The 57,671-nt window shown below is 61.2% G+C and carries 47 protein-coding genes and 4 tRNA genes (2 of these 51 cut by a window edge); 15 read left to right on the top strand and 36 right to left on the bottom strand.

What is annotated here, in order from left to right; genetic code table 11:
- Nucleotides 1-1,476, bottom strand: partial view of a hydantoinase B/oxoprolinase family protein gene (locus BUA36_RS04480; RefSeq protein ID WP_072781727.1) — the 5' portion only. 2,133 nt of this gene lie to the left of the window's left edge; only the first 1,476 of its 3,609 coding nucleotides appear in the window; it begins with the start codon at nucleotides 1,474-1,476; its stop codon lies off the left edge, out of view.
- Nucleotides 1,477-1,572: 96 nt separating this feature from the next.
- Here BUA36_RS04480 and BUA36_RS04475 point away from each other — a divergent pair, with 96 nt between their 5' ends.
- On the top strand, nucleotides 1,573-3,078 hold the full coding sequence (locus BUA36_RS04475; protein WP_072781725.1) for a bifunctional ADP-dependent NAD(P)H-hydrate dehydratase/NAD(P)H-hydrate epimerase: 1,506 nt from the start codon (nucleotides 1,573-1,575) through the stop codon (nucleotides 3,076-3,078).
- Here the strand turns inward: BUA36_RS04475 and BUA36_RS04470 are convergent.
- Nucleotides 3,075-4,535 carry a S41 family peptidase gene (locus BUA36_RS04470; protein WP_229255604.1) on the bottom strand — a complete coding sequence of 487 codons (1,461 nt, stop codon included), beginning with the start codon at nucleotides 4,533-4,535 and terminating at the stop codon, nucleotides 3,075-3,077. The two genes, BUA36_RS04475 and BUA36_RS04470, sit on opposite strands and share 4 nt — an antisense overlap.
- Nucleotides 4,532-5,248, bottom strand: coding sequence for an ABC transporter ATP-binding protein (locus BUA36_RS04465; RefSeq protein WP_072781722.1), 717 nt, complete (start codon nucleotides 5,246-5,248; stop codon nucleotides 4,532-4,534). The genes BUA36_RS04470 and BUA36_RS04465 overlap by 4 nt, the downstream gene beginning before the upstream one ends.
- Here BUA36_RS04465 and BUA36_RS04460 point away from each other — a divergent pair.
- Nucleotides 5,247-5,921, top strand: coding sequence for an arylesterase (locus tag BUA36_RS04460; protein ID WP_371851416.1), 675 nt, complete (start codon nucleotides 5,247-5,249; stop codon nucleotides 5,919-5,921). The two genes, BUA36_RS04465 and BUA36_RS04460, sit on opposite strands and share 2 nt — an antisense overlap.
- The gene (gene mnmH, locus BUA36_RS04455; protein WP_072781719.1) at nucleotides 5,918-6,985 is read left to right on the top strand and encodes a tRNA 2-selenouridine(34) synthase MnmH; all 1,068 of its coding nucleotides are present in this window, start codon (nucleotides 5,918-5,920) and stop codon (nucleotides 6,983-6,985) included. The genes BUA36_RS04460 and mnmH overlap by 4 nt, the downstream gene beginning before the upstream one ends.
- 7 nt (nucleotides 6,986-6,992) lie before the next feature.
- Here the strand turns inward: mnmH and BUA36_RS04450 are convergent, their stop codons facing one another.
- From BUA36_RS04450 to BUA36_RS04385, 14 genes are all read right to left on the bottom strand, one after another.
- A complete protein-coding gene (locus BUA36_RS04450) occupies nucleotides 6,993-7,478 on the bottom strand; it encodes a DUF4844 domain-containing protein (RefSeq protein WP_208861851.1) in 486 nt (161 codons plus the stop codon).
- Nucleotides 7,479-7,553: 75 nt separating this feature from the next.
- Nucleotides 7,554-7,766 carry a hypothetical protein gene (locus BUA36_RS30140; protein ID WP_139260344.1) on the bottom strand — a complete coding sequence of 71 codons (213 nt, stop codon included), beginning with the start codon at nucleotides 7,764-7,766 and terminating at the stop codon, nucleotides 7,554-7,556.
- 124 nt (nucleotides 7,767-7,890) lie between these two features.
- Nucleotides 7,891-9,801: a SurA N-terminal domain-containing protein gene (locus BUA36_RS04440; RefSeq protein WP_072781716.1), complete on the bottom strand. Its 1,911-nt coding sequence runs from the start codon at nucleotides 9,799-9,801 to the stop codon at nucleotides 7,891-7,893.
- A 575-nt stretch (nucleotides 9,802-10,376) separates the two neighbouring features.
- Nucleotides 10,377-10,453 (bottom strand) — tRNA-Asp (locus BUA36_RS04435).
- Between the two features lie 31 nt (nucleotides 10,454-10,484).
- Nucleotides 10,485-10,561: transfer RNA gene (locus BUA36_RS04430), tRNA-Asp, on the bottom strand.
- Between the two features lie 71 nt (nucleotides 10,562-10,632).
- Nucleotides 10,633-10,708, bottom strand: a tRNA-Val gene (locus BUA36_RS04425).
- Between the two features lie 49 nt (nucleotides 10,709-10,757).
- A complete protein-coding gene (gene hbs, locus BUA36_RS04420; RefSeq protein WP_072781714.1) occupies nucleotides 10,758-11,030 on the bottom strand; it encodes a non-specific DNA-binding protein Hbs in 273 nt (90 codons plus the stop codon).
- A gap of 182 nt (nucleotides 11,031-11,212) precedes the next feature.
- The gene (gene lon, locus BUA36_RS04415; protein ID WP_072781712.1) at nucleotides 11,213-13,624 is read right to left on the bottom strand and encodes an endopeptidase La; all 2,412 of its coding nucleotides are present in this window, start codon (nucleotides 13,622-13,624) and stop codon (nucleotides 11,213-11,215) included.
- A 275-nt stretch (nucleotides 13,625-13,899) separates the two neighbouring features.
- Nucleotides 13,900-15,168: an ATP-dependent Clp protease ATP-binding subunit ClpX gene (gene clpX, locus BUA36_RS04410; RefSeq protein ID WP_072781710.1), complete on the bottom strand. Its 1,269-nt coding sequence runs from the start codon at nucleotides 15,166-15,168 to the stop codon at nucleotides 13,900-13,902.
- Between the two features lie 149 nt (nucleotides 15,169-15,317).
- Nucleotides 15,318-15,935, bottom strand: a complete 618-nt coding sequence (gene clpP / locus BUA36_RS04405) for an ATP-dependent Clp endopeptidase proteolytic subunit ClpP (RefSeq protein WP_371851423.1) — start codon at nucleotides 15,933-15,935, stop codon at nucleotides 15,318-15,320.
- A gap of 76 nt (nucleotides 15,936-16,011) precedes the next feature.
- Nucleotides 16,012-17,352 (bottom strand): trigger factor, encoded by a 1,341-nt coding sequence (gene tig / locus BUA36_RS04400; protein ID WP_072781707.1) that lies wholly within the window; start codon nucleotides 17,350-17,352, stop codon nucleotides 16,012-16,014.
- Nucleotides 17,353-17,384: 32 nt separating this feature from the next.
- Nucleotides 17,385-17,471: transfer RNA gene (locus BUA36_RS04395), tRNA-Leu, on the bottom strand.
- A gap of 176 nt (nucleotides 17,472-17,647) precedes the next feature.
- Nucleotides 17,648-20,734, bottom strand: coding sequence for an efflux RND transporter permease subunit (locus BUA36_RS04390; protein ID WP_072781705.1), 3,087 nt, complete (start codon nucleotides 20,732-20,734; stop codon nucleotides 17,648-17,650).
- Entirely contained in the window at nucleotides 20,731-21,855 is a 1,125-nt protein-coding gene (locus BUA36_RS04385; RefSeq protein ID WP_307188223.1) for an efflux RND transporter periplasmic adaptor subunit, read from the bottom strand. The genes BUA36_RS04390 and BUA36_RS04385 overlap by 4 nt, the downstream gene beginning before the upstream one ends.
- Nucleotides 21,856-22,038: 183 nt before the next feature.
- Here BUA36_RS04385 and hpnC point away from each other — a divergent pair, with 183 nt between their 5' ends.
- The gene (gene hpnC / locus BUA36_RS04380; protein ID WP_072781702.1) at nucleotides 22,039-22,881 is read left to right on the top strand and encodes a squalene synthase HpnC; all 843 of its coding nucleotides are present in this window, start codon (nucleotides 22,039-22,041) and stop codon (nucleotides 22,879-22,881) included.
- Between the two features lie 27 nt (nucleotides 22,882-22,908).
- Here hpnC and BUA36_RS04375 read toward each other — a convergent pair whose 3' ends face one another.
- Both BUA36_RS04375 and BUA36_RS04370 read right to left on the bottom strand, forming a co-directional pair.
- On the bottom strand, nucleotides 22,909-23,232 hold the full coding sequence (locus BUA36_RS04375) for a hypothetical protein (RefSeq protein WP_072781700.1): 324 nt from the start codon (nucleotides 23,230-23,232) through the stop codon (nucleotides 22,909-22,911).
- Nucleotides 23,233-23,364: 132 nt separating this feature from the next.
- On the bottom strand, nucleotides 23,365-23,775 hold the full coding sequence (locus BUA36_RS04370; RefSeq protein WP_072781699.1) for a VOC family protein: 411 nt from the start codon (nucleotides 23,773-23,775) through the stop codon (nucleotides 23,365-23,367).
- Nucleotides 23,776-23,862: 87 nt separating this feature from the next.
- Here BUA36_RS04370 and hpnD point away from each other — a divergent pair, with 87 nt between their 5' ends.
- From hpnD to BUA36_RS04350, 5 genes are all read left to right on the top strand, one after another.
- Complete coding sequence (gene hpnD / locus BUA36_RS04365; protein ID WP_072781697.1) at nucleotides 23,863-24,696, top strand: presqualene diphosphate synthase HpnD; 834 nt, start codon at nucleotides 23,863-23,865, stop codon at nucleotides 24,694-24,696.
- Complete coding sequence (hpnE, locus tag BUA36_RS04360) at nucleotides 24,689-26,116, top strand: hydroxysqualene dehydroxylase HpnE (RefSeq protein WP_371851415.1); 1,428 nt, start codon at nucleotides 24,689-24,691, stop codon at nucleotides 26,114-26,116. The genes hpnD and hpnE overlap by 8 nt, the downstream gene beginning before the upstream one ends.
- A gap of 112 nt (nucleotides 26,117-26,228) precedes the next feature.
- Nucleotides 26,229-26,384, top strand: coding sequence for a hypothetical protein (locus BUA36_RS30640; RefSeq protein ID WP_161077121.1), 156 nt, complete (start codon nucleotides 26,229-26,231; stop codon nucleotides 26,382-26,384).
- Between the two features lie 24 nt (nucleotides 26,385-26,408).
- Entirely contained in the window at nucleotides 26,409-27,203 is a 795-nt protein-coding gene (locus tag BUA36_RS04355; RefSeq protein WP_072781695.1) for a DUF1700 domain-containing protein, read from the top strand.
- Between the two features lie 9 nt (nucleotides 27,204-27,212).
- Nucleotides 27,213-28,019, top strand: coding sequence for a head GIN domain-containing protein (locus BUA36_RS04350; RefSeq protein WP_072781694.1), 807 nt, complete (start codon nucleotides 27,213-27,215; stop codon nucleotides 28,017-28,019).
- On the opposite strand, the gene BUA36_RS04345 is transcribed toward BUA36_RS04350, so the two are convergent.
- Nucleotides 28,006-29,256: a TIGR03862 family flavoprotein gene (locus BUA36_RS04345; RefSeq protein WP_072781692.1), complete on the bottom strand. Its 1,251-nt coding sequence runs from the start codon at nucleotides 29,254-29,256 to the stop codon at nucleotides 28,006-28,008. The two genes, BUA36_RS04350 and BUA36_RS04345, sit on opposite strands and share 14 nt — an antisense overlap.
- A 36-nt stretch (nucleotides 29,257-29,292) precedes the next feature.
- Here BUA36_RS04345 and BUA36_RS04340 point away from each other — a divergent pair, with 36 nt between their 5' ends.
- On the top strand, nucleotides 29,293-29,535 hold the full coding sequence (locus BUA36_RS04340) for a hypothetical protein (protein ID WP_072781690.1): 243 nt from the start codon (nucleotides 29,293-29,295) through the stop codon (nucleotides 29,533-29,535).
- Here the strand turns inward: BUA36_RS04340 and moaD are convergent.
- Genes moaD through thrC form a run of 3 tightly spaced genes read right to left on the bottom strand, consistent with a single transcriptional unit; the run spans nucleotide 29,532 to nucleotide 32,493 of the window.
- Complete coding sequence (moaD, locus tag BUA36_RS04335; protein WP_072781688.1) at nucleotides 29,532-29,786, bottom strand: molybdopterin converting factor subunit 1; 255 nt, start codon at nucleotides 29,784-29,786, stop codon at nucleotides 29,532-29,534. The two genes, BUA36_RS04340 and moaD, sit on opposite strands and share 4 nt — an antisense overlap.
- A complete protein-coding gene (locus tag BUA36_RS04330) occupies nucleotides 29,786-31,003 on the bottom strand; it encodes a molybdopterin molybdotransferase MoeA (protein ID WP_072781687.1) in 1,218 nt (405 codons plus the stop codon). Before BUA36_RS04330 ends, moaD begins: the two co-directional genes overlap by 1 nt.
- The gene (thrC, locus tag BUA36_RS04325) at nucleotides 31,003-32,493 is read right to left on the bottom strand and encodes a threonine synthase (protein WP_072781685.1); all 1,491 of its coding nucleotides are present in this window, start codon (nucleotides 32,491-32,493) and stop codon (nucleotides 31,003-31,005) included. The genes BUA36_RS04330 and thrC overlap by 1 nt, the downstream gene beginning before the upstream one ends.
- Before the next feature lie 179 nt (nucleotides 32,494-32,672).
- On the opposite strand from thrC, the gene BUA36_RS04320 reads away from it, so the two are divergent.
- Complete coding sequence (locus tag BUA36_RS04320) at nucleotides 32,673-35,411, top strand: putative bifunctional diguanylate cyclase/phosphodiesterase (RefSeq protein WP_072781684.1); 2,739 nt, start codon at nucleotides 32,673-32,675, stop codon at nucleotides 35,409-35,411.
- Here BUA36_RS04320 and BUA36_RS04315 read toward each other — a convergent pair.
- The 3 genes from BUA36_RS04315 to BUA36_RS04305 all read right to left on the bottom strand — a co-directional run bounded on the left by BUA36_RS04315 (nucleotide 35,392) and on the right by BUA36_RS04305 (nucleotide 39,041).
- Nucleotides 35,392-36,771: an L-serine ammonia-lyase gene (locus tag BUA36_RS04315; RefSeq protein ID WP_072781682.1), complete on the bottom strand. Its 1,380-nt coding sequence runs from the start codon at nucleotides 36,769-36,771 to the stop codon at nucleotides 35,392-35,394. The genes BUA36_RS04320 and BUA36_RS04315 overlap by 20 nt on opposite strands.
- A 70-nt stretch (nucleotides 36,772-36,841) precedes the next feature.
- Entirely contained in the window at nucleotides 36,842-37,810 is a 969-nt protein-coding gene (locus BUA36_RS04310; RefSeq protein WP_072781681.1) for an NAD-dependent epimerase/dehydratase family protein, read from the bottom strand.
- Nucleotides 37,811-37,835: 25 nt separating this feature from the next.
- Nucleotides 37,836-39,041 carry a glycine C-acetyltransferase gene (locus BUA36_RS04305; protein WP_072781679.1) on the bottom strand — a complete coding sequence of 402 codons (1,206 nt, stop codon included), beginning with the start codon at nucleotides 39,039-39,041 and terminating at the stop codon, nucleotides 37,836-37,838.
- A 159-nt stretch (nucleotides 39,042-39,200) separates the two neighbouring features.
- Here BUA36_RS04305 and BUA36_RS04300 point away from each other — a divergent pair, with 159 nt between their 5' ends.
- The gene (locus BUA36_RS04300) at nucleotides 39,201-39,776 is read left to right on the top strand and encodes a helix-turn-helix domain-containing protein (protein ID WP_072781677.1); all 576 of its coding nucleotides are present in this window, start codon (nucleotides 39,201-39,203) and stop codon (nucleotides 39,774-39,776) included.
- On the opposite strand, the gene BUA36_RS31085 is transcribed toward BUA36_RS04300, so the two are convergent.
- The 7 genes from BUA36_RS31085 to BUA36_RS04265 form a co-directional block, all read right to left on the bottom strand.
- The gene (locus tag BUA36_RS31085) at nucleotides 39,773-40,501 is read right to left on the bottom strand and encodes a PEP-CTERM sorting domain-containing protein (protein WP_139260343.1); all 729 of its coding nucleotides are present in this window, start codon (nucleotides 40,499-40,501) and stop codon (nucleotides 39,773-39,775) included. The genes BUA36_RS04300 and BUA36_RS31085 overlap by 4 nt on opposite strands.
- Nucleotides 40,502-40,567: 66 nt before the next feature.
- Nucleotides 40,568-41,299, bottom strand: coding sequence for a PEP-CTERM sorting domain-containing protein (locus tag BUA36_RS04290; protein WP_072781674.1), 732 nt, complete (start codon nucleotides 41,297-41,299; stop codon nucleotides 40,568-40,570).
- Nucleotides 41,300-41,364: 65 nt separating this feature from the next.
- Entirely contained in the window at nucleotides 41,365-42,567 is a 1,203-nt protein-coding gene (locus tag BUA36_RS04285) for an ammonium transporter (RefSeq protein WP_072781672.1), read from the bottom strand.
- Nucleotides 42,568-42,888: 321 nt separating this feature from the next.
- Nucleotides 42,889-45,384: a zinc-dependent metalloprotease gene (locus BUA36_RS04280; RefSeq protein WP_072781670.1), complete on the bottom strand. Its 2,496-nt coding sequence runs from the start codon at nucleotides 45,382-45,384 to the stop codon at nucleotides 42,889-42,891.
- The gene (locus BUA36_RS04275) at nucleotides 45,381-47,552 is read right to left on the bottom strand and encodes a prolyl oligopeptidase family serine peptidase (protein ID WP_084559987.1); all 2,172 of its coding nucleotides are present in this window, start codon (nucleotides 47,550-47,552) and stop codon (nucleotides 45,381-45,383) included. Before BUA36_RS04275 ends, BUA36_RS04280 begins: the two co-directional genes overlap by 4 nt.
- A gap of 95 nt (nucleotides 47,553-47,647) precedes the next feature.
- On the bottom strand, nucleotides 47,648-50,071 hold the full coding sequence (locus tag BUA36_RS04270) for a putative bifunctional diguanylate cyclase/phosphodiesterase (protein WP_072781669.1): 2,424 nt from the start codon (nucleotides 50,069-50,071) through the stop codon (nucleotides 47,648-47,650).
- Nucleotides 50,072-50,086: 15 nt separating this feature from the next.
- Entirely contained in the window at nucleotides 50,087-50,716 is a 630-nt protein-coding gene (locus BUA36_RS04265; RefSeq protein ID WP_072781667.1) for a methylamine utilization protein, read from the bottom strand.
- 208 nt (nucleotides 50,717-50,924) lie between these two features.
- On the opposite strand from BUA36_RS04265, the gene BUA36_RS04260 reads away from it, so the two are divergent.
- Nucleotides 50,925-52,676 carry a GGDEF domain-containing protein gene (locus tag BUA36_RS04260; RefSeq protein WP_139260372.1) on the top strand — a complete coding sequence of 584 codons (1,752 nt, stop codon included), beginning with the start codon at nucleotides 50,925-50,927 and terminating at the stop codon, nucleotides 52,674-52,676.
- A 1-nt stretch (nucleotide 52,677) separates the two neighbouring features.
- Here BUA36_RS04260 and BUA36_RS04255 read toward each other — a convergent pair whose 3' ends face one another.
- From BUA36_RS04255 to BUA36_RS04245, 3 genes are all read right to left on the bottom strand, one after another.
- Nucleotides 52,678-54,084: a tetratricopeptide repeat protein gene (locus tag BUA36_RS04255; protein ID WP_072781665.1), complete on the bottom strand. Its 1,407-nt coding sequence runs from the start codon at nucleotides 54,082-54,084 to the stop codon at nucleotides 52,678-52,680.
- 97 nt (nucleotides 54,085-54,181) lie between these two features.
- On the bottom strand, nucleotides 54,182-54,808 hold the full coding sequence (locus BUA36_RS04250) for a 3'-5' exonuclease (protein WP_072781664.1): 627 nt from the start codon (nucleotides 54,806-54,808) through the stop codon (nucleotides 54,182-54,184).
- Nucleotides 54,809-54,816: 8 nt separating this feature from the next.
- Entirely contained in the window at nucleotides 54,817-56,067 is a 1,251-nt protein-coding gene (locus BUA36_RS04245) for an Hsp70 family protein (protein WP_072781662.1), read from the bottom strand.
- A 189-nt stretch (nucleotides 56,068-56,256) separates the two neighbouring features.
- On the opposite strand from BUA36_RS04245, the gene BUA36_RS04240 reads away from it, so the two are divergent.
- Together BUA36_RS04240 and BUA36_RS04235 are read left to right on the top strand one after the other, a co-directional pair.
- The gene (locus BUA36_RS04240; protein WP_072781661.1) at nucleotides 56,257-57,381 is read left to right on the top strand and encodes a LacI family DNA-binding transcriptional regulator; all 1,125 of its coding nucleotides are present in this window, start codon (nucleotides 56,257-56,259) and stop codon (nucleotides 57,379-57,381) included.
- 3 nt (nucleotides 57,382-57,384) lie between these two features.
- Nucleotides 57,385-57,671: the 5' end (the start) of a 3'-5' exonuclease gene (locus BUA36_RS04235; protein ID WP_072781659.1), read on the top strand. The gene runs 1,885 nt beyond the window's last position; the window shows 287 of its 2,172 coding nt (coding positions 1-287); the start codon lies at nucleotides 57,385-57,387; the stop codon falls past the right edge of the window.

The raw sequence follows: 57,671 nt of genomic DNA, 5'->3' as shown, positions 1-57,671 counted from the left end.
GCGCATTGCAGTCTGGTCGGCCAGGCCCATGCCGTATGCCGACATCACGCCGGCCAGCGAATGCACAAAGACGGTCTTCATGCCCAGCGCATCCGCCACCAGGCAAGCGTGCTGGCCACCGGCGCCGCCAAAACTGGTCAGCGCGTATTCCGTCACGTCGTGGCCGCGCTGCACCGAGATCTGCTTGATGGCGTTGGCCATATTGCCGACGGCGATATCCAGGAAGCCTTCCGCCACCTGCTCCGGCGTGGCCGGCTGGCCGGTGGCGGCAGCAATCTGCTCGGCCATCTCGCTGAAGCGCTGGCGTACCGTGGCCGCATCGAGCGGCTGCTTGCCGTCCGCGCCAAACAGCTGCGGGAAATGCTGCGGCTGGATTTTACCCAGCATGACGTTACAGTCGGTGACCGCCAGCGGACCGCCACGGCGATAGCTGGCCGGTCCCGGATTGGCGCCCGCGCTGTCCGGGCCGACGCGATAACGGCTGCCGTCAAAATGCAGGATCGAACCACCGCCCGCCGCCACCGTGTGAATGCTCATCATCGGCGCGCGCATGCGTACGCCCGCAACCTGGGTCTCGAACACGCGCTCGAATTCGCCGGAGAAGTGCGAGACATCGGTCGAGGTGCCGCCCATGTCGAAGCCGATCACCTTGTCAAAGCCGGCCAGCTTGCTGGCGCGGACCATGCCGACGATGCCGCCCGCCGGGCCGCTCAGGATCGAGTCCTTGCCCTGGAACGCGCGCGCGTCGGTCAGGCCGCCGTTGGACTGCATGAATTGCAGGTTCACCCCGGGCAGTTCCTGCGCCACCTGGTCCACGTAGCGGCGCAGGATCGGCGACAGATAGGCGTCGACCACGGTGGTATCGCCGCGCGCCACCAGCTTCATCATCGGGCTGATTTCGTGCGACACCGAGACCTGCGTAAAGCCCATCTCGCGGGCCAGATCGGCCACCTTGGTTTCGTGCGCGTGGTAGCGGTAGCCGTGCATGAAGACGATGGCCAGCGAACGTAGACCACGGTCGTATGCCTCGGCCAGCCCGGCGCGCGCGGCGGTGAGGTCGAGCTCCGCCACCGTCTCGCCGTGTGCGCCCATGCGCTCATCAATCTCGATCACATGCGAATACAACAGCTCCGGCAGCAGAATGTGGCGATCGAACAAGCGCGGACGGTTCTGGTAGGCGATGCGCAACGCATCGCGGAAGCCACGGGTGATCGCCAGAGCCGTCGGTTCGCCTTTGCGCTCCAGCAGCGCGTTGGTGGCAACCGTGGTGCCCATTTTGACAGCGCCGATCTGCGCCACCGGAATCGCTTTGCCTTTGGCCACGCCCATCAGCTGGCGGATGCCGGCAATTGCTGCATCGGCATAGTGCTCTGGATTTTCGGACAGCAGCTTGAGTGTACGCAGCCGGCCATCCGGCGCGCGCGCCACGATGTCGGTGAACGTACCGCCCCGGTCTATCCAGAATTGCCAATCCATGCGTGCCTCGCTAAGCTGTGAAGCGTATATTGTAGTGCTGCGCGCCCGCCGCGCACCAGACGCTGCGACCAAAATTTTAGATGCTAAAATGGCACGATGAATCCACTCTACTCCGTCGCCGAAATCCGTGCCATCGAACGCGCCGCCGCAGCCACGCTGCCGCCGGGCGCCCTGATGCAGCGCGCGGGCCAGGCCAGCGCCAATGCCGCGCTGGATTTGATGCCATTCTCTACGGCCCACGCCAAGGTACTGGTGCTGGCTGGCCCTGGCGACAATGGCGGCGATGCGCTGGAGGCGGCGGCCCACATTTCCTACACTGGCGCACAAGTCACGCTGATCCATTTTACGCCCGCTGGCGCAGCATCGCCCGAGCGCATGGCTGCATTGGAGCGCGCCAAGGCCAGTGACGCCCGTTTCCGCGCGTGGGACGATGCCGATATCGCCGGCACGGACTGGAATCTGGTGGTTGACGGCCTGTTTGGCCTGGGCCTGAAACGCCCGCTGACGGACGAATTCCGCGCACTGGCGGAAGCGGTCAACAAACTCAGCTGCCCGGTGCTGGCGCTGGATATCCCCAGCGGACTGGATGCCGACACCGGCTGCGTGGTCGGTCCCGACGGCATCGCCATCCACGCCACGCATACCATCACTTTCATCGGCAACAAACCCGGTTTGCATACCTGCGATGGCCGCGACTATGCGGGCCTGGTGGACGTGGCCCGGCTTGAAATCGAAGCGGAACACTACGTGCCATCACAACTGCATCTCAACGACGTCAAATTCTTCTCGCGCCATCTGCGCGCGCGGCGCCATAACTCGCACAAAGGCAGCTATGGCAATGTGGCAGTGATCGGCGGCGCACGCGGCATGAGCGGTGCACCGGTCCTGGCCGCGCGTGCGGCACTCAACAGCGGCGCCGGCCGCGTGTATGCCCTGTTTGCGGACGAGGCACTGGCCAGCGATCCGGGCCAGCCGGAACTCATGTGCCGTTCCGCCGGCGAGTTTGACCTGAGCATGGCGACTCTGGTGGTCGGCCCCGGTCTCGGCGACGCGCGTCACGCGCACGACCTGCTCGCAAAAGCCATCAACTGCGGCAGCGCCCTGCTGGCTGACGCCGATGCACTCAACCTGCTGGCCGTTGACCCGGCCCTGCAAAACGCGCTGGCGCACCGACCGGCCGCCGTGGTGCTGACGCCGCATCCGCTGGAAGCGGCGCGCCTGCTCGGCACCACGATTGCCGCCGTACAGGCCGACCGTCTGGCTGCGGCCCGCACACTGGCCGCGCGCCTGCACGCCATCGTGATCCTGAAAGGCTCGGGTACCGTGATTGCTGCACCAGGCGGCGATGCGGTCATCAACACCACTGGCAATCCGGCGCTGGCCACGGCCGGCACCGGCGACGTACTGGCCGGCCTGTGCGGCGCACTGCTGGCGCAAGGCTGGCCGCAGTGGGAGGCAGCGCTGGCCGCAGTCTGGTTGCATGGCATGGCGGCCGACGTGCTGGTGACGGAAGGCCTTGGCCCTATCGGCCTGACCGCGACGGAACTGATCCCGGCGATCCGCACGGCGCTGAACCGTATGGTCCAGCACCACGGCCGCTAACGCGTTTTCAGATCCGCCTCGATCACTTTCAGGAAGTTTTCGGTCGACCATTCCAGGTCATTGACCTCGATCTGCGGCGAATAAAACTGTCCCGAAGCACGCGGACGGCCAACGTACACCTTGTTGGGAATGACGACGCGGACCAGCCCTGAATCCAGCGGCTGGTAACGCACTTCCATGTAGGTGGAGTCAGCAGAACTCGGAGCGCCAATCAGCTTCGTATTCGGGAACATGGTGAACACGTCCAGCGCATCCAGGCAGGCGCTCGCACATTGGCCTGGCACGATGACGTACACCGGACGGTTGAAGGCCGAAGCTTGCACTTCCGCCGTTGCCGCGGGCGGCCTTTTGTCGCCAGTGACGAAGAATTTATCGCCACGCTCCAGCGCCAGTTGCATCTGCTTTGCGACTTCCCGCACCCCGGCTGCGATATCGGCGCGTCCCTGCCCGTCCAGCATGCCGGCCAACCAGCGCACATGCGCCACATTGCCAGCCGACGCCCGCCACCACACCTGCTGCTTGCTCAGGTTTGCACGTTCGTGCTGCGCGACGGCTTCATCTCCCCACAGTGCGCGGGCAAAATCCTGGCTCCACAGCGAAGAGCCGCCGTGGTTGCCGCGCAGGTCGATCACCACGGCGTCGGCCTGCTGATAGCGTTCGGGATGGGCGCGCAGCGCTTCGTACATGGCGCGATATGCGGCGCGCTGTGGCTCATCGGGCTGGAAGTTGGGCATCGCGGCCCAGTAAAGGTGCAGGCGCGGCTCAGTCAAGCCGACCGGCAGGACGTCGCCGTTGTAGCTCTGCTGGCGCCAGCGCAGCATGTCGTTGTCCATCGGGCTCCAGGCCAGCGTCATGCTGAAGCGTTTGCCATCCTTCGAAAAGCTGCACACGGACGGCAGCTGGATAAACGGATTGCCCGCATCGGTGAACACTTCGCGCGCTGTGATCCACCAGCTGCCGCGCTCCTCGCTGCGGCCCTGATAGGCAAACACATTGGTTTCGGCCAGCTTGGCAACCGCCTGGCCATCGCACTGCTCGATCTTGCTGCCGGCCGCAGGGCCGCCCGGTACGGTGGCGTAGACATACATGCTGTCGCCGCGCCATGCCGCCACAAAGCCGGGCCAGCGCCACTGCGCCGCCAATGGACTGGTGAATTCCACACCCGCGTGGCCGTCGTGGATGGCGGCATTAAAACCGGCCAGCGCCGCCTGATAGCCCGCACCATCGCGCACCTGCGCCCCCAGCTGCAGGCCAAGCTTGCGCGCCTCGGCCAGATGAGAGGCAAAGCCGGGATTGGCGGGATCATAAGTGCCGGGATGATTGTCCAGCGTAAGCTGGTAGGCAGCCGCAATATCGGCGACCGCGGCGTGCTGCCATTGCTCGGGCGTCTGCGGCGGCTCCACTGCCATCGCCACGCCGGCCGCAAACAGGCTCGCCGCAACGAGGCGGCGTATCAAACCAGTCTGCCTGCCGCGATGGTGATGGTGCGCGCACAGCGCGCCGCCATGGCCTGATCGTGCGTGACGAGCACCAGCGTCGAGCCATGCTGGCGATTCAGCTCAAACATCAGCTGAATCACGGCTTCGCCAGTGGCGGCGTCCAGGCTACCTGTCGGCTCGTCGGCAAACAGCAGCGGCGGCTCAGTGACGAAGGCACGCGCCAGCGCCACACGCTGCTGCTCCCCGCCGGACAAATATTTGGGATAGTGTTTCAGGCGGCTCGACAAACCCACACGCGACAGCATGGCTTCCGCCCGCTCTTTCGCGCCCGGCACACCGGCCAGTTCCAGCGGCAGCATGACGTTTTCCAGCGCCGTCAGGTGCGCCAGCAGCTGGAAGGACTGGAACACAAAGCCCAGCTTTTCCTTGCGCAGCGCGGCGCGGCCGTCTTCATCCAGTGCATAAATGTCTACGCCATCCAGCACTACTTTGCCGGCGCTGGGCGTGTCCAGGCCTGCCAACAGGCCCAGTAAAGTGGATTTGCCGGAGCCGGAGGCGCCAACAATCGCCAGCGTCTCGGCCTTTTGCACGGTAAAATCCACCTCGTGCAGGATTGTCAGTTCGCCGCTGGCGTCGGCGACACGCTTGGCCAGGCCGCTGACGGCAATCGCAGGCGCCACAGACGCCGCCACCGCGGCCTTCGATGACACAGCCGCCGGAGCATCCGGCATGAAATGGGAAGACGCATTAGGGAAATCAGGCATGCTCAATATGTTCAATCGTTTATTATCTGGAAAACCACTGGCCGCCCTGCTCTTGTCGATGGCAGCGGCGAGCGCCTATTCTGCACCAAAAACGGTACTTGTGGTGGGGGATAGTTTGTCAGCCGAATACGGCCTGTCGCGCGGCACCGGCTGGGTCGCGCTGGCGGAGCAGAAGCTCAAGCAAAACCATATCGATGCCGTGGTGGTCAACGCCAGCGTCAGCGGCGAAACCACGAGCGGCGGCCGTTCGCGCCTGCCGGCCCTGCTGACCAAATACAAACCCGACGTCGTCGTCATCGAACTGGGGGCCAACGATGGTCTGCGCGGCCTGCCGGTGGTGGCGGCCCAGGCCAATCTGCGCGCCATGAACGATGCCGCCACCCAGGCCAAGGCCAGGGTTATGCTGATCGGTATGCGGATGCCACCCAACTACGGCCGCGACTACGCCGACAAATTCTTCGCCATGTACGGCACGCTGAGCAAGGACATCAAGGCGCCTCTGGTGCCCTTCATGCTGGATGGCATAGCGGACAAGCCGCAGATGTTCCAGCCCGACCGCTTGCATCCACTGGCCGAAGCCCACCCTGCCATCCTGGCCAATATCTGGCCGGTGCTGCAGAAAACCATCAAGGCAAAATGAAATACCCGGAAATACTGGGCATCGACGAGGTCCTGTCCCAACTCGACACCTTTGATGCCATCATCGACGCGCGCAGTCCCTGCGAATTCGCGCTCGACCACCTGCCCGGCGCCATCAACGCGCCGGTACTGGATGACGAGCAGCGCATCCGCGTCGGCACCATGTACAAGCAAACCGGTTCATTTGAAGCCAAGAAGACCGGCGCGGCGCTGGTCGCCAAGAACATCGCTCATCACATTGAGACGCTGTGGATCGACAACCCACGCGAATGGCGGCCGCTGATTTACTGCTGGCGCGGCGGCAATCGCAGCGGCGCGATGGCGCACATCCTCGCCAAGATCGGCTGGCCGGTGGTGCAGCTGGAAGGCGGCTACAAAGCCTTCCGCCAGCAGGTCAATACAGCGCTGGAGCAGGCGCCCGCGCTGCGCTTCAAGGTCATATGCGGCACTACCGGCAGCGGCAAGAGCCGCCTGCTGGAGGTGCTGGCGTCACAAGGTGCGCAGGTACTGGACCTGGAGCGGCTGGCAGCGCATCGCGGCTCGGTGCTGGGTCACCTGCCGAATGCACCGCAGCCCAGCCAGAAAGCGTTTGAAACGCTCGTGTGGGATGTGCTGCGCCGCTTCGATCCGGCGCGTCCGGTGTTTGTGGAGTCCGAGAGCAAAAAGGTCGGCAATCTGCGCGTGCCGGCGGCGTTGATGGACACCATGCGCGCGGCGGACTGCATCACGCTGTCGCTGTCCGTGCCGAACCGCGTGCGTCTGCTGATGGAAGACTACGAGCACTTCCTGGTCAGCCCGGACACCCTGAACGGTCAGCTGGCGCATCTGACGCAGCTGCATGGCCGCGAGCAGATCGCGCAATGGCAAGCCCTGTCGCAAGCCGGCCAGATGCCGCAGCTGGTTGAGCAGCTGCTGGTGCAGCACTATGACCCCGCCTACCTGCGCTCCATCGACCGCAACTTTACGCAGTATGCGCAGGCCGGAGCGCTGGCACTGGATGATATCGACGCTGCGAGCTTCGCCGCGGCGGCGCAGTGGCTCATCGCCAATCACTCAGGCGCGTGACTCCGGGTCAGAGGAACCAGCCGTACGGAAAACCATAGCGCCAGACATTGAATAGCTCGGCGGAACTCTGCACCCCGCAAATCTCCATGATCTGGGTGAAATATCCCAGCAGCCGGTCACGTTCTTCCGATTCCACGGTATCGAAATTCGCCAGGGCGACCTTCATTGTGCCAAGTACGGTCGAGCGCCGTGGATGTGCCGGCAGCTGGGTAATCAGCGATGCAATGGTCGCATCCACCGCCGCCTGCGCAGCCGCGCGTTCCGTCTCATTGCGCGCACCTGGGTAGAATGTCATGGGGTCAGGCTCGAACTTGCGCTCCGACTGCAAATCGCGCAGGCGCTGTATGACCTCCGGCGTAATCGCCAGTTTGTGGTCAATCAAGCCAGTCGGCCAAACGTAAAAGATCAAACCGGTACAGCCGGCAAACACAACCGCCGCAATAAATGCGGCCACGGCGGCCAAAGGGGTCGCCACAAATTTTTGCAACATCATTCCTAACCTCCGGATACTATTGATCCGGTTTTGTCTTGTTTTTGAAATACTCGGCCCATGAGCTTCTTGGCAGTCTCATAGTCCATGGCGGCGGCGAGCGAGTGCGCCGAGAGAAATGAAGATGCCGCTGATCGCCACGAAAGCGGGCGCCAGCAGCCTGGCATGCGCCGCTGACAGGGTCTTTACCCACAGGTTGAAGTCTGCATACAGCACCGAGGCGGCCAGCAGGGTCGCCAGTGCGAGTACGCCGGACAGGCCCAGAATGATTACGGTTCTACTGAACGACATCTTTTACCCTTGAACTCAACAGGCTTTCAGCATAACAGTTTGCCAGGGCGGAAAATCCTCATATTGTCACGCAGGCATCACTCATAAACAAAAAGGCCGCTGATGTTTTCAGCGGCCTTTTGTTTTACTTCACTTCAGCGACGGTTGTCGTCGTCACAGGCTTGAGGATTTTCACTTTCGCCTTTTGCTTCAGCAGTTCGATGTATTGCGCCATCTCTTGCTGGGCGATGATGTTACCGATCTGCTCGGCTTCCTGCTTGCGCTGCGCCTCGTCCTGCTGGGCAGGCTGCTGCACCTTGGCGATACGGTACACGCCGTAGCCCATGCCGGGCACATCGACGCCGACGTAGGCTGGCAGCTTGGTGGTGTCCGTTTTCATGATCGACTGCATGGCCAGGCCGTTGATGCCTTCGTTCTTGGCGCGCGAGACAACTTTCACAGCGCTGAAGCCAGTCGCTTCGCCGGACTTCTTGAACGCAGCCAGCTTGTCTTCGCCAGCTTTGGTGGCCAGCTTGGCGGCCTCTTCCATGGTCACGCGCTGACGGATCTGCGCATCGACTTCTGCCAGCGGACGCTTGGTCGCAGGCTTGAATTCGACGATGCGGCCAGCCACCAGCGTGCTTGGCGCGGTTTCAACGGCTTCGGTATTGCGCTTGCTGCTGATCGAATCGTTGGAGAACAGCGCAGCCAGGAACTTGGCGTTGTTGTACGGCGCCGCAGCAGCCATCGGCGATGGCATACGCGATACATTGGCCGCGGTTTCGATCTTCAGGCCCAGCTTGTCAGCGACTGGCTTCAGGCTGTCCGATTGCTCGTAGACGGTGTTGGTGAAGGCCTCGGCCATCTCCGAATACTTCTTCGAGGCTTTCTGCTTTTTCAGCATATCGGTCACGTCAGCTTTTACCGACTCAAACGGTTTGACCACGGCTGGCTTCAGCTCGGTCACGGTCAGGATGTGGAAGCCGAATTCCGACTGTACCAGATCGCTGATCTCGCCCTGCTTCAGCTTGTTGATGCCGTTTTCAACCGGCGCCACCAGCATGCCTTTTTCAATCACGCCCAGATCACCGCCCTGCTCGGCCGAACCTTGGTCTTCCGATTTGGCTTTTGCGATTTTAGCGAAATCAGCTGGCGCCTTGCGCACTTCGGCCAGAATGGCTTCGGCCTTGGTTTTGGCTGCGGTGGTCTCAGCGGCGCTGGCGCCCTTCTTCAAGGTCACCAGGATGTGGCTGGCGCGGCGCACTTCACCGGTGGTGAATTGCGCTTTGTTTTTCTCGTAGTAGTCCGACACTTCGGCGTCGGCCACGCTGATCTGGCTCAGCACCGCATCATTGTTGAACACCACGTATTCGATCTTGGCCTGTTCAGGCACTTCGAACTGCTTGGCGTTCTTTTCGTAGAACGCCTTGACCATGTCGTCGGTTACTTTCACTTGCGGCACGAAGTCAGCCACCGGCAGCAGCAGCTCCTGTACTTCACGCTCCTGCGCGGCGATGTCCGACAGCGACTTGGCCACGGTGCGCGGTGCAAAGCCCGTGCCTTCCACCGCCACGGCCAGTTGCTGCAGCACCAGATCCTGACGCATACGCGCGTCAAAATCGGTCGGTTTCATGCCTTGGGCGGCCAGCACCTGTTTGTAGGTGTCCATATTGAAGTTGGCCGGACCGCCGAACTGGTCCATGATGGCCTTCTGCAGCTGAGCATCAGGGACCGCCAGATTGCTGTGGGCGACTTCCGCAGCCACGGCGCGCTGCGCGATGAGCTGGTCCAGCACGCTTTGCTTGAACTCTGGGGTATCAACCATTTTTTGGTCGAACTGTGCGCCCATACGCTGGCGATAGGTGTCCAGCTGGTTGCGCACGGCGTTGTCAAATTCCAGCTGGGACAAGGGCTTGCCATCGATTTTGGCGATGGTGCCGGCATCGTCGCCAAAGCTCTTGTAACTACCGAGACCGACAAATGCAAACGACGGAACAATAATGATCGCCAGGAAAATCTGCATCAAGCGCTGATGGGTACGAATAAATTCAAACATGGTCTACCAATTCGGATGATGGTTACTTGCACATACAAAAAAGGCGAACTCGCGTTCGCCAATTCTCTTTTTTATTCAATGACTTGCACCGCAAAGTGAAGCCGGAGTATGCCGAAAAAATCAGTATCGCACGATTCTACAGGGGCACTGGTGGCTTAGCAAGCATCTGCTTATCACTTTGATAGCGGACGATCGGCAAAAACGAAGATTTTCAGAAACTATGTTTATGACCCAGCTCACTAAAGGACTTTCGATGCGCCATACTTTGACGCTCCTCTTTGTATGACCAGCTCAACCAGGGCCGCCTGGTGACTATCGACTATGCCTGCGTCGATGGCCACGGCAAACGCCACTACTAACTGCTGGACACGGGCAAATTCCAGAAGTTGAACTAGCCGCCACGTTAGCCCATGAGCACGAAAATATTAACCATAAAAAAATAGCACCCAAGTCGTGCATTTGCGCTACGAACAGTTCGTTTAATTGCGGCCGCATTAAATCAATACGGGGAATTATTCTGGCGTGAAAAAAGAAAAACCCCGCAGCTTATTTAAAGCTGCGGGGTATCTTGTTCTTGGCGGAGCGGACGGGGCTCGAACCCGCGACCCCCGGCGTGACAGGCCGGTATTCTAACCAACTGAACTACCGCTCCTTGTTGGGTCCTACTAAACTCAATATCTCGTTGGCGGAGCGGACGGGGCTCGAACCCGCGACCCCCGGCGTGACAGGCCGGTATTCTAACCAACTGAACTACCGCTCCAGCTGGATACTGAGGTGCAACATTCTACTACATGTTTTACTGCTTGGCAAATGTGATTGATAAACAATCTTTGGTGGGCGGTGAGAGGCTCGAACTCCCGACCTAAGCCTTGTAAGGGCTCCGCTCTACCAACTGAGCTAACCGCCCATTTGCCGCAGTGAACAGCTTGATTACCTTTGCTGCTCACCGAAGTCCGTTAGTTTACAGCATCTTTCAAAGCTTTACCAGCTTTAAATTTAGGAACTTTAGCTGCCTCGATAACGATCTCTTCTTTGGTGCGTGGGTTGCGGCCGGTACGGGCTGCACGCTCGCTGACCGAGAAGGTGCCAAAGCCGACCAGGGTCACGCTGTCGTTGTTTTGCAGGCTGGTGGTCACGCCGTCGATTACTGCGTCCAGTGCGCGTGCAGCAGCCGCTTTCGAGATATCAGCGGTGGTGGCGATATGGTCAATCAATTCAGTCTTATTCAAAGCAATTCCCCGTGACTAAGGTTATATCTGTTCCCGTTAAAATAACTGGAACGCAAAAAATTCAGGCCGTATTAAACAAGCCAGCCCACTATCGTGTCAAGGCTGCACAATAGAAAAATAAGTAAAAATAAAAAAACAGGCGCTATAAAAGCGCCTGTTTTCTTGATATTACAGCTAAACAGTTAGTGTTTTACCACGTCACCCTGGCCGTCAGGTTTGGTCGCGGCAGCCGCCACAGCCTCCACTGGTGCGGTTTCCACCAGCGCTTCCGGCTGGCGCTCCAGCGCGATTTCCAGCACTTTGTCGATCCAACGCACCGGGATAATTTCCAGTTTGTTTTTGACGTTGTCCGGAATATCGGCCAGATCCTTGACGTTCTGCTCAGGGATCAGCACGGTTTTAATGCCACCGCGCTGCGCTGCCAGCAGTTTTTCCTTGAGGCCGCCGATCGGCAGCACTTCGCCGCGCAGCGTGATCTCACCCGTCATCGCCACATCGGCGCGGACCGGGATGCCGGTGAACACCGACACCATGGCCACCGTCATTGCAGCGCCGGCAGATGGACCATCTTTCGGCGTCGCACCTTCCGGCACGTGGATGTGAATGTCGCTCTTCTCAAAGACCTCGTTCTTGATGCCGAGGCGGTTGGCGCGGCTGCGCACCACGGTGCGGGCAGCTTCGATCGATTCCTTCATCACGTCGCCCAGCGTACCGGTACGGATCACCCCGCCCTTGCCTGGCATCGACACCGCCTCGATGGTCAGCAGATCGCCGCCCACCTCGGTCCATGCCAGACCCACCACCTGGCCGATCTGGTTTTCCTTCTCGGCCACGCCGAAGTCGTAGCGGCGCACGCCCAGGAACTTGTCCAGGTTTTTCGGCGTGACCGTAACCTTCTTCTCCGACTTCTTCAGCAGCAGCATCTTGACCACCTTGCGGCAGATCTTCGACACTTCACGTTCCAGCGAACGCACGCCAGCTTCACGCGTGTAGTAGCGCACGATGTCGCGGATGGTCGCTTCGCTGACAGCAATCTCGTCTTCCTTCAGACCATTGTTCTTGATCTGTTTCGGCAGCAGGTAGCGCTGGGCGATGCTGGTCTTCTCATCTTCGGTGTAACCCGACAGACGGATGACTTCCATACGGTCCAGCAGTGCCGGCGGAATATTGAACGAGTTCGAGGTCGCTACAAACATCACATCCGACAGGTCGAAATCGACCTCGATGTAGTGGTCCGAGAACGTGTGGTTCTGTTCCGGATCCAGCACCTCGAGCAGCGCCGACGATGGATCGCCGCGGAAGTCCGCGCCCATCTTGTCGATCTCATCCAGCAGGAACAGCGGATTGCGCACGCCGACCTTGGCCAGCGACTGCAGCACCTTGCCTGGCATCGAACCGATGTAGGTACGGCGGTGGCCACGGATCTCTGCCTCGTCACGCACACCGCCCAGCGCCATGCGCACGAACTTGCGGTTGGTGGCGCGTGCGATCGACTGGCCCAGCGAGGTTTTACCCACGCCTGGCGGACCGACGAAGCACAGGATCGGCGCTTTCAGCTTGTCCACGCGCTGTTGCACTGCGAGGTATTCCAGAATGCGTTCTTTGACTTTTTCCAGGCCGTAGTGGTCGCCTTCCAGCACTTTTTCAGCGTTGGACAGGTCGTTGTTGACCTTGGATTTTTTCTTCCATGGCAGACTGACCAGCGTGTCGATGTAGTTGCGTACCACGGTGGCTTCGGCCGACATTGGCGACATCAGCTTGAGTTTTTTCAGCTCGGCAGTAGCCTTGTCCAGTGCCTCTTTCGGCATCTTGGCCAGTGCGACCTTCTTCTCCAGCTCGTCCAGATCGGCGCCGTCTTCGCCCTCGCCCAGTTCCTTCTGGATGGCTTTGACCTGCTCGTTCAGGTAGTACTCGCGCTGCGACTTTTCCATCTGGCGCTTGACGCGGCCACGGATGCGCTTCTCGACTTGCAGGATGTCCAGTTCGCCTTCGAGCTGGCCCAGCAGGTGCTCCAGGCGCTTGGCAACACTGAAGATCTCCAGGATCACCTGTTTCTGCTCCAGCTTGAGCGGCAGGTGCGCAGCGACGGTGTCAGCCAGACGGCCGGCGTCATCGATGCCCGACAGCGATGCCAGGATCTCCGGCGGGATTTTCTTGTTGAGCTTAACGTACTGGTCGAACTGCTGCACGATGGCGCGGCGCATCGCCTCGATTTCCGAATCGTCGCCCAGCTCGGAATCGAGCGGCGTCAGATCGGCCACGAAGTGCGTCGGCGCATCGGTAATTTTGTTGATGCGTGCACGCTGAGCGCCTTCAACCAGCACCTTCACGGTACCGTCCGGCAGTTTCAGCATTTGCAGAATATTGGCCACGCAGCCAATTTCATAGATATCGGAAGCAGAAGGTTCGTCCTTGGCAGCGGCTTTTTGCGCGGCAAGCATGATGCTCTTGCCCTGCTCCATAGCGGCTTCCAGCGCCTTGATCGATTTTGGGCGCCCTACGAACAGCGGTATCACCATATGCGGAAATACGACGACGTCCCGCAGTGGCAATAACGGCAGCTGAGTTTGCTCAGTTAATTTGGAAGTTGTCATGGCGTACCTTATGTGAAAGCGTGATTATGATATTGGCGCTGTTTTGCCGAATCACAAGACCAAACTACAAGAAATAATTCCTTATATAAAAGAATGTTTTTCAAAGAAGCCAGTCGCACTCTAAAAGAATCAAATAAAAAAGCCACGCGTGACAGGGTGTCACGTGTGGCTTTCCGAATGAAGCCTGATTCTTTTATTGGTTTTGATTGTACCGCCTTGCCCTTGGGATGCGAAATGAATTTTGCATCCGTCAGAGCGAAGTGTGCACAAGTTATTTAATTCTCACCAGACGCTTTTGCCTGTTCCTGATAAATCAGCAAAGGTTTAGCGCCACTGGTAATGGTATTTTCATCAATAACCACTTTGGTGACATTGGTTTCATTTGGCAGCTCGTACATGGTATCGAGCAGCGCGTGTTCCAGGATCGAACGCAGGCCACGGGCGCCGGTTTTACGCGCCAGCGCTTTTTTGGCGATCGCGTGCAATGCAGCAGGACGGATCTCCAGTTCAGCGCCTTCCATTTCCAGCAGCTTGGAATATTGCTTGATCAGCGCGTTTTTCGGCTCGACCAGAATCTGGATCAGCGCCTCTTCGGTCAGCTCGGCCAGCGTGGCCACTACCGGCAGACGGCCCACCAGCTCAGGGATCAGGCCGAACTTGATCAGATCTTCCGGTTCGGCTTCCTGCAGCACATCGCTGACTGCGCGCTCGGACTTGCTCTTCACCGAAGCGCCGAAACCAATGCCGGATTTCTCCGAACGGTTCTCGATCACCTTGGCCAGGCCGTCAAACGCACCGCCGCAAATGAACATGATGTTGGTGGTGTCGATCTGCACGAAGTCCTGGTTAGGATGCTTGCGGCCGCCTTGTGGCGGGACCGACGCCATGGTGCCTTCGATCAGTTTCAGCAGCGCCTGCTGCACGCCCTCGCCCGAAACGTCACGGGTAATCGACGGGTTGTCCGACTTGCGCGAGATCTTGTCGATCTCGTCGATGTAGACGATGCCGCGTTGCGCCTTGTCCACGTCGTAGTTGCAGCTTTGCAACAGCTTCTGGATGATGTTCTCGACGTCCTCGCCCACGTAGCCGGCTTCGGTCAGCGTGGTGGCGTCGGCGATCACGAACGGCACGTTCAGCATGCGCGCCAGGGTCTGGGCCAGCAGGGTCTTGCCGGAGCCGGTAGGACCGACCAGCAGGATGTTGGACTTAGCCAGTTCGACGTCGTCTTTCTTGCCCAGGTGTTTCAGGCGCTTGTAGTGGTTGTACACCGCCACCGACAGGATGCGCTTGGCCGTCTGCTGGCCAATCACGTATTGGTCCAGCAAGTCCTTGATTTCATGCGGCGTTGGCAAGTCCGACTTGGCGCCAGTGACCGACTCGATGGCCGAGGTTTCATCGCGGATGATGTCATTGCACAAATCGATGCACTCATCGCAGATGAAGACCGATGGGCCGGCGATGAGTTTCTTCACCTCGTGCTGGCTTTTGCCACAGAACGAGCAGTACAGAAGTTTTTCGCCGCTGGAGGATTTTTTGTCTGACATGGGGCAGTTTTCTTTGGTTACAGGATGCAAGTACGCTGCGATGCGGGCGGGAAACCCGGCCTACATGCACATGCTACCCGAAATAAAAACGAAACGCCCGAACGATTAATCGCCCGAGCGTTTTTTCTAGCAATGCTGCAATGGATGCATCAAGCCCGGTTGGTCAACATTTTGTCGATCAGACCGTACTCTACCGCCTCTTCCGCCGACATGAAACGGTCACGATCGGTGTCTTTGGCGATCTGTTCGACGCTTTGGCCGCTACGCTCGGCCATGATCGAATTCAGACGGTGGCGCAGGTACAGGATTTCCTTGGCCTGGATTTCGATATCCGACGCCATGCCTTGCGAGCCGCCCGACGGCTGGTGAATCATGATGCGCGAGTTCGGCAGCGAGAAGCGCTTGCCTTTGGCGCCGGCCGCCAGCAGGAATGCGCCCATCGAGGCGGCAATACCCGTGCACAGCGTCGAGACGTCAGGCTTGATGAACTGCATCGTATCGAAGATGGCCAGACCGGCCGAAACCGAACCGCCAGGAGAGTTGATGTACAGCGAGATGTCCTTGTCTGGATTTTCGCTTTCCAGGAACAGCAGCTGCGCGACGACCAGGTTGGCCATCTGGTCGTTGACCGGACCGACCATGAAGATAATACGTTCCTTCAGCAGGCGCGAGTAGATGTCGTAAGAGCGCTCGCCGCGACCGCTTTGTTCCACCACCATCGGTACCAGGCCGAGCATTTCGGTGTCCAGTGCCGGATTACGGTTCATACCAGTCATTCTATTTCCTTGTGAAGCAGCTTTGGGGGCCGGAATGTTTATATTACATCATCCGGCCCAAACTGAATTACGCTTGTGCGTTGCTTCCCATCAGTTCGTCAAAGGCGATTGCCTTGGACGAAGTCTTCGACAGGCCCAGGACGTAGTTGACGACGTTTTCTTCCAATACAAGGGCTTCGACTTCTGCCAGACGACGACGGTCGCTGTAGTAGTACTTCAGCACTTCACGTGGATCTTCGTAGCTTTGTGCGAAGTCTTCGATCTGGGCTTTGACTTGTTCTGGCTGGGCTTGCAGGTTGTTCTCACCGACCAGTTGCGACAGGATCAGGCCCAGGCGTACGCGGCGCTCGGCTTTTTCTGCGAACAGTTCTGGTGGGAATGGCACGTCCTTGACGTTCATGCCGCGCTGCGCCATATCTTGACGGGTCATTTCAGCCAGACGCTCGGTGTCCTGAGCGATCAGCGATTTTGGCACGTCCAGGGTAGCGGTCTTGACCAGGGTTTCCATCACGGCTTCTTTGTTGCGTGCTTTCACGCGGCCAGCGACTTCACGTTCCAGGTTGACTTTGATGTCTTCGCGCATTTTAGCGACGTCGCCATCGGCCACGCCCAGCGATTTAGCGAACTCGGCGTCCACTTCCGGCAGGTGCGCCCATTCCAGTTTTTGCAGGGTGATGGTGAACGAGGCGGTTTTGCCGGCCACGTCTTTACCATGGTAGTCCTCTGGGAATGCCAGTGGGAAGGTCTTCGACTCGCCCACTTTCAGGCCGACGGTCGCAGCTTCGAATTCTGGCAGCATGCGGCCTTCGCCCAGGACGAATGGGTAGCCTTCAGCTTTACCGCCTGGGAATTCAACGCCGTCGATCGAGCCGACGAAGTCCACGGTCACGCGGTCGCCATTGGCAGCGATGGCTTCGCCGCCGTCGCCGTGTTCGCCAGCTTCGCCTTTGGTGTGGAAGTGCACGCGCTGTTTGCGCAGGATTTCGATGGTCTTGTCGATCTCAGCATCGCTGACGTCGGCTTTGACGGTTTCGATCTCTACCTTGGTCAGGTCACCGATGGCGACTTCCGGGTAGATTTCGAAGGTAGCGTCGAAGGTCAGCACGCCAGCTGGCGAGTCCGACTTCGGCTCAATGTTCGGGAAGCCAGCAACACGCAGTTGCGCTTCGTTTGCGGCGTCGTTGAAAGCGCGGCCAACTTTATCATTCAGCACTTCGGTTTCGATCTGGTAACCGTACTGTGCTGCGACCATTTTCAGAGGAACTTTGCCCGGACGGAAGCCTGGTGCCTTAGCCGTTTTGGCTTGCACTTTCAGGCGCTTCTCAACTTCAGCGCGGACTTCGGTCAGCGGGAAGGAGATCGTGATACGACGTTCGAGTTTGCCCAAGGTTTCGACTGCAGTTGCCATGTAAAAATCGTCCAAAAAATAAAAAATACAGTTGGTGCGAGGAGGGGGACTCGAACCCCCACACCATTGCTGGCGTCAGGACCTAAACCTGGTGCGTCTACCAATTTCGCCATCCTCGCGGCTTGTTTGCACAAAAGCAAAGGGCGACCTGTAAGTGAAAAAGGGTCGCCCTCTTCCTGCTTTATACGCAGGAGCTTTCAACTTCAACGCGATATTCTAACGGGTTTTTCAGCGAAATGAAGAGGTTTTTTAATATGTCGCCAACATTCCACTGAAAATAGGCCGATTTTGCTGATTAATTGGGCTTTTTCACTCTGAACCACGCTGCATACAAGGCGGGCAGGAACAATAAAGTCAGCGCCGTTGCCAGGATCAGGCCGCCCATAATCGCCACCGCCATCGGCCCCCAGAATACCGAGCGCGACAACGGAATCATGGCCAGCGCCGCCGCGGCAGCCGTCAGGATAATGGGCCGGCAACGGCGCACCGCTGATTCGACAATCGCGGTCCACGCATCGTGGCCAGCCTTGATGTCCTGCTCGATCTGGTCCACCAGGATCACCGAGTTACGGATAATCATGCCGAACAGCGCAATGATGCCCAGGTTGGCCACAAAGCCCAGCGGCCGTCCCAGCAGCAGCAATGCCATTGCCGCGCCCGCCACACCCAGCGGACCGGTCAGGAACACCAGCAGCGAACGCGAGAAGCTATGCAACTGCAGCATCAGCAGCGTGAAGATGATGAAGATCGCCAGCGGCAGATTGGCCGCAATCGATGCTTCCGCCGCCCCGCTATCCGACGCCGCGCCCTTCTCGGTAATCGCGTAGCCAGCCGGCAGCGCGTCACGCAGCGCTTTCAGCTGCGGCGCAATCTGGCCGGAGACGGTGGGGCCTTGAATATTGTCGGCCACGTCCGACTGCACGGTAATGGCCCAGTCACGCCCTTCGCGCCACACCACGCCTGGCTCCCACACAAAGTGGGCGCGCGCCAGCTGGCTGATCGGCACCGACTTGCCGCTGGCGGTCGGGATGTTCGTATCGTTGAGCACGGCAATGGTGTTGCGCTCTTCAAGCGGCTGGCGGATCTGGATATCGATCAGCTTGATGCCTTCGCGGAACTGGCCTATCGTGGTACCGGACAGGATGGTGTTGGCGGCACGCATCACAGTTTGCGACGTCACGCCCAGCGCGCGCATCTTGTCCTGATCGAGGTCGAGGCGCAGCACCTTGATCGACTCATTCCAGTTGTCGTTGACGCCGATGGTGTTGGGATTGGCCCGCATCAGGTCCTTGACCTGGTCGGCAATCGCACGCACCTTGTCCACTTCGGTCCCCGTCACACGGAACTGCACCGGATAAGGCACGGGCGGACCATTCGGCAGCAGCTTCACGCGGCCGCGCACTTCCGGGAAGTCATGCTTGAAGAGATCGACGATCTTCTCGCGCAGCGCGGCGCGCGCCTGCAGATCCTTCGGCAACACCACGATCTGCGACACGTTGGTCTGCGGGAAAATCTGGTCCAGCGGCAGGTAGAAACGCGGCGAACCGGTGCCCACATAGCTGGTCACGCTGACCACGCCTTCCTGCTTGCGGATGAAGGCTTCAAACTTCTTCACCTGCGCTTCGTTGGCGGCAAACGTCGTGCCTTCCGGCGTCCACATCTCGACCATGAGTTCAGGCCGGCTGGAGTCCGGGAAGAACTGCTTCTCGATGAACTTGAAGCCATACACGCCCAGCGCAAAAATCAGCAGCGTGGCGACGATGGTGGTCTTGCGGAACTCGACACACCAGTTCACCAGCGCACGGAACTTGCGGTAGCCAGGCGTGTCAAACAAATCATGCTCTCCGCCGCCATCGGTATGCGGCTTGACCTTGAGCAGCACATAGCCCAGGTAAGGCGTGAAGGTCACGGCCACCACCCACGAAATCACCAGCGCCAATGCGTTCACCGAGAACAGCGAGAAGGTGTATTCGCCCGCCGCCGACTTGGCCATGCCGATCGGCAGGAAGCCGGTGACGGTAATCAGCGTTCCGGTCAGCATGGGAATCGCGGTGGACTTGTAGGCGAAGGTGGCCGCGTCAAAGCGCGACATGCCCTCTTCCATTTTGCGCACCATCATCTCCACCGCGATGATGGCATCGTCCACCAGCAGGCCCAGCGCGATAATCAGCGCGCCCAGCGAAATTTTGTGCAGGTCGACATCCAGCATCCGCATGAACAGGAAGGTCACCGACAGCACCAGCGGAATACTCAGCGCCACCACCAGGCCCGGCCAGACGTCAAGACGCAGCCGGGGTTTGCTGTGCAAGCCCAGCGCCACAAAGCTGACCGCCAGCACGATCAGCACCGCCTCGATGAGCGTATGCACAAACTCGCCAACTGACGCTTTCACCGCTTCCGGCTGGTCCGACACACGCTCCAGCTCGATACCAACGGGCAGCTTGACCTTGAGTTCGCGCACGGTCTTTTCCATGTGCTTGCCAAGCTGGATGATGTTGCCGCCCTTCTCCATCGATACGCCCAGACCAATCACTTCCTTGCCGTTGAAGCGCATCTTGTTGCCCGGCGGGTCCTGATATTCGCGCTTGATGGTGGCAAAGTCGCCCAGGCGGAATGTGGTGCCATTGGCGCGCAGTTCCAGCTCTTCCAGATCCTTGACGGTCTTGAGCGCGCCAGTCACGCGCACTTGCAGGTTGTCGGTGGGCGTCACCATCACGCCGGTGGCCTCCACCGTGTTTTGCGTGGCGATCTGGTTCACGATGGCTTCAAACGGAATCCCGAGCTGCGCAAACTTCTTGTGCGAGAACTCGATATTGATTTTCTCGTCCTGCACGCCAAACAGCTCGACCTTGGACACCAGCGGCACGCCCAGCAATTGCTGACGCACGAAATCGGCATAGTCCTTCATCTCGGCATAGGTAAAGCCGTCGCCGGACAGCGCGAAGATGGAGCCATAGGTATCGCCAAACTCGTCATTGAAGAACGGCCCCTGCACGCCGGATGGCAGCGTGCCGCGGATATCTCCGATCTTCTTGCGCACCTGGTACCAGGCGTCGGAGACGCTTTTCGGCGGCGTCGATTCGCGCAGTTTCAGGATGATGGTGGTTTCGCCCGGCTTGGAATAGCTCGAAATCTCATCGATGCCGGGCGTTTCCTGCAGCTTTTTCTCCAGCTTGTCCGTGACCTGCTCGGCCATTTGCAGCGAGGTCGCGCCCGGCCAGTTGGCCCGCACCACCATCGCACGGAAGGTGAATGGCGGATCTTCGTCCTGCCCCAGGTTGGAATAACTGAGCATGCCGCCGATCAGCAGCACGGCAATCAGATAGCGGGTCAGCGGGATGTGTTCCAGCGCCCAGCGTGAGAGGTTGAATCCTTCCTTCATTTGGCGGCCTCTGCCACCTTGGGCGCGACCGGCACGTCATTGCCCAGGATTTTCACCTTCTGTCCCGGCTTCAGCAGGTTGACGCCTGCCGTGACCACGGTCTGCCCCGGCTTGACACCGCCCGCCAGCACAATCTCATTGCCGGCCACGCCACCGATCTGCACGGGAATCAGCTTGACGGCGCCGCTTTCCACCACCCACACCGAGGTTGCGGACTTTTCGTAGAACAGCGCGGTCAACGGCACCTTGATTTGCGGCACTGGCGTCTTCGAGGCGAACTGCACCACTGCAGTCATGCCCAGCTTGGCTTCCGCCAGCGAATCCGGTATCGAGACTTTGACAGTGTAAGTCCGGGTGGAAGGATCGGCTATTGGCGAAATTTCACGGATCTTGCCCGCCACGGTATTTTTAGGGTCAGCCCACAGGCGCACCTGCACGTCCAGCACACGGCGCAGCGTATCGACCTTGTCTTCCGGAATGCCGATGACGATTTCCTTCTCGCCCGCCTTGGCCACGCGCACCACCGGCGTTCCCGGCGACACCACCTGGCCCACTTCCGCATCGACCGAGGTCACCACGCCGTCCACATCCGACAGCAGCGAAGCATAGCCCGCCTGGTTGGACTGGCCGCGGTAGCCGGCCTGCGCAGCGTCAACACTGGCCTGGGCCGCCTTGTAGGTCGACTCCTTGGAGTCCAGCACTGCCTGGCTCACGAAGCTCTTGCTGCGCAGCTCCTGATAGCGCGCCAGTTCGGCCTTGGCCAGATCGCGGTTGGTTTCCGCCGCGCGCAGATTGGCCAGCGCCTGCGCCTGCGACAGCTGCAAGTCCAGCGGATCCAGCTGCATCAGCACCTGGCCTTGTTTGACCAGCGTGCCGACGTCGACCTTGCGGCTGACGATCTTGCCGCCGACGCGAAAGCCCAGACGCGATTCCACGCGCGCCCTCACCTCGCCGGAAAATTCGGCATTCACGTCCACATCGCTACTGACCAGCGACATGGTCCGGACCGGGCGCACATCTTCGGTTTTTTCGACCTGTTTGGAACAAGCGCCAAGCAGTACCAGCGCCGAGGCGGCAACCAGCATGGCGGGAGTTGGGCGCACTTTTTTCGTAGTGGACACGGCAGCTTCCTTTGATTAATGACTGAAGGGTTATTTATTAATTATATGCTCAACAATCATCTTTGCAAATGACTTCTGCGTCATTAAGCACCAAAATAAGGCCCAAAAACTTGCCCTGATTTCAAGATGGCACTACCATTACACGCTGGAAACCACCCGGCACCCGCCGCTCTTCTCTTTTCTATGCCGGTCGATCACTACGAAAACTTCCCTGTCGCCTCAATTTTGCTGCCCAAACGCCTGCGTCCAGCGGTGGAAGCCATTTACGCTTTCGCCCGCAGCGCCGACGATCTGGCCGATGAAGGCGACGCCACGCCGGAAGAGCGCCTGGCGGCGTTAAGCGCCTACGAGACAGCGCTGGCGCGCATCGAGCAAGGCGCCAGCGACCATCCGCCGCTGTTTGAACGGCTGGCGCAGGTGGTGCGGGACTATGAGATGCCGCTCAAACCGCTGTATGAGTTGCTGTCGGCATTCAAGCAGGACGTGCTGGTGTCGCGCTACGCCACGTATGACGCGCTGCTGGACTATTGCGCGCGCTCGGCCAACCCGGTGGGGTTCATGATGCTGCACCTGTACGGCGCGGCGGACGAACAGAATGTGCGCGACTCGGACGCCATCTGCACCGCGCTACAACTCATCAACTTCCTGCAAGACGTGGCGATTGACCTGCACAAGGAACGGATTTACCTGCCGCTCGAGGACTTGAACCGTTATGCGGTCTCGCCTGCTGCGCTGGATCACGCCAGCGCCCGGCCGCGCTGGCGTTCGCTGATGCGCTTCGAGGTGGACCGCGCCCGCAAGCTCATGTTGAGCGGCGCACCGTTGGCCCTGCGCCTGCCCGGCCGCATCGGCTTTGAACTGCGCCTGGTGGTGCAAGGCGGCCTGCGGATTCTGGATGCGATTGAAGCGGCGGAATACGACGTGTTCCTGCACCGCCCCAAATTGAGCAAACGCGACTGGCTGGGGATTTTCTGGTCCGCCGTGCGGATGAAAAAGCAGATGAAAGCGGTGCTCCGCACGGCTTGACCCGGCTCGACGCCACGCGGCGGGCGGTCAGGCGGGAGCGACGGACCGGGCCGACGCCAGCTTGGCAGGATGGCGTTCCGGCAGGCTGTTCACGGACGATGAGGGTGGCGGCGCCTTCGGTGCCGCTGCCGGCACGGCCGGCCTGGACTGCTTGAGCACGAACTCGCGCAACGATGCCGCTTCCGACACCGACAGCGCGGTCTGGCAATTTACGCCTTCGTTGGAAATTTGCCACTCCTGATAGTCGCCGACGCTCAGCGTACGCTGTTTTTGCACGTCCAGCAGCTTGCAGCGGCCGGCCACGTCGTGCGCCTCCTGCAAGTGCTGGGTGTAATAGGTGGCAGACTTCATCGGTGTCGCTCCCTCTGCAGACGTGCCCTCACATCCAGCGAGCGCCGGAATCAGGATCAAGGCTGCAACAGTCGGCGATCTCATACAAATATGCTCCTTACAAACAGTAACATATTGTATCCGCAAATCGCCTCATTTTGCAGCCGGAGGGCCTTTCAGCTCAACAATGTTGCCTTCTGGGTCGGTAATATAAATCGACGGCCCCTCGCCTTCCGCGCCATAACGGGACTCAATCGCGCCTGCCTGGACGCCGTGCTGCATCAGATGCGCAAAGATGGCGTCCGCGTCAAACGGCTCCACCCGCAGGCAGAAGTGGTCCATATTGCGCCCCTCAACCCCAGGCGCGGCGCCGCCCATGCGGCCCAGCTTGCCATCCACGGGGATCAGGTCGATGAGCGAACTGCCTGCGCGCAGCTGGATCAGGCCGATTTCCTCCTGCTTGCGCTCGACTGGACAGCCCAGCACGCCGCAGTAGAAATCCAACATCCGCTGCAGTTCAACCACACGCAGCACCAGGTGATCTATTTCACGAATACTAAACATGCCCATTCCTTAACAAATAATGGACCGACACTATAACGCTATCCTATAAAATAGCGGCTTCGACCAGCCCATCATTGCTTTTTATTCATGTCCCCCGACGACTACTGCCAGCAAAAGACCGCCCAAAGCGGCTCCAGTTTTTACTACAGCTTTCTGTTCCTGCCGCCGGAGCGTCGCCGCGCAATTACCGCCTTGTACGCATTTTGCCGTGAAGTGGACGACACCGTCGATGAATGCACCGATGAATCGATTGCCCGCATCAAGCTGGCCTGGTGGCGCAAGGAAATCAGCAGCATGTACGCCGGCCAGCAGAGCCATCCGGTCACGCTGGCGCTGCAGCCGCACCTGCAGCCGTACAACCTGAAAGAAGAACACCTGCAAGCCATCATCGACGGCATGGAGATGGACCTGAACCAGACCCGCTACCTCGACTACGCGGCGCTGGGCAAATACTGCTGGCACGTAGCCAGCGTGGTGGGCATTCTGTCGGCCAGCATCTTTGGGGTGACCAATCCGCAGACCCTGCAATTTGCGGAAAAGCTCGGCCTCGCCTTCCAGCTCACCAACATCATCCGCGACGTCGGCGAAGATGCGCGCAAAGGCCGCATCTACCTGCCGATCAATGAACTGCAGCAGTTCAACGTCACCGCCGCCGAAATCCTCAACGCCAAACACAGCGACAAATTCGAGAAGCTGATGGCCTTCCAGATCGCCCGCGCGCAACAGGCTTACGACGAAGCCTTCGCCCTGCTGCCGAAGGAAGACCGGCGCGCCCAGCGTCCGGGCCTGATGATGGCCGCCATCTACCGCACGCTGCTGACCGAAGTGGAAGCCGACGGCTACCACGTGCTGGAACACCGCATCTCGCTGACGCCAATCCGCAAACTCTGGCTGGCCTGGAAGACCTACATCCGTGGTTGACCAGCCGATTGCCGGCACGCCGGCAGACAAGCGCGGCCAGGCGGAACCGGCGCTCGCTTCGCGCGCCATCGCCGTGATTGGCGCCGGCTGGGCCGGCTGCGCGGCGGCGGTGGAACTGGCCCGTGCCGGCTACAAGGTGACGCTGCTGGAAGCGGCCCGCACCTTGGGTGGCCGCGCGCGCCGCATCGAAACCGACCGCAAGCAGCTCGACAACGGCCAGCACATCCTGCTGGGCGCCTACAGCGAATCGCTGCGCCTGATGCAGCTGACTGGCGTCGATACCAGCCAGGCCTTGCTGACGCTGCCGCTGCAGATGCGCTACCCGCCCAACACCGGCGGCATGGATTTCATCGCGCCCGCGCTGCCGCTGCCGGCGCCGCTGCACCTGGCCATCGCGCTGTTGCGCGCCCAGGGTTTGCAACGCGAAGACAAACTGAGCCTGGCGCGCTTTTCCACCAGCGCCCGCTGGATGGGCTGGCAGCTCGACACCGATTGCAGCGTCAGCGCACTGCTGGAACGCTTCGACCAGACGCCGCGCCTGATCAAGCTGATGTGGCGTCCGCTGTGCCTGGCCGCGCTCAACACGCCGCCCGAGCGCGCCTCCGCGCGCGTCTTTCTCAACGTGCTGCGCGACAGCCTGGGCGCCAAACGCCGCGCCTCCGACATGCTGCTGCCACGCGCCGACCTCAGCGCGCTGTTTCCGGAAGCGGCCGCCGCCTACATCGGCCGGCACGGCGGTTCAGTGCGCAGCGGAGCCAAGGTCCAGGCGATCCGCAATATCGAAAGCCGCTTGTGGCAGCTCGATATCAGTGGCGCGGCGGTGGGCGGCACCTGGAGCACCTACTTTGGCGGCGTCGTGATCGCCACCGGCGCCAGCCAGGCCGCCGCGCTGCTGCACGATTTGCCGGACTGCGACACCAGCACCCTGTGCCACCAGCTCACCGCGTTTGAGGCGGAAGCCATCACCACCGTCTACCTCCAGTACGACAGCACGACCAGGCTGGACCTGCCGTTCTACGCCCTGCAGGACGATCCGGACAACCATCATTACGGCCAGTTCGTGTTCGACCGCGGCCAGCTCGACGCCAGCCAGGCCGGCCTGCTGGCCGTCGTCATCAGCGCCTCCGGCCCGGCCGCAGCCCAGCCGCAAGAGCTGCTGGCCGAGGCGGTGGCGGTGCAGCTGGCGGTGGATTTCCAGCGTCCGGAACTGGGGCGGCCCGCATGGTTCAAGGTGATTACCGAAAAACGCGCTACGTATGCCAGTTCGCCCGGCCTGGTCCGGCCCGCCAACGCCACCGGCCTGCCCGGTCTGGTGCTGGCCGGCGACTACACGGCCGGCGACTATCCGGCCACCCTGGAATCGGCCGTGCGCAGCGGTATCGCCGCCGCCAACCTGTTAAAGAGGAGCACCGTCCAGTAGCCCGTTTTTGTCGCCTGTTCCGCATTTTGTGCAGCCTGTCACATGCCTGTGGCACCAGAACGGACGCTTGCGTACAGTGGAATCATCGGCAAACCCCTATATTGGAACCTAAATGAAACTCGCCCTGAGCCTGAAAACCCTCGCGCTGCTCGCCTTTGTGGCCGCCAGCACCGCAGTCATCGTGCATCCGGCACGGACGGCGGACGGCACGATGGCCATGGCGCACAACACGACGAATGGCCTGCCCCTGCCGTCGTCCTTTCACTAAGAGAAACATTGGGGAATTGATATCATGACCAAGCAGGAATACCTCGACGCGCTCAAGCAAGCCATGCAGGGTCTGCCGCCGGAAACGGTGGCCAAGACGCTGGCCTACTACGAGCAACGCTTTATCGACGGCCTGGTGGCTGGCCGGAGCGAGGCCGAGGTCTATCAGGAACTCGACGAGCCGCGCAAGATCGCCATGACGCTGCGCGCCAGCGCCCACCTGAACGCTTTCGAGCAGAAAAAGACCCCGGTCAACCTGGCGCGCATGATGATCTCCTTCATCGGCCTGGCGATTTTCAACCTGTTCATGGTCATCCCGGCCATGGTCTACGCCAGCCTGCTGGGCGCCATCTACATTTCCGCGTTCGGCTTCTATATCGGCGGCGTGGCGCTGACCGCCAGCGGCCTGTCGGGCCAGAACGAACTGGCGCTGGAAGGCCCGCTGCGCCACATCATGGAATTCACCAACAGCCATTTCGACACCCGCGCCGAAGAGGAAGAAGCCCAGGGCTGGCGCGTCTCCATCAACAATATGGGCGTGCAGGTCAACAAGGACGACAACGAAAGCCCGCCGGCGGACGAGGAAGGCCTGAGCCGCAGCGGCCGCATGCTGAACCGCGCCGAATCCGTGGCGGCCGGCGATGTCCATATCACCACCGATTTTGACAGCGGCGCCCGCACCACGCAGTCGCTGATTGGCATGGGACTGGTCCTGGGCGGGATCGGCCTGACCCTCATCAGCATCGTGCTGACCCGTTACACCATGATCGGCCTGCGGCGTTATGCGGCGATGAATGTCTCGCTGCTGCGCGGACGTTAAGGAACAATGATGCGCGCATTATTAAAAATCGGAGCGGGCCTGCTGCTGCTGGCGTTTGTGCTGATCGGCATAACCTACAGCATGCTGAAAGCCTACGGCAGCAGCAGCCCGACCAGCGTTGCCGGCCGCTCGCTGGGCAGCGAAAGCCGCAAGATCGAGGCCATGGCCACCGCCGTGGAACTGAGCGGCCCCATTGACCTGATCCTGACTCAGGGCCAGACCGCGTCGCTCAAGGTGCGCGGCGAGCAGCGCTCGCTGTCGAATATTGAAACCATCCAGGATGGCCGCGATCTGCACATCGGCACCAAGGGCATGCTGCTCAATCCACGCCATCGCCTGCAAGTGGAGCTGATCCTGCCCTCGCTGGAAGAACTGGTGGTCAACAGCAGCGGCGACACCAAGGTCAGCGGCTTTAACGGCGAGCGCCTGGAACTGCAGCTGCACGGCTCGGGCAATGTGAACTTCAACGGCCGCTATCGCGAGTTGACTGCGGGCGCACGTGGCAGCGGCAACCTGAATCTGAATGCGGGCAGCAGCGAGAACGTGGAGCTGGAAATGGTGGGCTCGGGCCAGATCAGCGCGTCCGGCAGCTGCAAGAACCTCAACGCGGAGCTGACCGGTTCCGGCGACCTCAATGCGCGCCATCTGGCGGCGGACAAGGTCACGGTCAATCTGAAAGGCTCGGGCACCAGCCACGTGTTCGCCAAGCAGTCAGCGGATCTGACCTTGCGCGGCAGCGGCGACATCCGCGTGCTGGGCAATCCGGATCAGCGCAACGTGAGCCGCACCGGCTCCGGCGAAGTCACCTGGGAGTAAGCCAGGCCAGCGCATCGCGCGCGGCCGCCACGCCGCCGGCAAAGCAGGCTGTCAGCAGATAGCCGCCGGTGGGCGCTTCCCAGTCGATCATCTCGCCCGCCACAAACGCGCCCGGCACGGCCTTCAGCATGGTGCCCTCCAGCGCTGACCAGCACACGCCGCCGGCGCTGCTGATCGCTTCATCGATAGGACGCGGGCGCAGCAGCCGCACCGGCAGGCGCTTGATGGCCTGCGCCAGCAGTGACTCGTCCGCGTATTCGTCCTTGCTCAGACACTCGCGCAGCAGCCCCGCTTTCACGCCCTTGATGCCGAGACGGCTTTGCAGATGGCTGCTCATGGAACGCGAGCCGCGCGGCCGCGCGATTTCGTCGGCCACGCGCTGTGGCGACAGGTCCGGCAGCAGGTCCAGCCAGATGGTGGTGGTGCCTTCCGCGGCGATCTGGTCGCGCAGCGCGGCGGACAAGGCGTAAATCAGGCTACCCTCGATGCCGCCCTGCGTGACCACGAACTGCCCTTGCTTGCGTATCTCCTGGCCTTGCGCATCACGCGCGATCACGGCCACGGTCATCAGCGGTTCGCCCGCGTGGCGGCTGCTGAAATGCTCGCTCCATGCGACATCGAAACCGCAATTGGCAGGCGCCAGCGGCGCCACCTCCACGCCACGCGCAGCCAACACCGGCATCCAGGCGCCATCCGATCCCAGACGCGCCCAGCTCGCACCGCCCAGCGCAAGGATTACCGCGTCGGCGGACACCAGCTGTTCGGCCGGATGGCCGTTGTCGTCCGGCGCGCTGAAGACCAGCGCATCATCACGCCAGCCCTGCCAGCGGTGGCGCATGTGGAACTGCACACCGCTTTCGCGCAACTGGTGCACCCACGCCCGCAACAAAGGTGCGGCTTTCATATCGGTCGGGAAGACGCGGCCAGAGGTGCCGACGAAAGTCTCCAGTCCCAGGCCATGCACCCAGCCGCGCACCGCCTGTGGATCAAATGCGTCCAGCATCGGTTGCAACGGCTGCGCGCTTTTGCCGTAACGCGTTACGAAATCAGCATATGGCTCCGCATGCGTGATGTTCATGCCGCTGCGGCCGGCCAGCAGAAACTTGCGGCCGACCGAAGGCATGGCGTCGTAGACATCCACCCGCACCCCGCCCTGCGCCAGCGTTTGCGCGGCCATCAGGCCGGCGGGGCCGCCGCCAATGACGGCGACGCGAAAAGGTGTCAAACTAGACTGCATGTGATTCGGTCCAATACGTAAAACAAGGGAGACAACATGGGTGCGGTATTCTGGATTAAACGCTACCTGCAAGCGGCCGTGCCGCTGTTTGCGATACTGGCCGCCGTCGAATGGATCAAGGGCTCAACCGCCAGGGAAGACTACCTGAGTGCCGGCGCATGGGCGCTGATCGCCGCCGGCATTTTCACTTACTTTGCCTGGCGCCGCTACCGCAACGCCGTGGCTTGCGGCATGTGCGATAACTTCGCCGCCGCCAGTAAAAACGACAAGCCTTCCTAACCGCCCGTCACCGGCGGGAAAAACGCCACTTCGGCGCCATCGGCAAGCGCGGTATCGGCGCTGCACATCACCTGGTTGCACGCCATGCGCAGCGCCGGGTGCGACAGCGCCTGCTGCCAGTTCTCGCCACGCGCAGCCAGGTGGTCGCGCAAGGCGCCCACCGTGTTCACGCCATCCGGCAAGGCCAGCGACTCGGACGATGCGCCAAGCGCCTCACGCACGCTGGCAAAAAATTTAACGGTAATAACCATCAATACAGTAACTCATTAAACGGTATAAATCGTACGGTGTCGCCGGCAGCGATTGCCTGGCCAGGCGGATTATCGATCACGCCGTCGCCCCACACCGTGGATGTCAGCACACCGGAACTCTGGTTGCGGAACAGTTCTACGCCACCATTGTCGTTGATACGGGCACGCAGAAATTCGTTGCGCTTGTCGGCCTTGGGCCAGTCAAAATCGGCGCGCATGTTGAAAGCACGCGGCGCCACCGCGCCTTCCACGCCCTGCAGGCGCAGCACAAACGGCCGCACGAACAGCATGAAGGTGACGAAGCTCGATACCGGATTGCCAGGCAGGCCGACAAAGAAGGCCTGCTGCACTTCGCCGAACGCGAGCGGTTTGCCAGGCTTGACGGCGATCTGCCACATATTCAGCTTGCCCTCGGCTTCTACGGCAGGCTTGATATGGTCTTCTTCGCCGACCGACACTCCACCCGAGGTGATAATCAGGTCGTGACCCTGCGCGGACTGGCGCAGCACCGAACGTGTCGCCTCCAGCGAATCCGGCACGATGCCAAAATCAGTGATCTCGCAACCCAGGTTTTCCAGCAGCGCGCGCAACGTGAAGCGGTTGGAGTTGTAGATCGCGCCCGGCGCCAGTGGTTCGCCCGGCATGGTCAGCTCGTCACCGGTAAAGAACACTGCCACACGCAGCTTGCGTTTGACCGGCAGCTCTGCCAGGCCTATCGATGCGGCGAGGCCCAGTTCCTGGCTGCGCAAACGCGCACCAGCTTTCAGCACCACGCTGCCGGTGGCGATGTCCTCGCCCGCGCGGCGTATCCACTCACCGGATTGCGGCGTATGCCTGACGGTGACCACATCGCCAGCCAGCTCGCACTGCTCCTGCATGACAACAGCGTCCGCACCTTCCGGAATCATGGCGCCAGTGAAGATGCGCGCCGCCGTCCCTGGTTGCAAAGGCTGGCCAACGTGGCCCGCCGGAATACGCTGCGACACCTTGAGCGCCGCGCTGCCGCTGACGCAATCGGCTGCGCGCACCGCATAGCCGTCCATCTGCGTATTGTCCGCGCCGGGCACGTTCATGCCCGATACCTGCGCCACCGCCAGCACGCGGCCATTGGCCTGCAGCGTCGGGATGGTCTCCGACTCCGCCACAGGGCGCACGGCGTCCAGCATCAGCGACAGCGCATCGCTGAGGGACAGCATCGGTTTGCGCGGCTCGCTCATTACAGGCCCGTGTTGGAAGCGATGTAGGCCTTCATGGCGGCGACATCCGGCTTCATGACGACAAACTTCTGCGGCAGGTCTTCGATATTTTCGAAGCCGTCCGGACGCTCGGCATCTTCACCCAGCGCTTCCAGGATGGTTTCGTTGAACTTGGCCGCCAGCGCGGTTTCCAGCACGATCATGGTGACGCCAGGTTCCAGATGCTCCTTGGCGACCTTGATGCCGTCGGCGGTATGCGTATCGATCACGATGCCGTAATCGTCGGCCACATCGCGGATGGTATCGACGCGGTCCTGGTGCGTGGACTTGCCGGACTTGAAGCCGTAGTTAGCCACGAGTTTGAATTCGTCGCCATCGCTGCCCGGTTTGCCCGACAGGTCGAAGCCGCCGTGGGTGTCTACCTTCTGGAACAGCGCGCGGGTGCGGTCGCTGTCGCGGCCCACCAGCTCATAGACGAAGCGCTCGAAGTTCGACGCTTTCGAAATATCCATCGACGGGCTGCTGGTGTGGTAGGTCTCAGCCGACTTGCGCACGCGGTACACGCCGCTGCGGAAGAACTCATCCAGCACGTCGTTTTCGTTGGTGGCGGCGACCAGTTTGTCGATCGGCAGACCCATCATCCGGGCGATATGGCCGGCGCAGATATTGCCGAAGTTACCCGATGGGACCGTGAACGACACTTTCTGGTCGTTCGAGGTGGTCGCTGCCAGATAGCCGCGGAAGTAGTACACCACCTGCGCCACAACGCGCGCCCAGTTGATCGAATTGACGGTGCCGATCTTGTGCCGGGCCTTGAATTCCAGGTCATTCGACACGGCCTTCACCATATCCTGCGCATCATCGAACACGCCTTCAATCGCGATGTTGAAGATGTTCGGGTCCTGAAGGCTGAACATCTGCGCGGTCTGGAAGGCGCTCATTTTCTTGTGCGGCGACAGCATGAAGACGCGGATACCCTGCTTGCCGCGCATCGCGTATTCCGCCGCGCTGCCGGTGTCGCCCGAGGTGGCGCCGAAGATGTTCAGCTCAGCGTTTTGTTTGGCCAGTGCGTATTCAAACAGGTTACCCAGCAGTTGCATGGCCATGTCCTTGAAGGCCAGGGTCGGACCATTCGACAGCGCCTGCAGCACCAGTCTGGTGCCATTCTCGCCTTCTTCCAGCACGCGCAGCGGCGTAATGTCGGCAGCGCTTTCTTCCTTGCGGGCGTTTTTATAGACTTCTGCGGTGTAGGTCTTGGCGGTCAGCGCGCGCAAGTCGGCTTCCGGAATATCGGTCGCAAACTTCTTCAGGATTTCAAACGCCAGTTCAGCATAGGACAGCTTGCGCCAGGCATCCAGCTCGGCGCCAGTCACCTGAGGGTAGGAAGCTGGCAGGAACAAGCCACCGTCAGCGGCAAGGCCGCCCAGCAGAATATCGGAAAACTGCGCGGAAGATGGTTGGGAAGGCGAAGCGGCGGCCGACGAAGCGGCGCGGGTAGACACGTATTGCATAGAGTAGAAAAGTCCGGTTGGGCTGCAGAACGGTACAAAGCGAGCGAATATTATAGTGCCACCGGGGCTTTCACGTGAAATTCACGTTGTTTTAAGGTCATTCTTCCGTTTCTGGGGTGCTGGCCGGTCCGCGCCGCAGGCCATATACTATTGGTCTCTGTAGATCGTCACCTAACACCATGAAGTCGCCCGTCCATTCCTCACAACGTCATTTCGCCAGTTATCTGTGGGCCTGCTTCGGCACCCTGCTGCTGGTGGCAGCGGCGTTCATGTTTTACGTCTGGACCGAGAAACGCATCGACGAAGCCAACGAGCTGCGTTACAACTCGCACAACCTGGTCGATGAACTGCGCCAGTCTTCCGACGACCTGTCGCGCATGGCGCGCACCTACGTCATCACCGGCGAACCGCAGTACCGCAAAAACTTCCAGGAGATCGTCGACATCCGCGAGGGCCGCGCGCCACGCCCCAGCAATTATGAAAACGTCTATTGGGACCTGGTGCTGGGTAACGGCCAGCGCCCGCGCAAGGTAGGCGTGACGGTGCCGCTGATGCAGCTGATGCGTGAATCGCGCTTTGCGCCGGAAGAGCTGGCGCTGCTGGCCGCCGCCAAGAACGAATCCGACAAACTGGTCGGACTGGAAATCGCCGCCATGGACATGCGCGCCGCCGGCGGCGACGTCCAGCGCGCCATCGCCATGCTGCACGATGAGATCTACCACCGCGGCAAGGCCGACATCATGCGGCCGATCGGGGAAGTCAATGACAGCGTCGACCGCCGCACCCGGTTGCTGGTCACGGAAACCGAGGTCGATGCCAACCTGGCCCGCTTCTCCTTCATGTTCAGCGCCATCGTGCTGGTACTGCTGGTGTGGCGCGCCAAGCGGCAGCTGGACGCGTCACTGGGCTGTTCGGTCGACCAGCTCCAGACCGTGATGGAACGGCTGGGACGCGGCGATTTTTCCGAACCATTGAAAGTCGCCAGCAACGCGCAAAACAGCGTCTGGGGCTGGCTCGCCCACACACAGCAAGGACTGGCGCGCCTGGATGCGGAGCGTAAGGAAGCGCTCGAGCGCACGCAGCGCCTGAGCCGCCTGTATTCGGCACTAAGCCAGTGCAATCAGGCGATTGTCCGCAGCCACAGCGAAGCCGAACTGTTTGAGCGCATCTGCCGCGACGTTGTTACCTACGGCGGCATGGCAATGGCGTGGATCGGCCTGATCGACCGCGAACATGACCGCATCAGCGTTGCTGCAGCCTATGGCGGCGGCGTCGAATATCTGGACGACCTGGAAGTCTCGCTGGACTCTTCGGTGCCGCACGGCCGCGGCCCCATCGGCCTGTCCTATCAAAGCGGCCAGCCCTACTGGTGCCAGGACTACCAGCACGCGCCGGAGACCGCACACTGGCACGGCCATGGCGCCCGCTATGGCTGGGCCTCATCCGCCGCGATCCCGCTGCGGCGCGACGGCGAAATCATCGGCTTCTTCGCGCCCTATTCCAGCGCCGTCAACGCCTTCGACCACGAGGTGCGCGAGCTGCTGCTGGAAATGACGCTCGATATCGAATTCGCGCTGAAGAACTTCGACCGCGAAACCATACGCCAGCAAGCCGACCAGCGCGTGCAATACCTGGCCCACTACGACGTGCTGACCGGCCTGCCGAACCGCTCGCAGTTGCACGAGCGTGCGCGCCTGCTGCTGGAACAGGCCCGCAGCAGACGCACGCCGATGGCACTCATGATGCTGGACCTGGACCACTTCAAGGACATCAACGATTCCCTGGGCCATACGGTGGGCGATGCCCTGCTGTCCGAACTGGCGCTGCGCCTGACCAGCTGCCTGCGTGACGGCGACATGGTGGCCCGCCTCGGCGGTGATGAATTCATTTTCGTTATGCGTAACGTCAATAGCGCAGAAACCAGCGACATCGCGCGCAAGCTGCTGGACCTGACCGGCCAGTCCTACACCGTCGGCCTGCACGACCTCAAAGTCTCTGCCTCCATCGGCATCGCCATGTACCCGGAAGACGGCCTGGATGTGGAAACCCTGCTGCAGCGCGCGGACGCCGCCATGTACCAGGTCAAGCGCGCCGGTCGCCACGACTTCCGCTTCTTCACCGCCGCCATGCAGCAGCGCGCGGCACGCCATCTGCAAGTGGTGAATGCGCTGCGCTATGCGCTGGAGCGCGAGCAGATGCACGTGGTGTATCAGCCGCAGGTATCGCTTAAAACGGGACGCATCATTGGTGCGGAAGCGCTGCTGCGCTGGAGCACGCCGGAGCTGGGCGCGGTATCGCCAGCGGAATTCATTCCGGCCGCCGAGGAAAGTGGCTTGATTGTGCCGATCGGCGAATGGGTGCTGCGCCAGGCCGTACGCCAGGCGCGGACCTGGCTGGATGCGGGCCTGCCGCCGCTGGTGATGGCAGTGAATCTGTCCGCGATCCAGTTCCGCACGGCCAACCTGCCATCGCAAGTAGCCCAGGTGCTGTATGAAGAAGGCTTACCGCCGGAGTACCTGGAGCTGGAATTGACGGAAGGCGTGGCGGTGCAGGATCCGCAAGGCGCCATCGCCACCATGAACCAGTTGCACGACCGTGGCATCCGCATGTCCATTGACGATTTCGGCACCGGCTTCTCGTCACTGAGCCATCTGAAAAAGTTCAAGGTCTACAAGCTGAAAATCGACCAGTCCTTTGTCCGCGACATCAGCACCGACAGCGAAGACAAGGCCATCGTCAGCGCCATCATCAACATGGCGCGCAGCCTGGGGCTGACCACCATCGCCGAAGGCGTGGAGACGGTGGAACAGCTGGAGTTCCTGCGCGAGCAGTCGTGCGATGAAATTCAGGGGTACCACATCAGCAAGCCATTGCGGCCTGCTGATTTCGAGGCGCTGCTTAGCAGGCAGCGTGATTGACGGTGATGACGTGAATCGCCAGGCCACCCAGGGAGGTTTCCTTGTACTTGGCCTGCATGTCGGCGCCGGTCTGGCGCATGGTTTCGATCACTTCATCCAGGCTGACGAAATGGGTACCGTCGCCTTTTAAGGCCAGCGACGCCGCGGTAATGGCCTTGACTGCGCCCATGCCGTTACGCTCGATGCAGGGGATCTGCACCAGGCCACCGATAGGATCGCACGTCATGCCCAGATGGTGCTCGATGCCGATTTCGGCAGCGTTCTCGATCTGGCCATTGCTGCCGCCCAGCGCCGCCACCAGGCCTGCTGCGGCCATGGCGCAGGCCACGCCCACTTCACCCTGGCAGCCGATCTCCGCACCGGAAATCGACGCATTGCGTTTGCACAGCATGCCGATGGCAGCTGCCGTCAGCATGAAATTACGGATGCCGGTCACCGGATCACTCGGTTTACAGTCCTCCGCATAGTAGCGCAGCACCGCTGGAATGATGCCTGCCGCGCCGTTGGTCGGCGCAGTGACCACGCGGCCGCCTGCGGCATTTTCTTCGTTGACGGCCATTGCGTACAGGCTGACCTGGTGCAGCGCGTCGTGCGGCAGTTCGTTGGCGCGGTCGCTCACGCTGGTGTGCTGGGACCACAGACCGGCAGCGCGGCGCTTCACATTCAGGCCGCCTGGCAGCTGGCCCGGCGTCTCGAGACCATGCGCGATACAGTCGCGCATCACATGCCAGATCTTGTCCATGCCCGCATTCAGCGCTTCCTCGCTCATGCGTACGCGCTCGTTGGCACGCAGCATTTGCGGAATCGTCAGGCCACTGCGCACGCCGTGGGCCAGCAATTCGTCCATGGTGTCGAAGGTGTAGGGAATGGCGACTGCTTCCGCCGCCGCAGCTGGGGCCTCGCCTTCTTCGCGGATGAAGCCACCACCGACCGAGTAATACACTTTGCTGATGCTGCTGCCGTCCTTGCGGGTCAGCGTGAAGCGCATGCCATTCGGATGCTCAGGCAGCGATTCAGCCATATGGAAAATCAGGTGCGTACCGCGTTTGAATGGCACAGCGTGAGCGCCCAGCAGTGCCAGCTGGCCAGCGGCTTCGGCTTGCGCCAGCTGGGTGTCGACGCTGGTCGGCACCACGTCCTGCGGGGTTTCGCCCATCAGGCCAAGCAGCACTGCTTTATCGGTTGCGTGGCCAACGCCGGTCAACGCCAGCGAGCCATACAGCTCCGCCTTGACTTCCGTGACGTCGTCCAACGGAGCGTTATCCAGCAAGAAGCGGCGTGCCGCAACCATCGGTCCCACGGTGTGGGAGCTCGATGGGCCGATGCCGATCTTAAATAAATCAAAAACGCTCATGTCCATCAGATGTCTCTCTTATAAATAGCTGCACCCCGCACGCAGCGGGGGCAAAGTTGTATTACTGGCCGCGGGCTTATGCCGCTTTGCCCAAGCTGACATCAACGTTTGCCAGCATGTCTTCTACCATTTCATCCACGCCGATGCGCGCTTTCCAGCCCCAGTCCGCAGTGGCGGTGGCGTCGTCCAGGCTTTGCGGCCAGGAGTCGGCGATCGCCTGACGGCTGTCGGGCTTATACGCAATCTTGAAGTCCGGCAGCTTGCGGGTAATCGCCGCCGCCAGTTGCTCCGGATTGAACGACACACCTGCCACGTTGTACGACGAACGTACTTTGACCAGCTCCGCCGGTGCGTCCATCAATTCGATGGTGGCGCGGATGGCGTCCGGCATATAGATCATCGGCAGCGTGGTTTGCGGGCCGAGGAAACACTCATAACGCTCACCGCGCAGCGCTGCATGGAAAATCGCAATCGCGTAATCGGTGGTGCCACCGCCCGGCGGCGACTTGAAGCTGATGATGCCTGGGTAGCGGATCGAACGCACATCCACGCCATACTTCAGGAAGTAGTACTCGCACAGACGTTCGCCGGCCAGCTTGCTGATGCCGTAGATGGTGGTTGGGTCCATCACGGTCAGCTGCGGCGTATCGGCTTGCGGCGTGTTCGGGCCAAATGCCGCAATCGACGATGGCCAGAAGATTTTCAGCGGCTTGCCGATGGCGCCGCGCTCGCGCGCCACTTCCAGGATATTCAGCAGGCCGTCCATGTTCAGCGTCCAGGCTTTGAGCGGCGCCGCTTCGCCAGTGGCCGACAACATCGCTGCCAGCTGGTACACCTGCGTGATGCCCTCTTCGGTCACCAACGCCGACAAGGCCTGCTTATCCAGCACGTTCAGCGTGGTGTAGCGGGCGGCATTATACAGATTCGTCGGGCTGACATCGCTCGCGATCACGTTCTGTGCGCCATGCTGTTTGGCGAGTGCTTCCACCAGCTCGCTGCCGATCTGGCCATTGGCGCCGATGACGAGAATTTTTTGTTGTTCCATTTCTGTAGTCCTGACGATTTTCATTTTAGTTCTTCAGCAGGCCCAGTTCGCGGCCAGCCTGTTCGAATGCTTTGAGTACGGTTTCCAGCTGCTCACGGGTATGCGCCGCAGACAGCTGCACCCGCACGCGCGCCTGACCCATAGGCACCACCGGGTAGAAGAAGCCGCTCAGCAGCACGCCCAGCTCATACATGCGCGCCGCGAACTTCTGCGCCACGGGCGCCTCGAACAGCATGACCGGCACCACAGGATGGGTACCTGGCTTGATGGTGAAGCCGATACGCTCAATCTCCTTGCGGAAGTAAGCGGTGTTTTCGTGCAGGCGGTCGCGCAGCTCGGTCGACGACGACAGGCGCTCCAGCACTGCCAGCGAGGCGCCGGCAATCGATGGCGCCAGCGTATTCGAGAACAGGTAAGGACGCGATTTCTGGCGCAGCATGTCGATCACTTCCTTGCGGCCGGAGGTAAAGCCGCCCATCGCGCCGCCCAGCGCCTTGCCCAGCGTGCCGGTGATGATGTCGATTTTGCCGACCACATTGTGGTGCTCGTGCGTGCCGCGGCCGGTCTTGCCCATGAAGCCGGAGGCGTGGCATTCGTCGATCATGACCAGCGCGCCGTATTTCTCGGCCAGTTCAACGATCTTGTCCAGCTGGGCGATGGTGCCGTCCATCGAGAACACGCCGTCGGTGACGATGATCTTGTGGCGCTTGTCGGCCGCCGCTTGCAGCTGCTGCTCCAGGTCCGCCATGTCATTGTGGGCGTAGCGGAAGCGCGCTGCCTTGCATAGACGGATACCGTCGATGATCGACGCATGGTTCAGCGCATCGGAAATGATCGCGTCGTTTTCGTCGAACAGCGGTTCAAACACGCCGCCATTGGCGTCGAACGCCGCCGCGTACAGGATGGTGTCTTCCGTGCCCAGGAATGTGGAGATCGCCTGCTCCAGCTGCTTGTGCACGGTCTGCGTGCCGCAGATGAAACGCACCGACGACAGGCCATAGCCATACTGCTCGGTCGCGTCGATGGAAGCCTGCGCCACCCACTCCTGGCCCGACAGGCCGAGGTAGTTGTTGGCGCACATATTAATCAGCTTGCGACCATCTTCGCTCACCACTTCCGCGCCCTGGCGCGAAGCCAGTACGCGCTCCGGCTTGTACAGACCCTGTTCGCGCAGTTGATCCAGAGTTTGCTGGAGGCCGCTGTAGAAAGTGCTTTTTGCTTGATTGCTCATGATGGTCCTTGTATATGATACGATTTCGCTGCCTTATGCGGAATTCGCTATTTCGAATGCGAGTTCAATATATTGAATATTATAGAGAACCAGTGAACTCTGCAACCCGCCAAGGTGTACCGATTCACTTGAAATTTAGCCCATACGCCAAATAAAACAATGAAAACTGCTGTATCGACAAATGCTCCTCCGGAGGTTGGCGCCGCGCTCCAACGCTTGCGCCTGGCCCGTGGTCTCACGCTGGAGGACCTGTCACGCATCGCTGGCGTGTCCAAATCAATGTTGTCTCAAATAGAAAGGGAAAAGGCGAATCCGACCATCGCCATCACCTGGCGTCTGGCGAATGCGCTGGGCGTGCAGATCGGCGAACTGCTGGCCACTGCCGAACGCGAAGTCGAGACGATCCGCGTGGTCGAGTCGCACGAGATCCCTACCCTGCCCGGGCTTCATGCTGGCTATGTGCTGCGCATCCTGGGACCGCTGGAGCTGGCCAGTAAGTATGAATGGTATGAATTGACGCTGTCGGCCGGTGGCGAACTGGCCTCGCAAGGCCATGATCCCGGCGCGCAGGAGCACCTGACGCTGCTACACGGCTCGGTGGAAGTGGAAGTCGGAAACGACAAGAAGAAGGTCAAACTGGGCAGCACCGCGCGCTACCCGGGCGACCAGCAGCACATCATCCGCAACGTCGGCAAGACTGAAGCGAAAGCGCTGCTGGTGGTGATACACCGCTAAGCCTTGCGGCGACGGCTTGCCACAGACAGCGCCACCACCCCGCCGAGCAGCATGGCATAGGTCTGCGGCTCTGGAACAGCGACGGCAGAAAACGCATACTGCGCCGTGTTTAACGTCATTGCCGCTGTCCCGCTACCAACCTGGTGAACATACGTCGTCAAATAACTGTCCACAGCCACGGCGTTCGCATAGGACAAGGGATTAGCGCTGTACATCATCACGTTAAAGTTCGCTGCCTGCGCAGTTCCGTTCGATGCGTAGTTGGCCCAGCTCGGCAGCCCCGTCAAAGGCGTTTGCGGTACGAATGCGCCGTTCTGCAGCGCACCGGCAAATACTGTGCCGACCAGGCTGGCCTGCGCCTCGCTGCCCTTGGCGTCAACGGCGTAACTGCCCGTGAGGCCGCTACCGACCCTGGTTTGCAAGGCGTAGCCCGTTTTGGCCACGGCCACCACGCCAAAACTGGCAAAATCAGAATTTTGCTGCGTCTGCGTGCCGGTGGCCGTCCCCGGCCGCACCGTTGCAGTGACATCAAACTCCGGCCGTACCTGCAAAGAGATCGTGTCGCCAATCACCGAGGCGGCACCCACTCCCCAAAAGTCGGCATCATAGAAAAAGGTGGTATGCGCGCCATCAATCTGGACCAGATTGGCGGCACCGGCGGAAGACAGGCATGCGGCACTGGCCACAAGTGCGATCAAACAACGAGAAAGTTTTATGGTCGGCATGGTCGCTCCAGTAATGATGTCGAAATAGCATCTCACTTAACCCTGCCAATGTCAATGACATTAATGTCAGCTGCGTACCCTGGGTTTCCCCGCCCATGCCAGGATACCCAGTCCAGCCAGCAGCATGGCGTACGTCTGCGGCTCAGGAATGGCCACAGTCGCAAACTGGTATTCAACAGAATTCAACGACAAGCCAGTGGTGCCGCTACCAACCTGCCGCACGTAAGTGCTCAGATAGCTTTCCACGCCCAGCGCATGGGCATACGGCAGCGTATTACCTGCATACATCAAGGCATAGAATGGGGCCGATTGCGCAGCGCCGGTGGACGTGTAATCGGCCGTGACACTGTAGCCAGTGAAGCCTGTTTGCGGCACAAATACACCATTATTCATGCTACCAAGCAGCAGGCTGCCGCTGAGCGTGACGTCGACCTGGCTACCGCCGGCAGCCACAGTGTAGTTACCGCTCAAGCCGCTTCCCACCAGCGTCTTCAGGCTATAGCCCGACTTGGCTACCGCCACCACACCAGGGCTGGCGAAGTCAAAGGCCTGCTGAATTTGGCTGGCGGTGGTGGTGCCAGGCCGTACTGTAGCCGACACCGCGAAATCCGGCCGCACCTGCAGCGAAATCGCGTCGCCTAGTACGGAGGCGGCGCCCAAGCCCCAAAAATCGGCATCGTAGAAGAAGGTGGCATGTTCGCCGTCAATCTGGACCAGATTGGCGGCTTGCACTGAAGGCAGGCTGGCAGCACTGATCACCACCAAGCAGGAGAAACGGGCCGAGCGCAAGATTTTCATGATCACTCCTTCAAAATATCAAATAAGCATCTCACCCGCTGTCGGCAAAGTCAATTGTAATCAACTCACCAGTTGGATTCGCGTTCCGGGGTCGAAGTAATGCGGTGGATCGACAAGTCCGCGCCCTGGAACTCCTGTTCTGGATCCAGACGCAGGCCCACCGTTTTCTTTAGCAAGCCGTAGACCAGCGCACCGCCAGCAGCGGCAATTGCCACCCCCATCACCGTGCCAGCGAGCTGCGACGCCAGCGCCACTCCGCCGACGCCACCCAGCGCTTTCAGGCCAAAAATGCCGGCCGCGATACCGCCCCAGGCGCCACACAAGCCATGCAAGGGCCACACACCCAGTACGTCGTCAATCTTCCATTTGTTCTGCGCCAGTGTGAACATCCAGACGAAGATCGCGCCGGCAATGCCGCCGGTGACCAGCGCGCCCAGCGGATGCATGAGGTCCGAACCAGCGCACACCGCCACCAGTCCTGCCAGCGGGCCGTTATGCACGAAGCCGGGATCGTTCTTGCCCAGCATGGTGGCGACCAGCGTACCGCCGACCATGGCCATCAGCGAGTTGACCGCCACCAGGCCGTTCATCTTGTCCAGCGCCTGCGCACTCATGACGTTGAAACCGAACCAGCCGACTATCAGTATCCAGGCGCCCAGCGCCAGGAAAGGAATCGACGAAGGTGGATGGGCGGCAATGCCGCCGTTTTTCATATAACGGCCACGGCGCGCTCCCAGCAGCAGCACCGCCGGCAGCGCAATCCAGCCACCGACAGCGTGCACCACAACGGAACCAGCGAAGTCGTGAAACTCCGCGCCGAACGTCTGCAGCAACCAGGTCTGCACACCACAACGGTGGTTCCAGGCGATCCCCTCGAAAAACGGATACACCAGGCCAACCAGCAGCGCCGTCGCCGCCGTCTGCGGATGGAAGCGAGCACGCTCCGCGATGCCACCCGAAATGATGGCAGGGATCGCCGCAGCGAAGGTCAGCAGGAAGAAGAACTTGACTAGCTCATAGCCATTTTTGGCAATCAGCACATCGGCCGGGGAGAAAAAATGAGCGCCGTAAGCAACGCTGTAGCCAACAAAGAAGTAGGCGATGGTCGATACGCAGAAGTCGACCAGAATTTTAACCAAGGCATTGACCTGATTCTTTTTACGCACCGTCCCCAGCTCAAGGAAGGCAAAGCCGGCATGCATTGCCAGAATCATGATGGCACCGAGCAGAATAAACAGTGCATCTGCACCGTCTTTGAATCCAGACATCAAATCACTCCCCAAAAGTACGCATATAAAATAAAGATGCTTCATACGAAGCAACATTCGTACCAATTTGGTGCAAAACCTTAAGTGATTGATTTCAAATACGGTGACATTGAGCGCGCAAGTAATTCACTCTGAAGGGCGCACCAAAACGGGGAGTTGGGATGCACTACGCTGGTGAGCCAAAAGCAAACAAGCCCCGAAGGGCTTTGTGATACGCAGCACAGGGCATCGCCACGATGGCCGAGCTGTCAGCCGCAGCGTCGCTAACTACTCGCCAACATGACAATTGCCATTTTGAAAATTAACATGAATTGTGCTTTTTCATATCGGCGCGCCTGGTGGCACAACGGGTAATGCACGCAACTTGATGCTGCGTTCATCGGCCAGGTAGGCGGAGATCCTGTCGGCTGCCTGCTTGCGGCTGTCCGCAGTCACGCCTTTGTCTGGATTTTTTTGCAGCCATTGAACCAGCTCCCGCATCGACTGACGCACTTCGGCTGTCACTTGCGGATGCAGTTTGCCTCCGTCCAGCAGATTGAGCAGACTGTCCGCGACCACCCAGTTGGCGGCCAGCTGCACCGCTTCGCCGCCAATCACATTTGCCGGCACCGCCTCCCGCTTCCAGGTTTTTTGCAGCAGCTGCGCCAGCACCTCCTGCACGCCTGGCTGTTTCGCGTCGCGCGCATGCTGCCAGGCGACACGGTTGATACGGCCGGCGTCGAGCAGGAAGCCGGCCGTTTGCGCGGCGCCCGCCTCGGCAATCGAGAAAGCATCGAATACCGAATCCATACGGGTAGCAAAATATTCGCGGTTGCGTTCATAGCCGGCCGCCGGTGGCGTCAGCACGTCCAGCACATTGGCGGGCAGTGCCAGGTATTCGGCGCGCAGGCTGTCGGTCAGGCGGCTGAGCGCCTGGCGTTGTACATCCGCTGGCGTGACTCTGATACCGGCCTTGGCGATGCTGGCTTTGACGTCGCCAGCACTGGTGTAGTCAAAGTCACCGCCGCCAATCAAGCGTGCCAGCGCTTCACCCTGATAGCGCTGCAGCAGAAAGACCGGCACCAGGCGCGCTTCCAGCTCGCCAATCTGGCGCGCATCCGGCAGCACATCGACAGAGAAGGTTTGCAGCGCGCGCTGGCGCACCGCGCCCAGCTGGTCCCAGGTTTTGAGCGTGTCCGGGCCGAAGTCCCACAGCAGGCCATCGGGATGGCTGGCGCCCGGGGCGCGGTCGTCCTGGTCGCTTGAGTACAGCATGCCCGCCGCGCGCGCCTCGCCGCGCAATTTGGCCAGCGCGGCCAGCTCTTGCGCGCCACTGCCAAAGTCGCCGTAGATGTAGTTGACGATGTAATCGTCCCATGGCCCGACGCCCACGCCATACGCATTCGACAGATCGACCTCGCCGCGCGCATTGAGCTTGACGATGGGATGAGGATAGTCCATCACCGAGCCGTTGCCCATGCGGCTGGCGGCAAAGTTGTGGGCGAAGCCCAGTGTGTGGCCGACTTCGTGCGCAGCCAGCTGGCGCAGACGCGCCAGGGCCATTTTCTCGGCCATTTGCTGCTGCTCGGCGGGTGTGCTTTTACCATATGGCGCCAGCAGCGCTTCCGCAATCAGGATGTCCTGACGCACACGCTGCGATCCCAGTGTAACGGCGCCGCGCACGATCTGGCCAGTGCGCGGATCGGTCAGCGCATTCCCGTAGGACCAGCCACGCGTGGCACGGTGCACCCAGGTGATGACGTTGTAGCGGATGTCCAGCGCATCCACGCCTTCCGGCAGCAGCTCGACGCGGTAGGCATCCTTGAAACCGGCCTTTTCAAAAGCCGTCGCCCACCACGAGGCGCCGGCAATCAGCGCCGAGCGCACCGGCTCGGGCGCGCCACGGTCGACGTAGTAGACAATCGGTTTTTTTACCGGACTGACAGCGGCCGACGGATCGGTCTTTTCCAGCTTGTGCCGCACCTGCCAGTGCACGTCGATGCTGTGCGACAGCGGCGTGGCGAAATCGAAGTAACTGGTATCGAAGCCGCCCGAATATGGGTGATAAACGCGCGGATGCCATGCGCTGCCAGCCTCGCTTTGCGGCAGCCGCACCATGCTGATACGCTGACGCATCGACAGGCTGGCCGCATCGGCGCCGACCTGGCGCACATACTCGGCCTGGCCCGGCCCCGCAAAGGTCAGCAGCGATTCCAGCTCGACGTTATCGGGAAAGGCTTTGGCTTCCGCCGCCAGCACTGCACTGCGCGCGCCATCAACCGCATACGCGCCCTGTCTGGCGCCCGCCAGCCGTGCAGCGATGCCGTGACGGTCGGCCAGCAGGAAGCTGGAAAAATCCACCAGTTGGCGTTCATTGTCGCTGGCCAGAATATCGCCCGACCACAGCACCGAGTTGGAGAACGACTCGCGCACCGCTGCACGTTCGTCGCGATCCGGCGAGACTGCAGCATAGTTCGTGTTTTCCTGCACCAGGAACAGGCGCGCACCGTGCTTCTCAAAATGCACCATGCGGACTTCGCCCGGCTGCGCGCGGTCCAGTCCAACGTCATTGGAGCCCAATGCATACGGCAATGAACTCACCAGCAGGAATGGTTGTTCCAGTGCGCCCACCGCCAGCAGCACCCTGCCCTTGTCCGTATCGCGCCAGACATCGATAAAGCCCGGCTGCGGCTGCAAACCGCGCGTGACATCGGCGATCTGCTTGACGGCCGGCGTGTTGGCGGCTGGCGCCTGGTCGGCGGCATGCACCGCCACCGGCGCCAGGCCAGCCATCAACAGCGCCAGCAGGATGGGTTTGGCGGCAGGCGCGCCGCTCATTGCTGGCCTGCCGCTTTAGCGGTGTCGCCAGTATTCATTTGCAGTGCGCGGCTCAGGAAACCCCAACGGTCAGCCACTTCCTCAATCTGCTTGTTGGTTGGCTTGCCTGCGCCGTGGCCCGCTTTGCTGTCAATCCGGATCAGGATCGGTGCACCGCCTGGCGCCTGGTCGGCCTGCGCGGCCGCCGCAAACTTGAAGCTGTGCGCCGGCACCACGCGGTCGTCATGGTCCGCCGTGGTAATCATGGTCGCCGGGTAGCAGGCGCCCTTCTTCAGATTATGCAGCGGCGAGTATTTGACCAGCGCCTTGAATTCGTCCGCATTGTCCGACGAGCCATAGTCCGAGGTCCACGCCCAGCCGATGGTAAATTTATGGAAGCGCAACATGTCCAGCACGCCCACCTGCGGAATCGCCGCCGCAAACAGGTCCGGACGCTGGGTCATGGTGGCGCCCACCAGCAGGCCGCCGTTACTGCCACCGCCGATCGACAGCTTGGACGGCGAGGTCACCTTGTGCGCCACCAGCCATTCCGCCGCGCCGATGAAGTCATCAAACACGTTCTGCTTTTGCAGCTTGGTGCCAGCCGCATGCCACGATTCGCCGTACTCGCCGCCGCCGCGCAGGTTGGCCATCACATAGACACCGCCCATTTCCAGCCAGGCCAGGTTCGCCACCGAGAAGGTTGGCGTCAGCGAGATGTTGAAACCACCGTAGCCGTACAGGTAAGTTGGATTGCTGCCATCCAGCTTCATGCCCTTCTTCGACACGATGAACATTGGTACCTTGGTGCCATCGCGCGAGGTGTAGAACTCCTGGCGGGTTTCGAATGCCGACGGATCAAAGTCCACTTTCGGCTGGCGGTACACGCTGCTCTTGTTGGACTTCAGATCGTAGCGGTAGATGGTCGATGGCGTGGTGAAGCTGGTGTACGAGTAGAAGGTTTCGGTATCCGAGCGTTTGCCGCCGAAGCCACCGGCCGTCCCCAGGCCTGGTAGTTCGACGTCATGCAGCGCCTTGCCTTTCAGGTCGAACACCTTGACCAGGCTGTGGGCGTCGCTCAGATAATCGACGATCAGCTGGCTGTTGACGACCGACGCCGATACCATGGTGTTGCTGGTTTCCGGCACCAGCTGCTTCCAGTTCAGCACACCCGGCTTGCGGGTGTCGATGCTGACGATGCGGCCGCGCGGCGCATTGCGCTCGGTACGGAACAGGAACACCGGGCCATCGTTGCCGATGAAGTCATAGGCGGCATCGAAGTCCTCCAGCAAGCCAACCACCTTGGCGTCCTTCTTGCTCAGGTCCTTGTAGAACACGCGGTTCTTGTTCTCGGTGCCCTGCGAGGCATTGATAATCAGGTAGCGGCCATCTTCCGTCACTTCCGCGCCAAAGCCCCAGTCCTTATGGTCCGGACGGTCGTAGACCAGCACGTCCGCGCTTTGCGGGGTGCCCAGCTTGTGGAAGTACAGCTTCTGGAAGTAGTTCACGTCCGCCAGCTTGGTGGCTTCTTTCGGTTCGTCGTAACGGCTGTAGAAGAAGCCCGAGCCATCGTGCAGCCAGGCGGTGCGCGAAAACTTGACCCACTTGATGTGATCCTCTACATCCTTGCCGCTGTCGATATCGCGCACCTTGATCTCGTTCCAGTCGGAGCCGGAAGCGGCGGTGCTGTAGGCCAGGTATTTGCCATTCGGGCTCACCGCCAGGCCGGCCAGCGCCACCGTGCCATCAGCCGCCAGCGTGTTCGGGTCGAGCAGCAGGCGTGGCACATCGGCCAGCGTCTTCATGGTGTACAGCACCGACTGATTCTGCAGACCGTCGTTGCGGCTGTAGAAGTAGCGGCCACCTTCCTTGAACGGCACGCTGAAACGCTCGAAGTTCCACAGCTTGGTCAGGCGCGCCTTGATCGCTTCGCGGTTGGGGATTTGCGCCAGATAGCCTTGGGTCAGCTTGTTCTGCGCTTCGACCCAGTCCTTGGTCTCGGCGCTATTGGCGTCTTCCAGCCAGCGGTATGGGTCGGCCACCACCGTGCCGTGGTAGTTGTCCTGCTGGTCCACGGTGCGCGACACCGGGTAGTTCAGGGTGGTACCTGCCGCAGGCGTTGGGCAGGTTTGCGCCATGGCGGCGGCTTGGGTGAACAGCAGTGATGCCAGGAGTGCTCGTCGTTGCATGTGTGATCCATATCCAGGTAAGGTTCATCAGGAACACAGATCATAACGTGAAGTATGACAAATATGACACGTTAGCTGAAATGCCAAGGCAACTTTTATTTGGCGTAGCTGACGTCCGGCTCATCGATGCCGGCCACCACCGCGACCGGCGGACGCCATTTTTCCAGCCACGAGAACAGCTGGTCGGCCGGAATCGGACGGCTCATGAAGTAGCCCTGCCCCTGGTCGCAGCCCAGGGCCGCAAGCAGGCGCCAGACAGCCTCGCTTTCGATCCCTTCGGCCACCACGCGCAGGCCCATGTTGTGCCCCAGGTCGATGGTGGAGCGGACAATCTTGGTATCGCCTTCGTCGTTCTCCATATTCAGCACGAAGGATTTATCGATCTTCAGCTCATTGACCGGCAGGCGCTTGAGGTAGGCCAGCGAGGAATAGCCGGTGCCGAAATCGTCAATCGACAGGTCGACCCCCATGGCGCTGAGGCGCTCCAGCGTGTGCTGGGCGCGCACCGGATCGTCCATGATGGCGCTTTCGGTAATCTCCAGGCAGAACGAGCCGGGCGTCAGCTTGTGGCGCGTGAGCAGGTCGGCAAACTTGGCCGGCAAGTCCTGGTCCAGCAAGTCACGCGTGGACAGGTTGACCGACACTTTCAGATGGTGGCCGCGCGTCGCCAGCTCGCGGCACAGCTCTGCCGAGCGCTCCATGACCCAGCGCGTCAGCACACGGATAAAACCAGTCTGCTCGGCGAACGGAATAAACTCGTCGGGGAACACATTGCCGCGCTCCGGATGCACCCAGCGCACCAGCGCCTCCATGCCCACCACCTTGCCAGTATCGAGCGAAATCTTGGGCTGCACATGCAGGCGGAACTCGTTGCGTTCGGCGGCGTTGCGCAGCTCGGTGAGCAGCGACAGGCTCTTGGCGCTGGACTTGTCCATGGCGACGTCGTAGACCACGGCGCCATCGTTGCGCTGCTTGGCCGCATACATCGCCACTTCGGCCATGCTCAGTAGCGTCTCGCCTTCCTCTGCATGCTCGGGATAACCCGCGATGCCCAGACCCGCGCCGATATCCACCATTTGGTCTTCCAGCGACAGCGGCGTCTCCAGCGCCTGCAGGATCTCGGCCGCCATGCGCTGCGCCGCCTCCAGATCGGCGCCCGGCAGCAGCACCGCAAATTCGTCACCGCCCAGGCGCGCCACCTGCGCCGACGACTGCCGGCGATTGGCCAGCAGCAGCTGCAGGCGGCCCGCCACCTGGCGCAACAGCGCGTCGCCAAAGCTGTGCCCCATGACGTCGTTGACGTGCTTGAAGCGGTCCAGGTCCATCATCAGCACATACAGTCCTTCCTGGCGGCCGCGCGCCTCCACCAGCGCGTCGTTCAGCAGCAGCACGAACTGCGCGCGGTTCGGCAGATTGGTCAGCGTGTCCCAGTACGCCAGGCGGCGGATTTCCTGTTCGCGCTTGGCGATCCCTTCGCGCATGGCGTCAAAGGCGTGGGCCAGCGCGCCGATTTCGTCTTCGCGCGTGCTGTCGATCGACACCTTGTAGTCGCCCTCCTCCAGCCGCTTGGCGGTCACCACCAGTTCGCTGATCGGCTGGGCGATGCGCTTGGCGGTAAACACGATGGCCAGCGCCGACGCAAAGATGCCGCCCAGCGCCAGGCCAATCAGCCAGCGCTCCAGTCGCCGGTACTCGGCCGTGGCTTCGTCAATCGAGCGCGCCAGCAGCACGCTGGCGTTCTGGTCGCCGTCTTCGCCAATCGAGATCAGGCGCGCGCTGTATTTGGCGGTTTCCACCGTGAGGTCGAAAGGCCCGGTGGGCCGGGTTGGCCCCAATGCCTGCAGCTGCTCGACCACGGTCTGCGCCGACGGGCCAACGAAGGTCGAACCGGCCGACAGCCATTTGCCCTGCGCGTCGCGGGTGAGCACCGAGGTGTGGAGCGAGCTGACCTCGCGCATATCGTTGGCCAGCTGGCGGTCGATCGGGAAGGTCATCACGATCCAGCCGATGGTAATGGGCGCCTTGACCGGCATGGCGACGATCTGGAACGGCCGGTGGTCAACGATAGCAATGCCGATCGCACCGTCCGCCGCTTCCGCCTGGTCCAGCAGGCTCAACGCCATTTTCTGCAGGCCGGCCGACTGCTTGGGATTGGTGGTGGCGCTGATCTTGCGTTCATCGCTAATCAGCATGGACAGCGAGGCCTTGATGCGGCGGCCGCTGTTTTCCAGCGCCGACTCGATGGTGGCGCGGTCGCTTTCGTCGTTATTGCCGATGGCGGCCACAAACGCGGTGTCGCGCGCCAGCAGCCGTGCGCCAAAGCGCAGGCTTTGCGCATTCTGCTCCAGCAGGCGGCGAAACACCTTGGAGCCGTTATTCAGTTCACTGCTGATGGCCAGGCGCGCATTGTTGTCGATGCCACGCTGGATGACAAACAAGCCCACCACCTGGACCGCAATGATGAGGACCAGGAAAAGCGTAACGATCCGGCTTTCGAGGCTGCGAAAACGTAAACGCATGCTCAGGCTATTCCCTTAAAGAGTAGAACCATCATCCGCCGTAAATGGCTTCATCGGCAACTTGAACACTGCGGTGGCCAGGTCACCGGCCTTCACCGTCAGCACCTGTTCCAGCGTCGCGCCCCCCACGGTATTGTAGTGCCAGGCCTTGACCACGTACTTGCCGGCCGGCAGTTCCACGCGCGCCGCGCCGGAACCGTCCGTCTTGGCGAAATACGGCGTATCGACTACTTTGACGTAAGCGATCATTTTGTCATGAATATTGCAACCGAGGACAACCGTCCCGGCTTTATCGAACACCTGCGGCGATGCCGACTGTCCCGAATACAGCTTCTGGTCGAATTTATGCGCCGGCGAGAACGAGTAGATGTGATGCCGCACCTTGTCGTTATTCGGGAAGTTGATGGTGGCGCCAACTTGCACCACGGTCACCAGCGGCATGAATTTCAGGCCCTTCTGCTCGATCTGCGCCGCTGCGGTTTTCGCGCCGCCCGGCGCGCCGCTTTCCGGCTCCATGTAGATCACCGTATCCGGCAACACTTTGCCGTTGGCGTCCTGCACTTGCACCGCAATGCCGGTAGCGCTTGCGGTGGCTGCGCTCAACAGGGTCAGGCTGAAAAAAATACGGCGGGTAAAGCGGTGCATAGATATCCTGCTTGGTGGGGTGAGTCTATTGTAACGCTGTCCTGAACAAATTGTTTCCCAAATTCATCATCCGGTCATAAATCGACACTATGATCGTACAGTTAAACCGTTTTTTGGAAAACGATTCATCGTGAATTCCGCACTTAAGCCGGCCATCGGCGCCACAGTCACTTATCTGAAACCTCGAGAAGATGATGAGGAGGCCGTGTTGCGTGCCCATTTGTTCGATATCCTGGCCCGCCGCCAACTGAGTGCGCTGTTCCAGCCGATTGTACACATGCAGACCGGCGAAATCATCGCTTATGAAGGTCTGATACGCGGACCGTCCGACAGCCCGCTGCATTCGCCCATGAATCTGTTCAAGGCGGCGCGCGCCAACGGTCTGACGGTGGAAGTGGAACACCTGTGCCGCAAGGTGGTGCTCGAGCGCTTTGCCGAGCTCAAGCTGCCGGGCAAGCTGTTCCTCAACGTCAGCCCGGAGTCATTGCTGCAGCGCGACGCGCGCCATGGCGAAACGCTGGAAGTCATCCACCAAATCGGCATCCATCCGGACCGCGTGATTATCGAGCTGACCGAAAACCAGCCCACCTACGATTACGACCTGATGCGCGAGGCGGTACTGCACTACCGCAAAATGGGCTTTCAGATTGCCATTGACGACCTCGGCGAGGGCTTTTCCAGCCTGCGCCTGTGGTCGGAGCTGCGGCCGGAATACGTCAAGATCGATATGCACTTCATCCAGGGCATCAATCACGACCCGGTGAAACTGCAGTTCGTGCGCTCGATCCAGGAAATCGCCGAGAAATCGAACACCCGCGTGATCGCCGAGGGCATCGAGACCCAGGCCGAGCTGCTGGTGCTGCGCGATGTCGGCGTCGCCTACGGCCAGGGCTATCATCTGGGCCGCCCTCACCCGATGCCGGCGCGCGCCGCGCCAGCGGAAGTGGTCAAGGCCCTGTCGCGCAACGGCGTGGCGGTTTATCCGCAACGCGTTACGGATAAACAGGCCACGGTAGGCAAAGTGCTGCACCAGGTGCAGGCCGTGTCGCCAGCCATGAACAACAACGAGGTCTACCATATTTTCCAGCAGGCGCCGGAACTCATGATTATTCCCGTGGTCGATGATGGAATGCCGCTGGGCCTGATTACGCGCTTTGCCATGATCGAACACTTTGCCCGCCCGTATGAGCGCGAGCTGTATGGCAAGAAATCGTGCATGCAGTTCATGGACCGCAAGCCACTGCTTGCCGACCGCGCCACCAGCTTGCAGGAACTGAGCTTCCGCATGGCGGAGGCGGACGCCCACCACCTGTTCAACGGCTTCATCATTACCGACCAGGGCCGCTACATCGGCATGGGCACCGGCCACGACCTCATGCGCGAGATCACGCAAATGCAGATCCACGCCGCGCGCTACGCCAATCCGCTGACGCAACTGCCAGGCAATGTGCCGATCAACGAGCATATCGACCGGCTACTGGAAAGCGGCACGCGTTTCTGGGTCTGCTATTTTGACCTCGACCATTTCAAGCCGTTCAACGATGTCTACGGCTATCGCCGTGGCGACGATGTAATCCAGCTGACCGGCAATATCCTGACCAGCAATTGCGATCCCGACCGGGATTTTGTCGGTCATATCGGCGGCGATGATTTCATGGTGCTGTTCCAGAGCGAGAACTGGGAGCAGCGCTGCCAGGCGATCCTGGAGGAATTTGGCGGCAAGGTGCTGGATTTCTACAGCACCGACGACCGGGAGCGCGGCGGCTACCTCAGTGAAGACCGCCAGGGCAAGAAAGTGTTTTACCCCGTGATGAGCTTGTCGATTGGCGCAATCCGGGTCGAACCACACCAGTATTACACCCACCACCAGATTGCCACGGCGGCCGCCGAATCCAAGAAGCAGGCCAAAAAGGTCCACGGCAACAGCCTGTTCCTCGACCGTCGCCAGCGCGGCGCCTGACCTAGTCTGAGGCGCGGCCATGCTGCGCCGGCGCCAGCGCGGCAGGATGCGCAGCGCGCCACTGCCGCGCCAGCTCCTGCGCCTCGGCGATGGCTTGCGCCGTCATCACCAGCTGCATGCGCTGGCGGTTGCTGCCGGCCGCCACATCACCAGCCTGCGCCGACAGGGTGAGCCACATCAGGCATCGGCCGGGATCGCGCACCACGCCACGGCCGCTGCGGTACATGCTGCTCAGGTTGAATTGCGCCAGCGGATGGCCCTGCTCGGCAGCGCGGCCATACCAGTCGACCGCCTGCACATCGTCGCGTTCCACGCCCACGCCGTTGGCATACATCGCGCCCAGATTGTTCTGTGCGCCGGCGTCGCCCTGCTCGGCTGCGCTGCGGTACCACGCGGCCGCCAGCACCTCATCCTTGTTCACGCCATGGCCGTTGGCGTACATCACCCCCACGTTGAACTGCGCGTTGGCGGCGCCCTGCTCGGCCGCCATGCGGTACCACTCCAGCGCGCGCCGCTCGTCACGGTCGACGCCACGGCCGCGCGCATACATGCTGCCAAGGTTGTATTGCGCCAGCACATGGCCTGCCTCCGCCGCGCGCTGATACCACACCAGCGCCAGTTCCAGATCCTGCTCCACGCCCTTGCCGTTGGCCAGCATCACGCCCAGATTGTATTGGGCGTCGGCATCATCGCGTTCGGCTGCACGCAGCAGCCAGGCCACGGCGCGACGTGGATCGCAACGCACACCGCGTCCCTCGGCGTAGGCCACGCCGATCAGGCGCTGGGCCGCCGGCACATCCCGCATGGCCGCCTGACGAAACCAGGCCACCGCCTGATTTTCGTTACGCGTTACGCCGCAGCCGTGCTTGTACATCAGCCCGAGCCGCACCTGGGCGTACGGGTCGTGTTGCAGCGCCGCCTTGCGGTACCACGCCATGGCCATGGGATAGCAGCGCGTTACGCCACGGCCTTCCGCATAGGCTTCGCCAAGCAGGGTCTGTGCGCTGACAAGTCCCTGCTCGGCGGCGCGCGCAAACCAGTGTACGGCAGCCTCGTCGCTACGGACGAGGCCGCGCCCCTTGCGGTACATCTGTCCGAGATTTTGCTGGGCCGAGGCTTCGCCCTGCGTCGCCGCGCTGCGGAACCAGTGCACGGCCAGGCCATCATCGGCATCCACGCCACGGCCGTAGTAGTACATGGCGCCCAGATGATTCTGTGCGTACGCGATGCCTTGCACGGCGGCTTTGTTCATCCAGTAGAAAGCCTGCGCCTCATCGCGGGCGACGCCGTCGCCAGCCTTGTAGATGCGTCCCAGATTGAATTGGGCATAGGGATCGCCGCGCTCGGCGGCAACGAGAAACCAGCGATAACTGTCGTGGCCCTGTCGGGCTGAGCACGGTTTTTTCACGATACACCCCCGACCAACGTGAAACGTTGTTGGGTAAAGTGTAAAACGCGAGATGTACCGGAGTTTGCGCGCGCTCAAACGCGCTGTGATGATAATATTATCGTTTATTGCTCTGCGCGCCACGCAGGAATTGCGCCACCTTGGCGGCCGCCAGTTTGTTGACCGACACCAGCAAAGCCGGATCAACCTGCGTAATGCCATAGGTCGCGCGCAGGTGCCGGCCGATATGCACCAGCACTTGTGCCGCGACTTCCGCATCCGCCTCGGCCCGGTGCGCCGCGCTGCGGAACTTGATGCCGAGCGCGCCCGACAACAGCCCCAGCTTGTAACTACCGAGCTCGGGGAACACGCGGCGCGACAATTTCAGCGAGCACACCAGCGCCTGATAGCGCGGCGTCAGGCCAAGTGCGGCAGCTTCCGCACGCAGGAACTTATCGTCAAAGCTGGCGTTGTGGGCGGACAGCGCATCGCTGCCGATGAAGTCCAGCAGCGCCGGCATGACCTGCTCGACGGGCGGCGCACTGTCCACCATGGCCTGGGTGATGCCGGTCAGGCCCGTGATGAAAGAAGGAATGCGTACGCGGCAATTGACCAGCGACACATAGCGCTCCACCACCTCGCCCCCGACAATGCGCAGCGCCGCCACCTCGGTAATGCGGTCGCCGTTTTGCGGCGACAGGCCGGTGGTTTCAAAGTCCAGCATGACAATCGGTTGATCCAGCATCGTCGCCCTTAGCCGAATTTACGCACCGCATCCAGCGCCAGACCGGCGCCGATGCTGCCAAACAGGTCGCCCTCGACTTTACGGGCGGACGGCACCAGCGCGCCGATACGCTCGCGCAGCAGGCGCACGCCGCTGGAACCGCCGGTGAAGAACACCGTGTCCACGTCCTGCGGTTTGACATTCGCATCGCGCAGCAGGTTCAGCACCGTGGTTTCGATCGAGCCCACCAGATGGTCGATGGCGCCGTCAAACTGGGCGCGGTTCAGTTCCAGCGTGACGGGCGGCGCCAGACGGTCCAGATCCAGCTGCACCAGCGGGTCCGCCGACAGCGCGATCTTGCCTTCTTCCGCCTTCATGGCCAGCCAGTGGCCCGCGCGCTCGTCGATCAGGCGCTGCAGGCGGCCCAGCTTTTCCTGCTCGGCCGAATCGCGCAGCAGGTCAGACAGCTGGGTCCACATTTTCTTGGTGTAGACCTGGTTGATGGTGTGCCAGGTGGCCAGGTTGAAGAAGTAGCTGGACGGTACCTCGCTGTTGTTGCGCAGCCGGCTGCCATAGCCCAGCAGCGGCATGACCGACGACAGGCTCAGATATTTATCGAAGTCGGTACCGCCGATGTGCACGCCGCCGTTGGCGAGAATGTCATCGCGGCGCTCTGCCTGTTTGGCGCGCTCGGGCGACAGGCGCACCAGCGAAAAGTCAGAAGTACCGCCGCCGATGTCGGCAATCAGCACCAGCTCTTCGCGGTCGATCTGCGACTCGTAGTCAAACGCCGCGGCAATCGGTTCGAACTGGAAAGCGATGTCCTTGAAGCCGACCGAACGCGCAACCTCGGCCAGCGTATCCTCCGCCAGCTGGTCGTTTTCCTTGCTGTCGTCAATAAAATGCACCGGGCGGCCAAACACCGCCGAGGTGAATTCGCGCCCGGCCGACCGCTCGGCGCGGCGTTTCAATTCGCCGATAAACTGGGCCAGCAACATGCGGAACGGCAGCGCACGGCCGCCCACCTCGGTCTGACCGTCGATCAGACTGGTGCCGAGCAGGCTCTTCATCGAGCGCATCAAACGCCCTTCGTAGCCCGCCAGATATTCCGCCAGCGCAGCGCGCCCGTAAGTGACTTCGTCGTCGTCCGCATTAAAGAAGACAACCGACGGCAAGGTGGCTTTCCCATCCTCCAGTCTCAGCATCACCGGATGGCCGGGACGCACCCAGCCGACGGTGGAATTGGATGTGCCGAAATCGACGCCGCAAGCAATGGCCATCTTGCCCCTTCCTGTAAATTAAGGGGCGATATGCTATCAGAAAAAGAGTCGTCGCAGGGAAAATTGCGTAGTAGCCACAGCTTAAATGATATTTCTTTCCAGAAATGCGATATTTGTTGCCATTGGGTAAGTTTCTTATTATGCTTGTTCAACTGATAAAAGAGCAAAGCCCAGCAGCGCAACGAGACGATGACCAAATCCAAGCCGACTGTCGAACACAGCGCAAATGCGCTGAAGGCGGTAATCGCCAGTGAGAACCGCCGCGTCACTTCCTATGACGTGGCGCTGGTGGCTGGCGTGTCGCAATCGGCGGTGTCGCGCTGCTTCAAGCCGGGCGCCAGCGTGGCGCCCGCCACCCATGCACGGGTCATGAAGGCGGCCACGCTGCTGGACTATATTCCGAATGCTGCGGCGCGCAGCCTGATTACGCGGCGATCGAATATGATCGCGCTCATCATCACCAACCAGGCCAATCTGTATTACCCCGAACTGCTGGCTGAACTGAGCCAGCAATTCAACGCGCGCGGCAAGCGCGTGCTGCTGTTCACGCTGGAGCGCGAAGCCGACGCCGACCGCGTGCTGGCCGACGTCTGGCAGTACCAGGTCGATGGCGTGATTGCCGCCGCCCGCCTGTCCGATGAACACGTGGCCGAATTTGAGCGCCGCCGCGTGCCGCTGGTGCTGTTCAACCGCACACTGCGCGATAGCGCCGTCAATACCGTCACCTGCGATCACCTGGAGGCCGGCCGCATGCTGGCAACCAGGCTGGCCGCAGCGGGCCACCGCCGCTTCGGCATCATCGCCGGCCATGATGACGCCAGCCCCGCCAACGAACGGCGGCATGGCGCCTGCGAACGCATCGCCGAACTCGGCCTGCCGCCGCCCGTGGTGGTGCCCGGCGAATACGACTACCGCAGCGGCGCGCTGGGACTCAAAGCCATCATCGCCCGCCTCGGCTCGGTACCGGACGCCATCATCTGCGGCAGCGACGTCATGGCGCTGGGCTGCCTGGATGCCGCCCGCCACGAACTGGGGCTGGACGTACCAGGCCAGCTGTCGGTGGCCGGGTTCGATGCCGTCGAGCCGTCCAACTGGACCAGCTACAACCTGACCACGCTACGCCAGCCGATGCCGAAGATGGCGGCGGCGGCGGCCGACCTGCTGTGCGCGCGCATCGCCTCGCACGATACGGAAACGGAAAAACGCGTGTTTAACGCGCAATTCATCGAGGGCGCCACCGCGCGCCTGACGCCAGTGGCCGTCACGCCGGCCATTCCCGCTACCGGCTTGCGCCAGCCGGTCGCTATAATGTAGCGGATGAACCCGTCCAATCCTCCCCGTTTTACTCCGCAAGGCCTGATCCCGACCGCAGAACAGCGCGCCATCCAGCTGGCGCAGAACAAGGTGTCGCTGGTTGAAGCCAATGCGGGCGCGGCAAAAACCACCACGCTGGCGCTGCGCATCGGCGAGGCACTGGCGCGCAACATGGCGCCCGGGCAGATCCTGGCGCTGACCTTCACGCGGGAAGCGCGCGAAGTGCTGCGCCGCCGCCTGATGGAAGTGGGCATTGCGCAGGCCACCGTCGAGCGCATTGCGGTGCTGAC

It is taken from the genome of Duganella sacchari (assembly GCF_900143065.1).
Lineage (GTDB): Bacteria > Pseudomonadota > Gammaproteobacteria > Burkholderiales > Burkholderiaceae_D > Rugamonas > Rugamonas sacchari.
The sequence above is the reverse complement of the archived record's forward strand: the minus strand, read 5'-3'. Positions and strand labels throughout refer to the sequence as shown.

What these genes read in the sequence shown, in the direction of transcription:
- BUA36_RS04475 (WP_072781725.1), top strand. Translation starts at nt 1,573, where the DNA reads ATGAATCCACTCTACTCCGTCGCCGAAATCCGTGCCATCGAACGCGCC.
- BUA36_RS04460 (WP_371851416.1), top strand. Translation starts at nt 5,247, where the DNA reads ATGAAATGGGAAGACGCATTAGGGAAATCAGGCATGCTCAATATGTTC.
- BUA36_RS04465 (WP_072781722.1), bottom strand. Translation starts at nt 5,248, where the DNA reads ATGCCGGATGCTCCGGCGGCTGTGTCATCGAAGGCCGCGGTGGCGGCG.
- mnmH (WP_072781719.1), top strand. Translation starts at nt 5,918, where the DNA reads ATGAAATACCCGGAAATACTGGGCATCGACGAGGTCCTGTCCCAACTC.
- BUA36_RS04450 (WP_208861851.1), bottom strand. Translation starts at nt 7,478, where the DNA reads ATGATGTTGCAAAAATTTGTGGCGACCCCTTTGGCCGCCGTGGCCGCA.
- BUA36_RS30140 (WP_139260344.1), bottom strand. Translation starts at nt 7,766, where the DNA reads ATGTCGTTCAGTAGAACCGTAATCATTCTGGGCCTGTCCGGCGTACTC.
- BUA36_RS04440 (WP_072781716.1), bottom strand. Translation starts at nt 9,801, where the DNA reads ATGTTTGAATTTATTCGTACCCATCAGCGCTTGATGCAGATTTTCCTG.
- lon (WP_072781712.1), bottom strand. Translation starts at nt 13,624, where the DNA reads ATGACAACTTCCAAATTAACTGAGCAAACTCAGCTGCCGTTATTGCCA.
- clpX (WP_072781710.1), bottom strand. Translation starts at nt 15,168, where the DNA reads ATGTCAGACAAAAAATCCTCCAGCGGCGAAAAACTTCTGTACTGCTCG.
- clpP (WP_371851423.1), bottom strand. Translation starts at nt 15,935, where the DNA reads ATGAACCGTAATCCGGCACTGGACACCGAAATGCTCGGCCTGGTACCG.
- tig (WP_072781707.1), bottom strand. Translation starts at nt 17,352, where the DNA reads ATGGCAACTGCAGTCGAAACCTTGGGCAAACTCGAACGTCGTATCACG.
- BUA36_RS04390 (WP_072781705.1), bottom strand. Translation starts at nt 20,734, where the DNA reads ATGAAGGAAGGATTCAACCTCTCACGCTGGGCGCTGGAACACATCCCG.
- hpnC (WP_072781702.1), top strand. Translation starts at nt 22,039, where the DNA reads ATGCCGGTCGATCACTACGAAAACTTCCCTGTCGCCTCAATTTTGCTG.
- BUA36_RS04375 (WP_072781700.1), bottom strand. Translation starts at nt 23,232, where the DNA reads ATGAAGTCTGCCACCTATTACACCCAGCACTTGCAGGAGGCGCACGAC.
- BUA36_RS04370 (WP_072781699.1), bottom strand. Translation starts at nt 23,775, where the DNA reads ATGTTTAGTATTCGTGAAATAGATCACCTGGTGCTGCGTGTGGTTGAA.
- hpnD (WP_072781697.1), top strand. Translation starts at nt 23,863, where the DNA reads ATGTCCCCCGACGACTACTGCCAGCAAAAGACCGCCCAAAGCGGCTCC.
- BUA36_RS30640 (WP_161077121.1), top strand. Translation starts at nt 26,229, where the DNA reads ATGAAACTCGCCCTGAGCCTGAAAACCCTCGCGCTGCTCGCCTTTGTG.
- BUA36_RS04355 (WP_072781695.1), top strand. Translation starts at nt 26,409, where the DNA reads ATGACCAAGCAGGAATACCTCGACGCGCTCAAGCAAGCCATGCAGGGT.
- BUA36_RS04350 (WP_072781694.1), top strand. Translation starts at nt 27,213, where the DNA reads ATGCGCGCATTATTAAAAATCGGAGCGGGCCTGCTGCTGCTGGCGTTT.
- BUA36_RS04345 (WP_072781692.1), bottom strand. Translation starts at nt 29,256, where the DNA reads ATGCAGTCTAGTTTGACACCTTTTCGCGTCGCCGTCATTGGCGGCGGC.
- BUA36_RS04340 (WP_072781690.1), top strand. Translation starts at nt 29,293, where the DNA reads ATGGGTGCGGTATTCTGGATTAAACGCTACCTGCAAGCGGCCGTGCCG.
- moaD (WP_072781688.1), bottom strand. Translation starts at nt 29,786, where the DNA reads ATGGTTATTACCGTTAAATTTTTTGCCAGCGTGCGTGAGGCGCTTGGC.
- BUA36_RS04330 (WP_072781687.1), bottom strand. Translation starts at nt 31,003, where the DNA reads ATGAGCGAGCCGCGCAAACCGATGCTGTCCCTCAGCGATGCGCTGTCG.
- thrC (WP_072781685.1), bottom strand. Translation starts at nt 32,493, where the DNA reads ATGCAATACGTGTCTACCCGCGCCGCTTCGTCGGCCGCCGCTTCGCCT.
- BUA36_RS04320 (WP_072781684.1), top strand. Translation starts at nt 32,673, where the DNA reads ATGAAGTCGCCCGTCCATTCCTCACAACGTCATTTCGCCAGTTATCTG.
- BUA36_RS04315 (WP_072781682.1), bottom strand. Translation starts at nt 36,771, where the DNA reads ATGGACATGAGCGTTTTTGATTTATTTAAGATCGGCATCGGCCCATCG.
- BUA36_RS04310 (WP_072781681.1), bottom strand. Translation starts at nt 37,810, where the DNA reads ATGGAACAACAAAAAATTCTCGTCATCGGCGCCAATGGCCAGATCGGC.
- BUA36_RS04305 (WP_072781679.1), bottom strand. Translation starts at nt 39,041, where the DNA reads ATGAGCAATCAAGCAAAAAGCACTTTCTACAGCGGCCTCCAGCAAACT.
- BUA36_RS04300 (WP_072781677.1), top strand. Translation starts at nt 39,201, where the DNA reads ATGAAAACTGCTGTATCGACAAATGCTCCTCCGGAGGTTGGCGCCGCG.
- BUA36_RS31085 (WP_139260343.1), bottom strand. Translation starts at nt 40,501, where the DNA reads ATGCCGACCATAAAACTTTCTCGTTGTTTGATCGCACTTGTGGCCAGT.
- BUA36_RS04290 (WP_072781674.1), bottom strand. Translation starts at nt 41,299, where the DNA reads ATGAAAATCTTGCGCTCGGCCCGTTTCTCCTGCTTGGTGGTGATCAGT.
- BUA36_RS04285 (WP_072781672.1), bottom strand. Translation starts at nt 42,567, where the DNA reads ATGTCTGGATTCAAAGACGGTGCAGATGCACTGTTTATTCTGCTCGGT.
- BUA36_RS04280 (WP_072781670.1), bottom strand. Translation starts at nt 45,384, where the DNA reads ATGAGCGGCGCGCCTGCCGCCAAACCCATCCTGCTGGCGCTGTTGATG.
- BUA36_RS04275 (WP_084559987.1), bottom strand. Translation starts at nt 47,552, where the DNA reads ATGCAACGACGAGCACTCCTGGCATCACTGCTGTTCACCCAAGCCGCC.
- BUA36_RS04270 (WP_072781669.1), bottom strand. Translation starts at nt 50,071, where the DNA reads ATGCGTTTACGTTTTCGCAGCCTCGAAAGCCGGATCGTTACGCTTTTC.
- BUA36_RS04265 (WP_072781667.1), bottom strand. Translation starts at nt 50,716, where the DNA reads ATGCACCGCTTTACCCGCCGTATTTTTTTCAGCCTGACCCTGTTGAGC.
- BUA36_RS04250 (WP_072781664.1), bottom strand. Translation starts at nt 54,808, where the DNA reads ATGCTGGATCAACCGATTGTCATGCTGGACTTTGAAACCACCGGCCTG.
- BUA36_RS04245 (WP_072781662.1), bottom strand. Translation starts at nt 56,067, where the DNA reads ATGGCCATTGCTTGCGGCGTCGATTTCGGCACATCCAATTCCACCGTC.
- BUA36_RS04240 (WP_072781661.1), top strand. Translation starts at nt 56,257, where the DNA reads ATGACCAAATCCAAGCCGACTGTCGAACACAGCGCAAATGCGCTGAAG.